This is a genomic window from Anaeromassilibacillus sp. 1001302B_160321_C8 (assembly GCF_015554745.1).
GTDB classification, from domain to species: domain Bacteria; phylum Bacillota; class Clostridia; order Oscillospirales; family Acutalibacteraceae; genus Anaeromassilibacillus; species Anaeromassilibacillus stercoravium.
Map to the genome: position 1 here is coordinate 1 of NZ_JADNJD010000019.1, position 57,671 is coordinate 57,671.

The following is a 57,671-nucleotide window of genomic DNA, read 5'->3' on the forward strand; positions in this document are numbered from 1 at the left end:
ACGCATCTCTGTGATTTTCAGCTTTTCTCTCCCGGCCAGGGCCACCGTATCCCGCAGGCGCAGCGTTCCGCTGTATAGCCGCAGATAGACACGCCGCTGGCCGCAATCGGTGTACTCAACCTTGAAAACGCTGCCGCATAGGGTGGCGCTCCCCTGTTCCCCAATCGGTTGGAACAGTCCTGTCACCGCATCCATCAACGGTTGAATGCCAAGGCCCTTTTTGGCGCTGCCATGATAGACCGGAAACAGGGAGGCTTCTTGAACCCGCCGCTGTTCCTCCCGCGCAAGTTTTTCCTGGCTGATTGGTTCTCCTGCGATATACTTTTCCAATAATGCATCGTTATTTTCGATGACCGCATCCCATGCTTCTATGTCGGTATTTTCCTCCAGGACTATTTCCGGGGACAGCGACACCGTCTGCTTGATGATAATATCGGCGGAGAGCTTATCCCGAACAGACTGAACCACGCTCTGCAAATCAACGCCAGCCTGGTCGATCTTGTTGATAAAGATAACGGTGGGAATGTTCATTTTCCGCAGGGCATGGAACAGAATACGGGTCTGGGCCTGCACGCCATCTTTCGCGGAGATCACCAAGATGGCCCCATCTAAAACAGCCAAAGAGCGGTACACCTCCGCCAAAAAATCCATGTGGCCGGGCGTATCCACAATGTTAACTTTACATCTGTGCCACTGGAAGGAAGTGACTGCCGCTTGAATGGTAATCCCACGCTGCCGCTCCAAAAACAAGGTGTCCGTCCTCGTTGTCCCTTTTTCGACGCTCCCTGGTTCTGAAATGGCTCCACTGGCATATAGCAGACTCTCCGTCAAGGTCGTCTTTCCAGCGTCTACATGGGCAAGAATCCCGATATTGATAATGTTCATGTCTATCCTCCATACAAGGCCCGAATGGGCGCAAAAATCCCCAGCGGCTAATACTTTTACCGCTGGGGATCATGACTTCGGACACACAGAAACATACACGACTTACATAAGCCGCGGTCCGTCACGATATTTACTAAAAAGGCAAAAGTATTCTTAAAATTGGGTACAAAAACCAAGCCCCTGCAAGGGGCAATCATTTTTGCGCCCATTATCAAATTTTATTTAAGAATACCTTGCCGCATATTTGATAGACTCCTCAAATCAGGATAATAGCAGTATATCATAGTACGCTCTAAAAAACAAGAAATCATTTTACCGATTCCACAAATAAAATCGGAGGGTATTCACTGGAATACCCTCCGGTTTTGGTGATTATCGTGCGTCTATCCGAATTTTTGACTTTGCGGCCCGTTTCCGTTCCTTTTCGGCATGTTCCTGCTGGTAAGCTGCCTCTAATATTCTGTCCACTTGTTCTGGGCCAAAGGCCCTTTTGACCCGCTCATAGTCAGCGGAGACTTGCCGCATGGCCTTGTTTTCCAACTTGACCTCCTGCAATCGATCAGACAGGCGGATGTTGCTCTCCCTCACCCGGCCATAGTCCCCTTGCAGACGCTCAAATTTCCCCCGCAGCTCCACATAGGCCAGATACAGGGAGCGCAGCACCTTGACGATTTGGGCCAGCAGGGGCTTTGCCTTTTTCTCTCGGTAGGCCCGGCCTGTTTCCAGCGTTCCCGGCTCCGGCAAAATCTCCTCCGGATTGGCGGAGAAATCCGCTGCCAACCGCTCCATATTTTTCACCGCCGGGGCAAGTTCTTTGAGCCGCCGTTCCTGGCTCTCCACCTGGTTTTCTTTCTCCGCCTTGACCGTCTCCAGAACGGCGATCTCCTTTGCCCGCTGCTCTTTCTTGTAGTCCAGCACAGACAAGTGCTTGTCGTGGGTGCCTTTGTCCTCCCACTCAATCCCGTGGCGCTCCATGACCAGGGAAAGCTGCTCCTTTTCCGAGCGCACCCACTGGCTCCACTCTGTGTCCCCTCTGGTGCCGCCCTGGAAACCCTGGGCCGCTAACGCCTGTTTCAAAGATACCCTCGTGTCCAGCCCTCGCTTGCTCCCGGTGGTGAATGGTACAAAGTCAATGTGCAGATGGGGCGTAGCCTCGTCCATGTGGAGGTGGGCAGAGAACACCCGGAGTTGGGGGTTGCGCTCTTGAAAGCCCTTCATGTACTCGTCCAAAACCGCTGCCGCAAGCTGTCCCTCCTCGCTGTCGGCGCTCATATCATCTCGATTGCCCACTTGCAGGATGATTTCATGGAACGGCTTTTCCTGCTTGCCGGAGCGGATCTTCTCATAGTAATCCTCTATCCTTCTGTCGGCCCTGGTTTGTTTAGCGTTGTACCGTTCCAGAGCCTCGTCAAAGAGTTCATGGTACACCGCCTTGATATTCTCCTGGCAGTAGGTTATATTCAAGTGGGAGCGTTCCGGGTCAGTGTTCTTGGCGTGGAATTTTCTACTGTTATGGTTCACCGATCCTTGGCCCACCATGGCGCTGATTGTCCTTTTCAAATCAATCCCTCCTCCCTTTTCCGCCGCGCAAGCGGCGAGCCTTTGTTACTTTCTGCGAAAGTAACGCAAAAGCACTTTTGACAGCCTGACGGCCATCAAAAGCGCATTTGCGCCCTACGGGGTGGTGTGGGGGCTTTGCCCCCGGCAACTGCGGTTGCCTCCCCCAGCAGGGCCGCCCTTTGAAAAGGGCACCCTGCACCCCGCCTAAACTTTGTCACTCGCCGTTGGGCAGGGTGGAAAGGCCAGGGGCCTTTCCACCGCCCGGCAAGTGTTTTCCGTGGGCCGAAAGTCAAGGGGTACGGGTTGTATTGACTTGCGGCAATCTCCACCCGCAGGTATGCCCCCCTTGACTTTCGCCCCCGCTCCCCGTGACAGCCGTGACGACCGTGACGATGTTTTACACACCGCCTCCGCACTCCGAAAAGCTGTCACAGCTGTCACGGTCGTCACGCCTGGGGTTCCTCCAACGTGAGCTTGATACTCCGCCCGGCATGGGTTCGGGCGCTTTCATAGTGGATGTGGTACTCATAGGACAGCCGCCACGCCCGGACATTCAGCCGCATAGCCAGGGCATTGGGTTTCATATCCAGCCCCAGGGCGGCGACAAGTTCCGTGGCCGTCCCTCTCCACTCTGGCCGTTCCGCCGTTACCAGGGCGGCAACAGCCTCCAACACCGGGTCAGGCGGCTCCTGCCGCAGCTCCGTTTCCCGCCGCTCCAGCTCCCACACAAGCCGTTCCTCGTCCCGCTTGAGGTAGAGGCGCTGGTCTTGCTGATCCCGCCCAGAAATGTCCAGGGTGGCGGCGTTGTCTGCCCGCCGCTCCTTTTGGAGCAGAAAGGCCCCGTCTGCCGCACCCAATAAGCCGTTGGTGCCGGAGATCATATCAAACTTATCATCGGCCTGCTGCTTGCGGGTGTGATGTACAACCAGGAGGCAAACCCCGCTTATATCGGCAAACCGTTTCAGTTTGGTGATTACCTCATAGTCGTTGGCATAGCTGTACTTCTCTGCCCCGGCCTCCCGGATTTTTTGCAGGGTGTCGATGATAATAAGCCGGGTGTCCGTGTGTTCCCGGACAAAGCCCTTTAGCTGCTCCTCCAGGCCACCGCCGAGCTGCTTAGCTCCGATGGCAAAGAACAGGTTTCCGGTACTCTCTACTCCAAACATCCGGTACAACCGCTCCTGTAAGCGACGGTGGTTGTCCTCCAGGGCCAGATAGAGGACTGTCCCCTGGCGCACCTCATACCCCCACAGGGAAAGGCCCATACTCACATGATAGGCAAGCTGGGCCATGAGAAAGGACTTGCCCACCTTGGGAGCGCCCACAAAGAGATATGTCCCCGCATAGAGCAGACCGTCTACCACAGGAGGTCTGCCGGGGTACACCTGTTCGTAGAGGTCATTCATAGACACGGTAGGCAGATAGGCCGGGTCATTGACCCGGCTTATCTGCCGCAGGATTTCCTCCAAATCTCTTTCCGGGGGCTTGTGTTCTGTCACGCCCTCTGCTATACTTTGGTTAGGTTTTTGTGAGAGCGACTGTCCCCCGTCTGCGCCAACAGGCGGATATGGGGCAGCCGTTTTCTCTTGCAATCTATCCATCTATCAATCCTCCCTCATGCCGTCCATGATGGCGGCGATCAGCCGGATGGTGTCCAGCAACTCCCCATCCACGCCATTCCCGGCCTCGATACGCTCCAGTTCTTCCAGAACGGCGGCCAGCTCGTTCCGCAGGGCCTTATACACCCTGGGGTTGCCCTGTACCACCACATCCCGGCACAGCAGCCGTCGGGTGATGTAGTCCTGTTTGGTAAGGCCGGAGAGCCGCACAGCGGTTTCAATTTCCCTGTCCTCATCCGGGGACACCCGGAAAGCCACAGTTTTGTTTCTCCAGCGGTTGTGTCGGTCAAGATTTTTCACTGACATGATTTAGGCCCCCTTTCGCTCCATGTCCAGTTTGTCCGCCATCTCCGCCTGCCGGGTGGGGAACAGGTGGGCGTAGCGGTAGGTAATATCAATGCTTTCATGTCCCACCCGGTCAGCGATTGCCAGGGCCGTAAAGCCCATGTCAATGAGCAGCGAAATGTGGGAGTGCCTCAGGTCGTGTATTCTGATCCGCTTTACCCCGGCCTCTTTCGCACCCCTGTCCATCTCCCGGTGGAGGTAGGATTTTGTCACCGTGAAAATGCGGTCGGTGGGCTTCACCCCATACAGGCTCTTGATATAGTCTCGCATTTCTTCACAGAGGAAAGCGGGCATTTGAATGACCCGGTTGCTCTTAGGGGTCTTGGGGTCGGTAATCACATCCTTGCCCTTAATCCGCTGGTAGGACTTGGAGATGGTGACGGTCTGTTTCTCAAAGTCGAAGTCGCCAGGAGTGAGGGCCAGCAGCTCCCCCTCCCGGACGCCGCACCAGTAGAGCATTTCAAAGGCGTAATAGGAAAGGGGCTTGTCCATCATGGCCTCGGCGAATTTCAGATACTCCGCCTTTGTCCAGAACAGCATTTCCCGTCCCTTTGGCTTTCCCATATTGCCCGCCTGGGCAGCGGGATTGACCTTTAGATTGTAGTGCCGTACCGCATGGTTGAACACGGCGCTCAACTGATTGTGCAGCGTTTTTAAGTACACCGGAGAGTAGGGCTTGCCGTTCTTGTCCCGGTAACCCAGCATTTCATTCTGCCAGGCGATGACCTCCTTGGAGTGAATGTCGCACATCTTCCGCTTGCCGAAGTACGGCACCAACTTCTTGTAGAGGATATGCTCTTTCGTCCCCCAGGTGTTTTCCTTGATACGGCCTTTCATGTCCGCCACATAGACAGCCACGAAGTTTTCAAAGGTCATTTCCAGGTCGGCGGTCTGTTGTTGCAGGAATGTCCGCTCCCACTCCAGAGCCTCCCGCTTGGTGGGAAAGCCCCGTTTCATTTTCTTTACTTTCTTGCCCGTCCAGTCCTCGTAGTAAAAGGACGCATACCATGTGCCCTTTGCCTTGTCTTTGTATGCCGGCATTGTGGTTCCCTCCTTATTGTCTGTCCCGCAGCCCATAGAATTTTTCCTCGAAGTAGCGCCTGCTTACCCGTCCGGGAATGGTGAGAAAGCCTTTTTTCTTCAGCTCCTCGTTCATCTCCCGCACCAGCTTGTAGGCGTAGGGCTTGGAAATGCCCAGCTCCCTGGCGACCTCCTCTGCTCTCACAAACAGCTCCTTTTCCATGGTCAGCACCTCCTTATTTTAGTTTCGCAAATATGTTAATGTCACCATCTTCATTATACATTAACATAAGTGTTAATGTCAAGAATTTATTTCGCATTTTTGTTAAAGATTATCTTGCATCTTTCGCTTTTTTGCGCTATACTATTGGCAAAGGCGGTGGGATATTATGACAGTCGGAGACAAGATAAAGAAAATCCGCACCTTTCGAGGCATGACACAAAAGGAATTGGGGCTTGCTATCGGCTTTGAGGAAAAGGGAGCGGACAACCGGATCGCCCAGTATGAGACGAATTACCGTGTTCCGAAACGGGAACTGCTGGACAAGATGGCCGAGGCGCTGCGGGTAGACCGCCAGAACTTCTACACCATCGCCCCCGGCTCTGCCGAGGACTTCATGCGGACATTCTTCTGGCTGGACGAGGACAGCCCTGGCGCTATCCGCCTGTTCCAACTTGTCCGCAATCCGGGCAGAGCAGGGGCCGCTGATGATACCGCTGTACGGTACAATGATAGCGATGACTGGCCCGCACACCCTCCCGTGGGTATGTACTTCCAGTATGGCCTTGTGGACGAGTTCATGCGGGAATGGCTTTTTCGTCAGCAGGAGTTACACGCCGGGGAGATCACCAGGGAAGAGTATTTTGAATGGAAACTCAACTGGCCCCATACCTGCGACGATGGCCTGGAAAGCGAATATTATATCCCTTGGCGGAAAAATAAATAAGACAAGCAAAAAAACCGCCCTGCTGAATTTGTCGTTCAGCAGGGCGGTTTTGCTTGTCCTTTTGGGATTTTTCTCTTGAGAATACCGGGCGGACACAAATAGTATCAATCCAGTATCAAGAGCAGTATGGACGGGCAAAAAAGCCTGTATTCATGCGGGTTTTCGCCGTTTCGAGCGTCATTCCCACTCAATGGTGGCAGGCGGTTTACTCGTTATATCATAAACTACCCGGTTCACATTTTCGACCTCATTGACAATTCGTGTGCTGACGGTTTCCAATACTTCATAGGGAATACGCGCCCAATCGGCGGTCATAAAGTCGGTCGTTGTGACAGCGCGCAAAGCAATGGTATTGTCGTACGTACGGCCGTCCCCCATAACGCCAACACTCTTCATACCGGTCAGCACCGCAAAATACTGGTTAATATCGCGGTCAAGGCCCGCTTTTGCGACTTCCTCGCGGAAGATAGCGTCCGCATCCTTTAAAATCTCCAATTTTTCCGGCGTCACTTCGCCCATAATGCGGATTCCAAGGCCCGGGCCAGGGAACGGCTGCCGCCAAACCAAATTTGCGGGGATGCCCAGCTCGATGCCCACCCTGCGTACTTCATCCTTAAAGAGGTCGCGCAAAGGCTCTATAATCCCTTCAAATCCTACATCTTCTGGGAGACCGCCCACATTGTGATGGCTTTTAATGGTCGCTGCTTCTCCGGTGCCGCTCTCCACCACATCGGGGTAAATCGTCCCTTGGCAGAGGAACTCAATCTTTCCCAGCTTACGGGACTCTTCCTCAAACACACGGATAAATTCTTCCCCAATGATCTTCCGTTTCTGTTCCGGTTCTGTCACTCCAGCCAATTTGCTTAAAAAGCGGTCCTGCGCATTGATGCGGATCAGATTCATATCAAACTGCTGGCGGAATACGCGCTCCACTTCGTCTCCTTCGTTCTTGCGCAGCATACCATGGTCCACAAAGATGCAAGTCAGACTTTTTCCAATCGCTTTGTGCACCAAAACAGCTGCAACCGAAGAATCCACACCTCCGGACAACGCGCACAAGACGCGCTTATCCCCTACTTTTTCGCGGATCTGACGGATGGTCTCCTCGGCAAAGGAATCCATCTTCCAACTACCGGAACAGCCGCACACCTGGAACAAGAAATTTTTTAACATATCCGTTCCATATACAGTATGCTCAACCTCCGGATGGAACTGGAACGCATAAAGACGCCGGGCCTCGTTTGCCATTGCCGCAACCGGGCAGGCATCGCTCACCGCGGTGATGGTAAATCCTGCTGGCGGTTCTGCAATATAATCTGTATGGCTCATCCAGCAGACGGACTCTTCCGGTACCTTTTGAAACAACGCTGCATTGGCCTGTGCCCGTACTGGCGTCTTCCCATATTCGCGCACCTCAGAGCTGCTGACCTTTCCTCCCAACAGGTATGCCATCAGCTGCGCTCCATAACAAATCCCCAGAACAGGAATTCCTAGGTCGAACACCTTTTTATCGCAAACCGGAGCATCCTCTGCATAGACGGAATTGGGCCCTCCGGAAAAGATAATCCCCTTATATCCCGCCCCGGCAATCTGCTCCGCCGGGGTTTTATAGGATTTGATTTCACAGTACACGTTGCAATCGCGCACCCGGCGTGCGATTAGCTGGCTGTACTGTCCGCCGAAGTCCAAAATGAGAACCGCTTCGTTTTTCAGCATGATTTCTTTTCCCTTCCTTGTCTTTGAGAACTATTCCACTGTCACAGATTTTGCCAGGTTGCGCGGCTTATCGATGTCGCAGCCCTTCATGGATGCCACATAGTAGGCAAATAGCTGCAACGGGATGACGGTCAACGACGGTAACATCACATCACAAGTCTGCGGAATGTAGAACACATGATCCGTTACCTGTTCGATCTGCGTGTTGTTCTCCGTCGTCATTCCCAGCACAACCGCACCGCGCGCCTTGACTTCCTTCACATTGCTCATCATCTTGTCAAACAAATTCTGATGAGTGGCCAACGCGATCACCAGGGTTCCATCCTCCACAAGGGAGATGGTGCCATGTTTGAGCTCCCCTGCGGCATAGGCGTCCGAATGGATGTAGGAGATTTCCTTGAGCTTCAAGGAGCCCTCCAGGGACATTGCATAGTCTAGGTTGCGTCCGATAAAGAATACATCCTTTGCGTTAAAATGCTGGGAAGCCAAATACTGGATGTTTTCCCGATTTTGAAGGATCTTTTCAATTTTATCCGGCAGAGCCTGCAGCTCTGTGAGATAGGCTGCATATTCTTCGGCGGTAAGGCACCCCGACAGATCCGCCATGTAAATGGCCAGCAAGTATACGACAGCCAGCTGTGTACTGTACGCCTTTGTCGTCGCTACCGCGATTTCCGGGCCAGCCCATGTATAGATCACATCGTCGGACTCGTTTGCGATGGAGCTCCCCACCACGTTGACGATCGAAAGAGTTCGCGCGCCCAGGCGCTTTGCCTCACGCATAGCAGCCAATGTATCGGCGGTTTCCCCGGACTGGCTGATCACCAGCACCAGCACCTTTTCGTCGATGATCGGCTCCCTGTAGCGGAATTCGGATGCGACATCCACTTCCACGGGAATCCGGGTCATCTTCTCCAATACATATTTCGCCACCATTCCCACATGGTAGGCGGAACCACAGGCCACAATAAAGATCTTTCGAAATGTCTTGAGCTGGTCCGCTGTCAGCGTGATGTTGTCCAAAACAATCCGCCCATCCTTGATGCGCGGCGAAATGGTATCGCGCACCGCTTTGGGCTGTTCCATGATCTCCTTTGCCATAAAGTGCTCATAGCCGCCCTTTTCAGCGGCGGTGACATCCCACTCCACATGGACTGGTTCTTTGGGGATCAGCTCCTTATCCATGTCATAGATGCGCACCCCTTCGCGCTGGATGATCGCAATCTCGTTGTCATTCAAACGGTAAATGTCGCGCGTTCTGCTCAGGATTGCTGGGACGTCTGAGGCGATAAAATTTTCCTCCTGCCCAAGGCCGATGATCAGCGGGCTGTCTTTGCGCACCGCCACGAGTTGATCCGGTTTATCCGCACAAATGATTCCCAACGCATAAGAGCCTTCTACCTTTTGCAGTACTTTGATGACCGCATCCATGATGTCGCCCTTATAATAATACTCCAATAGCTGCGCCACCACCTCTGTGTCTGTTTCTGACACAAAGGAGACGCCGCGGCGGATTAAATGTTGCTTTAATGCGAGATAATTTTCAATGATCCCATTGTGTACCACCGCAAATTTCCCTGAATCGCTCACCTGAGGATGGGAATTGATATCCGAAGGCGCGCCGTGCGTCGCCCAACGGGTATGGCCGATTCCCACGGTACCCGGGACATCTTTGCCGTCATGAATCAAGTCTTTGAGGACCTGGAGGCGCCCTTTTGCCTTGACGACCCGAAGGGATGTACCGTCATAAACAGCAACCCCAGCGGAGTCGTAACCGCGGTACTCCAACTTTTCCAAGCCCTGCAAAAGGAACGGTGCAGCAGGATCGCCGCCGATGTATCCTACAATTCCACACATACTGTTACCTCCTTATGCGCGGGAACTCCCCGCCGTCTGCGGAATTACCGATAGATAATGTCCTCACGGGCCGGGCCATTGGAAACGATCTTGACCGGCACACCGATTGCTTTTTCCGCAAACTCAATATATCTGCGGGTATTCTCCGGGAGGTCTTCATACTTCTTGATGCCGCGGATATCGCATTTCCAACCGGGCAGCGTCTCCAGGATCGGCTTGCAGCGCTTCAGCTGCGCCGTCGGCGGGAAGGTATCGATCCGCTTGCCGTCCAATTCATAGGCCACGCACACGGGGATCTCATCCAAATATCCCAACGCATCCAGCACGGTAAACGCAATGCAGGTGGCTCCCTGCGCCTGGCAGCCGTAGCGGGTCGCAACCAGATCGAGCCATCCCATCCGGCGCGGGCGGCCAGTCGTTGCGCCGTATTCGCCGCCGTCTCCGCCTCTGCGGCGCAGCTCATCGGCCTCTTCGCCAAAGATCTCGCTGACAAATTCGCCTGCGCCCACGGCGCTGGAATACGCTTTTACCACGGTGATGACTTCCTGGATGGAATAAGGAGGCACGCCCGCGCCTACGGCCCCATAGCCGGCCAGCGTGGAACTGGAGGTCACCATCGGATAAATACCGAAGTCCGGGTCCTTCAATGCGCCAAGCTGTCCTTCCAGCAAGATGTGCTTCCCATCCTTGACCGCCTGGTGCAGAAGCGTGAAGGTGTCCGCCACATAGGGCGCCAGCATCTCTTTATACTCCATCAGTTTCTCATACAGGTCCTCTGCCTTTAACTCGGGCTGATGGTACAAATCCCTATATAATACGTTCTTCAGATCGAGAACATGCGCGATTTTCTCCATGATACTGGCTTTATCATCATAGAGCTCACTGACCTGAAAACCGATTTTTGCAAACTTATCGGAATAGAACGGCGCGATTCCGGATTTCGTGGAACCAAAGGACTTCGACGAAAGACGCGCTTCCTCCATGGAATCGAGTTCCACATGGTACGGCATGACCACCTGGGCCCGGTCGGAAACCAAAATCTTCGGCTTCGGAACACCGCGTTCCTCCAAAGACTGGAGTTCTTTGATGAAATTCTCCACACTCAATGCCACGCCATTGCCGATGATGTTTGTGATGTGATCATAAAACACGCCGGACGGGAGCTGGTGCAGCGCAAATTTCCCATAGTTGTTGATGATGGTATGGCCCGCATTGCTGCCGCCCTGAAAACGAACCACAATATCGGATTCCGCTGCCTTTACATCGGTAATTTTCCCCTTACCTTCGTCGCCCCAATTGGCGCCCACAATTGCTGTTACCATAAATAATACACCTGCCTTTTCAATCTAAAAACATCCGTGCAAAACCAAGTCCGCCGCCTCCCGGGAAATTCCCGCAAGGGGGCGGCGGCCAAACTCCGCACATCGGTGGTTTATACGTTAATCTCTGCCTTTTCCGTTGGCACAAACGCATATTTGTCCAAAATAGGACGGACTGTATTCTGAATAAACTCCTCCGTCTGCATCGGCGCACAGCCCACATATTTCTCCGGGCTGACAATCGTATGCAGTTCGTCGAGCGTAACGCCAAAGATCGGGTCCCCGGCGATGCGCGCAAGCAAGTCGTTCTCCCCGCCCTCTTCTTTCACAACCTTGGAAGCGGCCATGGAGTGCACACGGATGCGCTCATGCAGCTGCTGGCGGTCGGCGCCGCGCTTGACGGCGTCCATCATGATGTTCTCCGTCGCCATAAAGGGCAATTCCCGGCGCAAATGCTGCTCGATCACCTTTGGATATACGACCAGGCCGTCCGCCACATTGTTGTACAAATTCAAGATACCGTCCACCGCCAGGAATCCCTCCGGGACGCTGAGGCGCTTGTTCGCGGAATCGTCCAACGTACGCTCAAACCACTGGGTTGCCTCCGTGATCGCCGGATTCAAGCTGTCCGTAATCACATAGCGCGCCAGGGAAGCGATGCGCTCGGAACGCATCGGGTTGCGCTTATACGCCATGGCAGAAGAACCGATCTGGTTCTTTTCAAACGGCTCTTCCACCTCTTTCAAATGCTGCAACAGGCGGATATCGTTGGAGAATTTTGCCGCGCTCTGTGCAATTCCGCTCAGGATGGACAAGATCTGGCTGTCCAGCTTACGGGAATACGTCTGCCCGGAGACGGCAAAACATGCGCGATAGCCCATCTTCTCCGCGATCTTCTGATCCAGCTGCTTTACCTTTTCATAGTCGCCGTCGAACAGCTCCAAGAAACTGGCCTGCGTGCCGGTGGTCCCTTTCGAGCCCAACAGCTTCGCCTTGCTCAGCTGGTATTCCACATCCTCCAGATCCATCAGCAGATCCTGGATCCAGAGCGTAGCACGTTTTCCCACGGTGGTCGGCTGGGCGGGCTGGAAATGGGTGAACGCCAGGGTGGGCAGATCCTTATACTGCATCGCAAAATCCGAAAGCACACGGATCACGCCCACCAATTTCTGGCGGACCAATTCCAACGCCTCGGTCATAATGATGACATCCGTATTGTCCCCCACATAGCAGGAGGTTGCGCCCAAATGGATGATCGCGCGCGCCTTCGGGCACTGCTCGCCATATGCATAGACATGGGACATCACATCGTGGCGCACCACTTTTTCACGTGCTTCCGCCACCTCATAGTTGATGTCCTCCGCGTGGGCCTTCAGTTCGTCGATCTGTTCCTGGGTGATGGGAAGCCCCAGCTCTTTTTCCGTTTCCGCCAAAGCAATCCAGAGTTTCCGCCACGTGCGGAACTTTTTATCGGGGGAAAACAGGAACTTCATCTCAGCATCCGCATACCGCGCGGACAGCGGCGACTCATACGTATTCTTCAAATTGACAACCTCCATCAATCTCTTCTGATCGGCACACAATATTTATTTTCTTTCGAAGCCATGGAATGGCTTGGGACAGCGGCCGGATAACGCCCAGAGAAACAGGCATCACAGTAATGCCCACAATCGCTCTCTATCCCCAACATCTTCGGCAGATTTTCCAACGCTAGGAACTCAATGGAGTCTGCAAAGCTCATCTTGCCAATCTCCTCAATCGTATGCTTACAGGCGATCAGCTCGTCTTTGGAGGGGATGTCCGTCCCGTAATAGCAAGGCCAAAGGAACGGTGGGGAGCTGATGCGCAGATGGACTTCCTTCGCACCGGCGTCCTTGAGCATGGACACAATCCGCGCGCATGTCGTACCACGCACAATGGAGTCGTCCAGCATTACGACGCGTTTCCCTTTGACTGCCGTGCCCAGGGCGTTCAGTTTGATGCGCACGCTGCGTTCCCGCGAAGCCTGATCCGGCTTGATGAAGGTACGCCCGATATAGCTGTTTTTGACAATGCCCTTCTGGTAGGGGATGCCGGACTCCTCGCTATATCCAATCGCCGCGTCGATCCCGGACTCAGGCACACCGATCACCATATCGGCATCCACGGGATGCTGGCGAGCCAACAGGCGCCCGGCCTCTTTGCGTGCCTCGTAGACGCTGATGCCATCCACCACGCTGTCCGTACGGGCAAAATAAATGTATTCAAACACGCAAAGGGATTTTGCAGCTTTATTGGGGAGCGTCATCGAGCGGAGGCCGTCTTTATCCGCCACGACAATTTCACCGGGCTCCACATCACGCACGAACTCTGCCCCACACGCATCAAGCGCACAGGTCTCCGAAGCAAACACATAGCTGTTCTCCACGCGGCCAATGCAGAGCGGACGGAACCCGTTCGGGTCGCGTACGGCAATCAATTTTTGGGGGCTCATCACAATCATGGAATAGGACCCCTGAACCTTCGGCATCGCACGGTAGACCGCCTCCTCTATGGAGGGGGCCTTCACGCGCTCCCGCGCGATGAGGTAGGCAATCACTTCTGAATCAATCGTGGTTTGAAAAATGCAGCCGCGATGCTCCAGTTCATGCCGGAGCTCATAGGCATTGCTCAGGTTTCCATTGTGTGCAATCGCCAACGTTCCCTTGATGTATCGCATGACAAGCGGCTGGGAGTTTTCCCGGACGCTCGCGCCCGCGGTGGAATACCGCACATGGCCGACAGCGATCTGGCCCTTCAATTCCCGCAGAATTTTATCATTGAAGGTCTCCGTCACCAATCCCATATCTTTATAACAGGAAATGACCCCCTGGTCGTTTACGGCAATGCCGCAGCTCTCTTGCCCTCTGTGCTGGAGGGCCAAGAGCCCGTTGTATGTGGCATATGCAGGGTTCAATGCGCCATCCATCGAATAGACGCCGAATACACCGCACTCCTCATGCGGTTTCGAATAATCAAACTCCATTACAGAACCGTTCAAAAGCTCACCGTCCTAATCAAATTATGGATTGTCAAACGAACCGGCCGGGCAAGCGCTTAAAGCCCGATGCGCTTCATCATCTCGGCATACGCCTCTTCTACGCCGCCCAAATCTCTGCGGAAGCGGTCCTTATCCAGCTTCTCATGGGTATGGACATCCCAGAAGCGGCAGGTGTCCGGGGAAATCTCATCGGCAAGGACAATTTCGCCATCTGCCGTCTTTCCGAATTCCAGCTTAAAGTCGACCAAAATAACATCGAGCTTCTTGAAGTATTCCTTCATCACCTCGTTGACCTTGAACGCCATCGCCTTGATGGTGTCGATCTCTTCCTGGGTGGCCAGGCCGAGCGCCAAAGCGTGATAATCGTTGATCAGCGGGTCGCCGAGGTCGTCGTTCTTATAGGAAAACTCGATGGTCGGCTGGGCAAACTCGATGCCCTCCTCCACGCCGTAACGCTTCGCAAAAGAACCGGCGGAAAGGTTGCGGATAATCACTTCCAGCGGGACAATCGAAACCTTTTTCACCAATGTCTCGCGGTCGCTCAGCTCCTCAACAAAGTGGGTTTTAACGCCGTGCTTCTCCAGCAGCTGGAACATAAAGTTGGACATGCGGTTGTTTACCACGCCTTTGCCCACAATCGTGCCCTTTTTCTGGCCATTGAACGCCGTTGCGTCGTCCTTATAATCAACAATGCAGAGGTTCGGATCGTCCGTTGCAAAGACCTTTTTGGCTTTTCCCTCATAAATCTGCTCACACTTTTTCATGATCAAAATCCTCCTAGTTCGATTCAATTTAAAAAGTCGGGAAACAGGCATTGCCGGGGGTGAAAGCCCCCGGCGCTGACCGGTTTTAGATGAAGTTTAAGAAGCTGGATACCGTCGTAATATCGATGACCGACAGCTGCGTCGTCTCCACGTGCTGTGCGCAGGTCAGGAATGCATTGGCGGTGTCCAACGAGGTCAAGCACGGAATGCCGGCCTCTACCGCATTGCGGCGGATGAGATAGCCGTCGCGGTTGTGCGCCACGCCCTTCGAAGGCGTGTTGATGACCAGGTCGATCTTTCCGGACAAGATCACATCCAGAATGTCCGGCTTCCCGGCGCCAATCTTATTGGTGCGGATGGTGGGAATGCCATTGTCATTCAGGAAATCGGACGTGCCCGCCGTGGCATAGATCGTCCAGCCCAGCTCATACAGGCCGCGCGCAATCGGCAGAACCTCCTGTTTATCGCTGTTCTTAACCGTGATAATGACACGACCCTTTTTAATCATGTGGGTGCCCGCGCCGTAGAACGCCTTGATCATCGCCTCGTCAAAGGTTCGGGCCACGCCCAGAACCTCGCCGGTGGATTTCATCTCCGGCCCGAGATTGACGTCCGCACCATACAGCTTTTCAAAGGAGAACACCGGCATCTTGATGGCGATGAGCTCTTTTTCAGGCTGCAATCCATATTCATAGCCCATCTCCGGCAGGGTCTTCCCGAAGAAGGTTCCGACCGCCAGCGGGACGATTGGGATATCGGTCACCTTGCTGATGTAGGGGACCGTACGGGACGAACGCGGATTGGCCTCGATCACATAGACCTGGTTGTCCTTCACAATAAACTGAATATTCAGCAGGCCCTTGACCTTGAGCGCCTTCGCCAGGCGGCGGGTGTACTCGACGATGATGTCCTGCATTTCCTTGCTTACATCCACCGCGGGATAGACGGAAATGCTGTCGCCGGAGTGTACGCCAGCGCGTTCGATGTGCTGCATGATACCCGGGATCACCGAGTCGATTCCGTCGCACACCGCATCGACTTCCACTTCCGTGCCCATGATATATTTATCGACCAGAATCGGGTGCTCCTGTGCAATCTGGTTGATGGCGCCGATGTCTTCGATCACATCCTCGTCGCTGTAGGCGATGTGCATCCCCTGGCCGCCGAGCACATAGGACGGGCGCACCAGGACCGGGTATCCCAGCTCATTCGCAGCGGCAAGCGCCTCCGCACAGGTGAATACCGTGCGGCCTGCGGCGCGCGGGATCTCGCACTCGTTCAAGATCGCATCAAAACGCTCGCGGTCCTCCGCTGCGTCGATGCTGTCAAACGAGGTGCCCAAAATCGGGATTCCCATCTTTTCGATGGCGCCGGCCAGTTTAATCGCCGTCTGGCCGCCAAACTGCACCACCGCGCCGTCGGGCTTCTCCAACTGCACGACATGGAGCACATCTTCAGGGGTCAGCGGTTCAAAATAGAGCTTGTCCGCAATGTCGAAGTCCGTGCTGACGGTCTCCGGGTTGTTGTTCATGATGATGGTCTCATAGCCGAGGTCGCGCAGCGCCCAAACGCTGTGGACGGAGCAGAAGTCAAACTCGATGCCCTGCCCGATGCGGATCGGGCCGGAACCGATGACCAGCACCTTCTTGCGGTCCTTCTGGCAGATGGACTCGTTCTCCGAACCGTAGCTGGAATAATAGTAAGGCGTTGCAGCATCGAATTCCGCCGCGCAGGTATCGACCATCTTATAGACGGGCTTGATGTTCCATTCATCTTCCAGCTTGCGGATCTCTTCGATGCTCTTCCCGCTGAGTTCCGAAATCGTCTCATCCAGGAAGCCGTAGTCCTTTGCCCTGAACAGCAACGCCCGGTCAAGCTCTTCGGAAGCAAGCGCTTTTTCAACATTGACGATGGAAACCAGCTTGTCCAGGAACCACAGGTCGATCTTTGTGATGTCGTGGATCTCCTGCGCTGTAAAGCCACGGCGCAGTGCCTCCGCCAAGACGAACAGGCGGCGGTCGTCTACGACGTGCAGGCGCTCGCCGATCGCATCGTCGCTCAATCCCTTGAGGTTTTTATCGATCAGACTCATCATATTGACTTCCAAGCAGCGCACGGACTTCATCAGCGCGCCCTCGAACGTCGGGGCAATGCCCATGACCTCGCCGGTCGCCTTCATCTGGGTTCCCAGCAGGCGCTTGGCATTTTGGAATTTGTCGAACGGCCACTTCGGGATTTTCACGACGCAATAGTCCAGCGTCGGCTCGAAGCAGGCGTAGGTTTTCTTGGTGATTGCATTGGGGATTTCGTCCAGCGTGTACCCCAGCGCAATCTTAGAGGCCACCTTTGCGATCGGATAGCCTGTCGCTTTGGAAGCCAACGCCGAGGAGCGGCTCACACGCGGGTTTACCTCGATGACGCAGTATTCAAAGCTATTGGGGTTCAGGGCAAACTGCACGTTGCAGCCGCCTTCGACGCCCAACTCCGTGATAATATCCAGCGCCGCGCTGCGCAGCATCTGGGTTTCCTTATCCGCCAGCGTCTGGCAGGGTGCTACCACGATCGAGTCGCCGGTGTGCACGCCCACCGGGTCGAAGTTTTCCATATTACAAACGGTGATGCAGTTGCCGTTCTTATCCCGCATCACTTCGTATTCAATCTCTTTCCAGCCGGAGATGCAGCGCTCGATCAGAACCTGATGCACACGGCTGCGGTGCAGGCCCAAGGACGCGATGGAGATCAGCTGCTCGCGGTCATATGCGATGCCGCCGCCGCTGCCGCCGAGGGTATACGCCGGGCGAACCACCACCGGGTAGCCGATGCGCTCCGCCACCTGCAAGGCGCGGTCCAGATCCTCCGCGATCTCGCTCTCTGCGCAGGGCTGGTGGATACGCTCCATCGCCTCTTTGAAGAGCTCGCGGTCCTCCGCCATGCGGATTGTATCGGCGCTGGTGCCGATCATCGTGACATTGTGCTCCTTCAGGAAACCGGATTCCTCCAGCTCCACCGCCAAGTTCAGCGCGTTCTGGCCGCCCAGGGTCGGCAGGATGCTGTCCGGCTTTTCTTTGATAATGACCTTTTTGATGGTCTCCACGGTCAGCGGTTCGATGTACACTTTATCGGCGATCTGCTTGTCCGTCATGATCGTCGCCGGGTTGGAGTTGATCAGGACGACTTCAACGCCCTCTTCCCGGATGGCGCGGCACGCTTGCGTGCCCGCATAGTCGAATTCCGCCGCCTGGCCGATGATAATCGGGCCGGAGCCGATGATGACAACCTTTTTGATATTTGGATTCTTGCTCATATGCGGCTCCCTCCCATCAGATCGATAAATTTGTCAAACAGGAACCCGGTGTCCAGCGGGCCGGAAGAAGCTTCCGGATGGAACTGCACCGTAAAGACCCGGCCGTTTTTATAACGCAGGCCTTCCACGCTGCCGTCGTTCATGCTGACAAAGCTGACGTCCGCAACAGCGGGATCGACGGTGTCCGCATTGACGACAAAGCCGTGGTTTTGGGAAGTGATGTATACACGGTTGGCTTCGAGGTCTTTCACCGGATGGTTGATCCCTCTGTGGCCATATTTCAACTTGTAGGTATCAAAGCCCTGCGCCAACGCCATCAGCTGGTGGCCGAGGCAGATGCCGAAAATCGGGAGGCCGTGGTTATACAGCCGCTTGAGCTCCTCGATGGATTTGACGCACGCCTGCGGGTCGCCAGGGCCGTTGCTCAGCATAACGCCGTCGGGGGAGAATGCCAGAATCTCCTCCATGGAGGCGTCATAAGGGAAACATTTGACCGTACAGCCGCGCTTGACCAAGCAGCGGATGATGTTATGCTTCACACCGTAGTCGGCCAGAGCCACACGGATGGGGCCGTCGCCATAGACCTTTCCCTCCCGGTCGCTGACCTCCGGCACGTAGGACTTCAGCACAAACGCGTCGATCTGCTTCTTCATCGCAGCCAGGTCGATCGCCTCGCCATAAGAGATCATGCCGCGCATCGTACCGCTTTCACGCAGAACACGGGTGAGCGCGCGGGTATCAATGCCGCACATGCCGGGCACTTTATTCTGCTTTAAATAGGTGTCCAGATCCACATCACAGCGGAAATTGCTGGCAATGCCAGAGACGGAGCGAACGATAAATGCGCCCAGCCACGGCTTTGTGGACTCCGCATCGTCGTAGCAGATGCCATAGTTTCCGATCAACGGGAAGGTCATCACAACGCCTTGGCCAGCATACGATGGGTCTGTGAGCAGCTCGGTATAGCCGCACATGGCCGAGTTGAACACGACTTCGCACAGGACGTCGTGCTCATAGCCGAAACCCGTGCCCTCAAATGTCATGCCATTCTCGAGCATAAGGACTGCTTTCATTCAATCACCAACCGTTTCTAAAATAATAAATTCCCAAATCCCTATCTTGTATATTTACAGTCAAACAGCCCCGACTTACATCTAAGCGGGGCGCTCGACCACAAAGCAATGTTTTAACCGGCAAAGGCCGCTACGATCTTCGCAAGCGCCTTCTCCGTATTTTCTTTTGTATTGAAAGAGGTCAGGCGGAAGAAGCCTTCCCCATTTGCACCAAATCCGGAGCCCGGCGTACCGACCACGCCGCACTTCTCCAGCAGCATGTCAAAGAATTCCCAGGAGGAAACCCCTTGCGGCGTCTTGAGCCACACATAGGGGGAATGCTCGCCGCCATAGACTGTGAAGCCCGCCTTTTTCAAGCCCTCGCGGATGATCTTTGCATTGTTGAGGTAATAGGCGATGTTCTCACGGACTTCCTTCTTGCCTTCCTCGGAATAAACCGCCTCTGCGCCGCGCTGGACGACATACGAAACGCCGTTCATCTTGGTGGACTGGCGGCGGTCCCAGAGCTTATTGAGGGATACTCCGTCGTATTCGAGCTCCTTCGGGATCACGCTGAACGCGCAGCGTGTGCCGGTAAAGCCCGCCGTCTTGGAAAAACTGCGGAATTCGATTGCGCACTTCTTGGCCCCTTCGATCTCAAAAATGCTGTGGGGCATGTCCGGATCGGTGATAAATGCTTCATATGCCGCGTCATAGAGAAGGATGGATTGATTCTCCAACGCATAATCCACCCATTTTTTCAAAGCTTCCTTTGTAATACCCACTCCGGAGGGATTGTTTGGGAAACACAGATAGATCATGTCCACCGGCTGCTGCGGGATCTCCGGTAAGAAGCCGTTTTCCTCTTTGCAAGGCATGTACACAATCTTGCTCCAACCTTTGCCCTCTACATAATCGCCCGCACGTCCGGCCATGACGTTGGTGTCCACATAGACCGGGTAGACCGGGTCGCATACCGCGACGACATTGTCCACGCCAAAGATGTCGCCGATGCTGCCGGTGTCGCTCTTCGCGCCGTCGCTGACAAAAATCTCATCCGCAGAAATATCAATCCCGCGGGCCTGAAAATCATTTTTTGCGATTGCCTCACGGAGGAACGCATAACCCGCTTCGGGGCCATAGCCGCGGAACGTCTCCGCTTCGCCCATCTCCTTCGCAGCGGCACACATCGCCTCGACGACTGCCTTTGGCAGCGGACGGGTCACGTCGCCGATCCCCAGACGGATGATCTCCTGCTCCGGGTGCTCCTTCATAAAGGCGTTCACCTTATTGTTGATGTCCACAAACAGATAGCTGGCAGGAAGCTTGACAAAATTCTCATTGACTTTCAGCAAATCGAAAACCTCCTAAAATTCGTTTTAGCACACAGAATGACCAATAAGATATTATATCAGATTTCGACAGTCCCGTCAAAGACAAAAGCGGCGGGGCCTTCCATATAAACGTCGTCCGTATCCGGATCCCAGAAAACATGCAAATCTCCGCCACGCAAATGCACCGTCACATCGCGGTCCGTCTTTCCGGTCAACACAGAGGCCACCGCACAGGCACACGCGCCCGTACCGCAGGCAAGGGTCTCCCCGGACCCGCGCTCCCAAACGCGCATCTGCACTTCATGCGGGCCGGTCACCTGTGCAAATTCGATATTGGCACGCTCCGGGAACATCGCGTGCTTTTCCATCTCCGGGCCAATTGCAGGCAGATTCACTCCCTCCACATCGTCAACAAAAATCACCGCGTGCGGGTTGCCCATCGAAACACAGGTGACCCTCCACACGTTTCCAGAGGGCGTATACACCTCTTCGTCCACCATGCGGTCCTTTGAAAACAAGACCGGGATTTTTTCCGGGTCCAGCTCCGGCTGCCCCATATTGACGCGCACCGAAGCGACCTTTCCATCCTCCACACGCAGCTGCAAGGTTTTCACACCACTGCGGGTTTCCACACGCAGGACGTCCTTTTTCACAAGCCCGCGGTCGTAGACATATTTCGCCACACAGCGGATGCCGTTTCCACACATCTTCCCTATGGAACCGTCCGCGTTGAACATCTCCATGCGGCAGTCTGCCACGTCGGATGGCAAAATCAAGATCAGCCCATCGGAGCCGATCCCAAACCGGCGGTCGCTCAGCTTGACCGCCGCTTCTGAAGGGTTTTCCAGCTTCTCCTCAAAGCCGTTGACATAGATATAGTCGTTTCCGGTGCCGTGCATTTTTGTAAATTTCATGGGACTGTCCTCCTGGCAAGAAAAGTTTCAATTACTCAAGATACTGCGTTCCAGAACGACGCTTCTCTTCAGGAACACCGCGCAGCTTCATCAGAAACCGTTGGACACACATTCTCTTACTAAGACATATTTATGCAAATTGGAAGCACGTATTCAATGCATCAAACACCGTCATCGCTGTCTCAGATAATATTTCCAGAGCACATGCTCCGCATTTACAGAAACCAGTGGGCCGCAGGCTCAGGTCCACTGCTCCTTCCGGCATGGTTCAAATTTTCAACCATTATATGGCTCACTGCGTCCCGTTTCCAAGCCGTCCGCTACAAAACATTAAAATTTGTTCAAATACCGCTCGATTTCCCACTGGGACACACGCGTGGTATATTCTTTCCACTCCTGCCGTTTGGCCTCCACATACTTTGTATAGACGTGATCGCCCAATACCTCGCGGATAAAGGGATCGGCCTCCATGCACTCCACCGCGTCGATCAGGTCGGCGGGCAGGTTCTCAATGCCCAGCTTCTTGCGGTCCGCTTCCTTCATATCGTAGATGTTTGCACTGACCGGCGGGGGCGGGGTCATCCCTTCGCGGATTCCCTCCAGGCCCGCTTGCAGCAGCACGGCAAAGACGAGATACGGGTTGCACGCCGGGTCCGGGGAACGCAGTTCCACGCGTGTCCCCACCCCGCGGGTGTCCGGAACGCGGATCAGGGCGCTGCGGTTACAGGTTGTCCAGGCGATATAGCAGGGCGCTTCATAGCCGGGGACCAAGCGCTTATAGGAATTGACCAGCGGGTTGGTGATCGCGCTGATGCTCTTGACATGCTTGCAGATGCCGGCGATGAACTGATGGGCGATTTCGCTCAGGCCGGATTCCGAATCCGGGTCATAAAACGCATTCTTTCCATCTTTAAATAGGGACATGTTGGTGTGCATACCGGAACCGCACTGGCCATAGACCGGCTTTGGCATAAACGTTGCACACAGGCCGTGGGAATCGGCCGCCGATTTTACCACCATCTTAAAGGTAAGGATGTTGTCTGCCGCAGAGAGCGCTTCGCTGTATTTGAAGTCGATCTCGTGCTGAGCGATCGCCACCTCATGGTGGGAGGCCTCAATCTCAAGCCCCATGTCCTCGAGGGTCAGGCAGATATCGCGACGGCAGCTCTCGCCCAGATCGGACGGCCCCATGTCAAAATAGCCCGCCGTATCATGAGTGATGGTGGTGGGATGGCCATACTCGTCGGTATTGAACAGGAAGAATTCGCACTCCGGCCCCACGTTGAAGCTGTATCCCATGTCCGCTGCATCTTGGATCGCTTTGCGCAGGATGTAGCGCGGGTCCCCTTCAAACGGCGTGCCGTCCGGCTTGTAGACGTCGCAGATCAGCCGGGCAATCTTCCCGTGCCGGGTGTGCCAGGGCAAGATAACAAAAGTGTCCAGATCCGGCCAGAGATACATATCGGACTCCTCAATACGCACAAAGCCCTCGATGGAAGAGCCGTCGAACATACACTTGTTATCCAGTGCTTTTTCCACCTGGCTGGTCGTAATGGCCACATTCTTCAAGGTGCCGAAAATGTCCGTAAATTGCAGCCTGACAAATTTCACGTCATTTTCCCGGATAATCCGGATGATGTCCTCCTTGGTGTATTTGCTCAAAACCATATCCCCCTAAAAATAAAAATAACAAGGCTGTTCCTGTTTACAGAACCTCCTTGTCCCATCTTTATTTGGCCGCACCCGGCCATACAATTATTGTCTTTATTTTATTCTATTTGCAAAGTCGTGTCAATCATTTTCATCGTGATGTCCCCGATTCATATTTATGCACAAATTTCCGGATAGAATCGGTCGTTTTCCGGTGAAACGGCAGTGATTTTGCAATATTCATCTTCCGTTCCTGCAAAATAATCAAAAAAATTTGATTTTTTCGGCCATAAAATCTTGAAATATTGGTATTCCTATGCTAAACTGTTGAAGTAAAAAAATTGTGTGTGCAGGCTGGCGCCGTTTTCCGTCATCCGAAGCGGTTCCAAAGCGGTATGAATATATACCTTGACCGTTGCCCACCGCACAGTTGCAATGCTTACAGAATCTATTTTGTATAGGAGGCTTTGTGTATTATGTCCTATGTCAGTGAACAGTTGGAAAAAGTCGTCCGCCTCAACCAGAGCGAGCCGGAATTCATCCAGGCCGTCACAGAAGTGCTCAACTCCCTGGAGCCTGTGATCGAGCAGAACCCGCAGTATGAGAAGGCCGGTATCCTTGAGCGCATTACCGAACCGGAGCGCCAGATCAAATTCCGCGTCGCTTGGGTAGACGACAACGGCAAGGTGCAGGTCAACCGCGGCTATCGCGTGCAGTTCAATTCCGCAATCGGACCCTACAAGGGCGGCTTGCGTTTCCATCCGTCCGTAAACCTTGGCATCATCAAGTTCCTCGGCTTTGAGCAGATCTTCAAGAACTCCCTGACCGGCCTGCCGATCGGCGGCGGCAAGGGCGGCTCCGACTTCGACCCGAAGGGCAAGTCTGACCGCGAGATCATGGCGTTCTGCCAGAGCTTTATGACGGAGCTGTACCGTCACATTGGCCCGGACACCGACGTTCCGGCTGGTGACATTGGCGTAGGCGGCCGTGAAATCGGCTACCTGTTCGGCCAGTATAAGAGAATCCGCAACGCTTATGAGGGCGTGCTCACCGGCAAGGGCCTGAACTTCGGCGGTTCCCTGGCTCGTACGGAAGCTACCGGCTACGGCCTGCTGTATTTCACAGACGCGATGCTGAAGGCAAACGGCAAGAGCATCGCTGGCTCCACCATCGCGATTTCCGGCGCTGGCAACGTGGCCATCTATGCATGTGAGAAGGCACAGGAACTGGGCGGCAAGGTCGTCACCATGAGCGATTCCACCGGCTGGATCTATGATCCGGAAGGCATCGACCTGGCTGCAATCAAGGAGATCAAGGAAGTCAAGCGTGCGCGCCTGACCGAGTACAAGAACTATCGTCCGAACTCTGAGTACCACGAGGGCAAGGGCGTTTGGAGTGTCAAGTGCGACATCGCTCTGCCGTGCGCAACGCAGAACGAGCTGCTGATCGACGACGCAAAGGCACTTGTTGCAAACGGCGTCTTCGCTGTTGCGGAGGGCGCAAACATGCCGACCTCCATCGAGGCAACCGAGTATTTCCAGGCAAACGGCGTTCTGTTCGCACCGGGCAAGGCCAGCAACGCAGGCGGCGTAGCAACCTCCGCTCTCGAAATGAGCCAGAACAGCATGCGTCTCTCCTGGAGCTTCGAAGAGGTTGACGCAAAGCTCAAGGGCATCATGGAGAACATCTTCAAGAATGCAGCTGACGCGGCTGAGAAGTATGGCCACGCAAAGAACTATGTGATGGGCGCGAACATCGCAGGCTTTGTCAAGGTTGCAGACGCGATGTTGGCAGAAGGCGTCATCTAATCGACGGTTTGCAACAAGCTCTGATTTAAATAGGACATTGCCACACTGCTGGCGAGGCGGTGTGGTTTGATTGGCCAACAATATCCGATATTGAAGAAGAAATAGCGGTTTGTGGGTTAGGAAATAGGTACTGGGATTCCAGTGCCGCTCCCCTCCTCACAGCCGCTATTTTTTTGTCTACATGGGCGGCGCTGCCGCTTGTCTGATGCGAAAATAGATAGAGTAGGTGTAGAATATGGAAAAAGTAACAGGAAACAACGTCCGTTCCCTTTTGAAAAAGCTCTTCCAACGGTACTTCGTAGATGCCATGAGCGCAATGGCGCTCGGCCTTTTCTCTTCCCTTATCATTGGGCTGATTATGTCCCAATTGAGCCAAGTTCCCTTCCTGACCTTTTTGGCCCCTTATTCGGAAATGGCGGCCGCCTCTTCCCCGGTGGTCGGCTCTGCGATTGGTGCGGCAATCGCTTGGGGCTTAAAGGCAAAGCCGCTGGTGGTGTTCTCCTGTGTCGTATGCGGCGCCTTCGGATACCAGGCAGGCGGGCCGGTGGGCGCTTATGTGGCCGCTGTCGTTGGGGCTGAATTTGGGCGCCTTGTAAGCGGCAAAACCAAAGTGGATATTGTCGTGACGCCGATGGTCACCATCATTACCGGCAGCGTGGCCGGGCAGTTTGTTGGCCCCTATATCCAGGAATTTATGAATGGGCTCGGCGCTATCATCAACCAAGCGACGGAACTCTCCCCGCTTCCCATGGGTATCCTGGTATCCGTCATCGTCGGCATGGTGCTCACCGCACCAATTAGCTCCGCCGCGCTCTGTATCATGTTGGATCTGAGCGGTTTGGCTGCCGGGGCGGCCGCGGTCGGATGCTCCGCCCAAATGATCGGTTTTGCTGTCGCCAGCTTCCGGGAAAACCGTTGGGGCGGCCTGCTCTCTCAGGGAATCGGTACCTCCATGTTGCAATTCAGTAACATCATGAAAAAGCCACAGATCTGGATTGCTCCCACTTTGGCCAGCGCGGTCCTCGGCCCGATCTCCACCTGCGTGTTCCAGATGACCAATACCGCCACCGGCGCGGGCATGGGAACCAGCGGCCTTGTCGGGCAATTTGGCGCTTTTGCAGCTATGTCTGGAACCGTACCACAGTGGCAAATCCTCCTGGAAATTGTTCTGCTACATTTTATCGCTCCTGCCGCCCTCGCTCTCCTCTTTGATTTTGTCCTGCGCAAAATTGGATGGGTCAAAGACGGCGATATGAAAATCAATATTTAACGCCAAGCGGCATCTTTCCTCTCCCCTTCACATACCCTTTTAGGAGGATTGACAAGCAGCTAAAAAGGATATAGAATAATCTAACTTCTTGTCAAATTCTGTATTTTATACATATTGAGGGGTTGCGCATGGACGTTATTTCTTTGATCGGCATTGCCATTGGGCTTTCGATGGACGCATTTGCCGTTTCCATTACAAATGGCGCTGTAACGCGCAATGTGACGTTTGGATTTGCAACAAAGCTTGCGGCAAGCTTTGGGTTATTCCAAGCGGCCATGCCCATGATTGGGTGGGCCGTCGGTAAGGCAGGCGAGGGGTTTATCAGTAAGATTGACCATTGGATTGCCCTGCTCCTTCTGAGTTACATCGGTATCCAAATGCTTCGGGAAGCGAAAAAGAAGCGCAATGAGGGCATTGTGGATTGCCAAAAGGAACCTCCAGGATTCAAAACGATTTTGGCCTTCGCGGTAGCCACCAGTATTGACGCGCTGGCAACCGGCATCATCTTACCAACCGCCGTGGGAGCGTCCACACTTCCCTTAATGCTGGCTTCCGTCGTTTCGATCGGGATGATCACCTTTTTGTTTTCCTTGGTGGGCGTAGGCATCGGCAAAAAATTTGGTTCCCTTTGCTGCGGCAAAGCAGAAATTGTCGGTGGGATTGTTCTCATCGGGATTGGGCTTAAAATCTTTTTGGAACATACCTTTTTTTCTTAAAAAGTGGCTGCTGTATAAAAGGCGGTGTTTCTCCGTTTTGACGGAAAAGCACTGCCTTCTTTGTTGCACCTCACGGACTTGAAATTTCCCATGGGTATGATATAATATTAACAATTCAGTATCATGTATATAAATTGGAGGATTGCTCATGTCTGTAAAAGTATTAACTGCAAGAGAGGCTGCGGATCTGATTCCGAACGGCGTCAACCTTGCAACAAATGGTTTCATCGGCGCTTCCTTTCCGGAAGAGATCGCAATTGCAATCGAGCAGCGTTTTTTAGAGACCGGCGCACCGAACGATTTAACCCTGCTTTTCTGCGCCGCACAGGGCGATTCTAAGGATAAAGGGCTCAACCACTTCGCACACGACGGCATGGTCCGCCGCGCCATCGGTGGCCACTGGGGCCTTGCCCCGAAACTCGGCAAGATGGTTGCCGACAATAAGATCATCGCGTATGATTTCCCTCAGGGTGTTACCGCGCATATGTTCCGTGATGCGGCGGCTCACAAGCCCGGTACTTTGACCCATGTGGGCCTCGGTACGTTTGTGGACCCCCGTCTAATGGGCGGCAAGCTGAACGAGCTGACCCGCCAGCAGGAAGATCTGGTGGAGCTGATGGAGATCGGCGGCAAAGAGTATCTCTTCTATAAAAACCAGCCGGTCAACTTCGCTATCATTTCCGGCACATATGCCGATGAAGACGGCAATATCTCCATGGAGCATCTGGGCGTTAAGGCAGAAGCGCTGGTCGTGGCGCAGGCGTGCAAGAACTCCGGCGGTACCGTGGTCGCACAGGTAGAACGCGTGGTTGCATCCGGCTCTCTCGATCCGCAGAAAGTAGAGGTCCCCGGCATCCTCGTGGACGCAGTGGTTGTTGTCAGCGACATGAAGAATCATATGCAGACCTTCGGCACGCAGTACAATCCCGGCTTCTCCGGCGAGCACCGTATGGGCGCTGCGGAGTTCACGCCGGCCCCCATGTCCCCGAAAAAGATCATTGCCCGCCGTGCGGCGATGGAACTGAAAAAGAATGGGATTGTGAACCTCGGTATCGGTATTCCGGAGTACATCTCCTCGGTTGCAACGGAAGAGGGCATCTTGGATCGCTTCACATTGACGGTGGAATCCGGACTGACCGGCGGCAGCCCGCAAAGCGGTCTGGATTTCGGCGCAAGCTTAAATCCCCAGTGCATCATGTCCCAGCCTTCGATGTTTGACTTCTACCAGGGTGGCGGACTGGACCAGGCCTTCCTTGGGTTTGCAGAGGGCGATGAAGAGGGCAACGTAAACGTGTCCAAATTTGGTGTAAAGCTGCCCGGTTGTGGCGGATTCATCGATATCTCGCAAAACGCCAAGCAGGTGTTCTTCTGCGGCACCTTCACGGCTAAGGGGCTAAAGACGGAAGTTTCCGACGGTAAGCTGCACATTTTGTCGGATGGAAGCATCAATAAATTTAAGACGGGCTTGGAGCACATCACCTTCAGCGCTGAGACCGCCAAAAAGAACCAGCAGCCGGTCATGTACATCACCGAGCGCGCTGTATTCCAGCTGACCGACAAGGGCTTGGTCTTGACCGAATATGCACCGGGCGTCGATCTGGAAAAGGACATTTTTGCCCATATGCCGAAGAAGCCGCTGGTATCCCCGGATCTGAAAGAGATGGACGCGCGCATTTTCCGCGAAGAAAAGATGGGCTTGGTCAACGAATAAACTGCATTAGAATGTATTAAAATAGCAAGTAAAAAATCCCTCTGGTAGACGCATTGCCGTTTATCAGAGGGATTTTCAAACTCAACCAAATAAAACGCGTAGCAAATGACGGGATAAAAATAGCAAGCACACATATTTACAGCCGTACGATATCCCAGAGGAGGCTCCTTAAAAATGATCCGGGAATTTCAAGCATCCGATGCGCAGGCGGCATCCCATCTAATCTGCCGTAATCTGCGGGAGGTCAATTGTTGGGATTACCCTCTTGAAGTAATCGAACAACTCATACAAGAATATACGCCGGAACGCCTTCTTCGAATGACCGCAGAGGGATATACATTCACTTTTGAAAAAGGCGGAATTCCAACCGGAATCCTTCGCATACTTCCTGCACAGGGAGCGCCACAGGTATATTGGCTACGCACGCTCTTTGTTTCTCCGGATTATCACGGCCAAGGAATTGGCCGACAGTTGGTAGAAGCTGGCGAACAATTTGCACGGCAGAAGGGTGGCGCTGTGGTGCGTCTCTGTGCATCCCTGACGGCCCATCGTTTCTATCAGAAGCTCGGGTACATAGATCTTTCCCATACCCCCGATTCTAATGGGCTTTATCTTATGAAAAAGGACCTATCCATTTGAGACCATTTTTACAATGGGAATTTGCGCTCGACTCTATTCCCAGTAGACCCATACGATTTTTGGGCCTTTCCAAAAAATTCCTTTTGCAAGCTTTTTCTATGAAAAAGCGTGATCGCCGGACAAAACTATCCTGCCATCACGCTTTTTGGCTCCATATGAAAATCCCTGTAAGGATATGAAAGGCCAACTGGGGTTCTCTACAGCTGTTCGTATGCATCCCTACAAACACACTTCTAAGACCCCGTTAGTAAATTCCAAAAGACTCTAACATAAAATGTTCTATTTAGCCCGATGGCTCACAGGCCCAGCCAGGTCTGAAACTTTGGCAAATACCCCATGATAAAAATAATCAAAATCAGCAGAGGCAAAACATACTTCAAATAAAGCCGCGACCATTTGGGAAATTTCAGCCCGCGGCCGGTATCCGCTTCCGCTATAAAATTCTCCCAACCCCAACCGCGTTTGCTCAGGCAGAACAACAAATAGATCAAGCTGCCAATAGGTAAAATATTGTTGGAGATAATAAAGTCCTCAATGGTCTGAATATCGCCGATGCCAGGCAGGGTCACGCTGCTCCACACATTAAAGCCCAGCGCGCAGGGCAGCGACAAAATCGCTACGGCAATCCCGTTGACGATCACCGCCTTTTTGCGCTCCCATCCCCACTTATCCATGCAAAAGCTGATGAGATTTTCAAACACTGCAATGACGGTGGATAGCGCTGCAAAGCTCATAAACAAGAAAAACAGGACTCCCCACAGACGGCTGCCCCACATCTGGTTGAATACACTCGGCAGAGTGACAAATACCAATCCCGGGCCTTCCCCAGGGTTCACGCCGAAGGCAAAGCAGGCTGGGAAAATAATCAGTCCTGCCATCAGCGCAACGAGCGTGTCCAAAACGCCGATATTTAACGCTTCGCCAAGAAGCCGCCGCTCCTTCCCGATATACGAGCCAAAAATGGCCATGGCAGAAATGCCCAAACTCAAGGTGAAGAAGGACTGTCCCATAGCGGCATACACCGCCTCGCCAAAGCTGGCCCAGCCATTTTCGAACATCTTGCCGAAATCCGGCACAAGATAAAATTTGAGGCCTTCTACCGCTCCATCCAGGGTGACGCTGCGAATACACAACACGATCATGATGAGAAACAAACAGCTCATCATGACTTTGGTGATCCGCTCCACACCCTTCTGCAAACCCAAACTGCACACCAAAAACCCCAGTACCACAGTCACCAGCATCCAGCCGACCTGTTCCACCGGATTTGCGAGCATGTTGGCGAATACCACGTCCGGCGCCGTCGTATCAAAGGCACCCTGGGCGCTTTTGATGATATAGCTAATCATCCAGCCGCCGACCGTCGTATAGAACATCATCAGAAGATAGCAGCCGCCAAATCCCAGCCAGCTATACCAATGCCACTTACTTCCCTTGGGTTCCAAAATTTCAAAGCTCTTAGCGCAACTCTTTTGGCTGGCACGCCCCACAGCAAACTCCATAACCATGACGGGCAACCCCAAAATCACAAGAAACAGCAAATACAGAATTACAAACGCCGCACCACCGTATTTCCCAGTGATATAAGGGAACCGCCACACATTGCCAAGCCCGATGGCGCATCCGGCTGAGATCAAAATAAAGCCCAAGCGGGATGCAAATTTTTCTCTTTGTTGCATAAAAATCCTCCTCATTCCAGCTGTTTTGGGCCCCTCCGCCCTCCGCACGCTTTCTATGCTATTATTCTACCAGAACGGAATGGACAGAACAAGTTTTTCAATAACAAAAGGAAAACAAGCCTCGAGCAATATCGGGGGCTCGTAAGAAAATAATATCGCATTTTTGCAGGAACGGCATGGCTTCGGTCATGCCGTTTCCTCTTTCATCAGCTCATCTGCCGGTACAGAGCCTAAAAGCGTATGAGCCCCTTCTTGAAAATAGAGATAAAAAAGGCCGCAGGCTTTTTGCACAATGCAACCAGCGGAATGAAGCTCCGCAGGACGGACGATACTCCCGGCAGGATCGTATAGAAGTGCGCCCTTTCGTCCCTAACCCTAAAGGATTTTCGGCTGTCAAACAAGAGAAATTTATCTATGGACATACATTCTTGTCATATTAGGTTCGCCATCTCCTTGAACCATACACAAAAATTCCCATCCATATTTTTCATAAAAACCAATATGGTCAGTAATAAGATAGATTGGAGATATTCCTTTGGATTTCATATCATTCACAACCATATTTAGCAAGTTTCCAGCAATTCCCTGGCCGCGATATCCTTCCTCTGTAAAAACAGCACATACATTCGGCGTAAGGTCTTTTCTGTCATGAAAATCATTTTCGATAACGCCCATTCCGCCGATAATTTGATTGCCGGACAAGCAAAGATACCAACCATATTCTGTCTCATTGCACAAATAAGCATCCATACATTCCAGATACGCTTCCGTTGGCACGCCCCACTTACTGTGAAACCACTCTGCTGCCAAATCCTTTATTTCGCTTTTCTCCCTCAATGAAATATATTCATATTTTGTCATGGTTTCGGTTCTCCTCTGTCAAAACCTGATTTGCCCCATCCTATCGCCACGCAAAGTATAGCAGAAACGTGTGAAAGAATCCTCCGGATAAACCAGGCCGCCCGGACATTTTGCCCGGGCGGCTTCGCTTTCAATCGTATATCATTTCATGCTTCACAATCTTCTCCGCCCTATGCGGATGGAGCTCACGGAGCGTACCCACGAGAGATGATCAGCGGTTTTCATGGCCTCCGTCACGCTGCTTCCCCTTGACCGCCCCCAGCACAATGCTGTCTTGCAGACACCCGCCTAAGTGCCCGGGGCTTGCTTTTGTTATCAAGCTTTTACAGATCTGTGATGGAGACATCGCCATGGATGTTTACCCAATCCGCGTGAAAATCATCCACAGCCTTTTTGATCGCTGCCATGCCAAATGCATCATGCAGGAGTGCTGGCTGCAACGTAGCTGTGTGGGCGCCTGCCAGCAGGGCATTCGTCACCTGAGCGATGTTTTTAAAGCTGGCAGCCAAAATCTTTGTATTCGAATCGTCCTCGTCGATCATCTGGCGGAATGCCGCAATGGTATCGCACGAGTCGATATCGAGGTTTTCCATGCGGTTGTAATACGGGGCAATGAAGTCCGCGCCGCATGCAATCGCCATAAAGCCCTGAATCTTGCTGTAAATGGCCGTGGCTGTCACATGTACCCCCTCGGCTTTCAAGGCGCGCATCGCCTTGAGTCCCTCTTCCGTCGTGGGGATTTTGATATAGACGGCATCGTCCACATTTTTCAAAATTGCATGGGCCTCTTTGAGCATCCCCTCGCAGTCCTCTGCGATCACCTGCATATGCAGTGTCTTATCCGGCCCAATGATCTGACGGATCTTGCGCATATGCTCGAACAGGTCGATTTTCCCCTCCGCTTTCAAAATGCTCGGATTGCTGGTTACGCCGGTAATAGGAAAGCATGCGCTATATGTCTGAATCGCTTCCAAGTTGGCGCTGTCAAATAAAAACTCCATGACACTTCGTCCCTTTCTTGATGTTCTCTGCTCTTAAATCACTTGCTCCGTGCGTTCGATGATGTCGTCCTGGGTCTGGCGGGAGAGCACATTGAAGAAAGCGCTATAGCCCGCTACCCGCACAATCAAATCGCGGTGCTTTTCTGGATGCACCTGGGCATCCCGCAAAGTTTCGCGGGAGACCACATTGAACTGCACATGGAATCCATGCAGCGTATCAAAGAATACACGCAACATCGCAATCAGCTTTTGACGGTTCTCCTCTTTCTCCAGCATCTGCGGGTTTACCTTCTGATTTAGCAGCACGCCCCCGGTGATCTTGTCAGTGGGCAATTTGGAAATAGATTTAAAGACCGCGGTCGGCCCGTGTTTATCTGCCGCATGGGAGGGCGAGCATCCCTCCGCCAGAGGTTCCCCTGCTTTCCGGCCGTCCGGGGTTGCCGTGGTTCCGGCGCCCTGCGGGACGTTTGCAGAGATCGAAGAGGTCCCTGCATAGTATACACCTCCGATGGGTCCACGTCCATAGCGGGTGTTGTGATAATGGGACAATTCGTCGATATAGATGTCATAAGAAGCGCGGGTAAGCGAATCCACATAGTCGTCGTCGTTGCCGTATTTCGGGGCCGCGATCAGCAGCTTGCGGATGCGTTCGCCCTCTTCCCCTTCGAAATTGTTCATCAGGGCGTCCCAGAGCTGGGCTGGGGTCATCGAATGGTCTTCGAACACACATTTCTTAATCGCAGCCATGGAGTCTCCCTGGTTGGCGATTCCGACCTGCAAATCGCTGATGAAATCATAGACCGCGCCGCCTTCTTTGAGGTTCAAACCGCGCTCGATGCAATCGTCGCACAATGCGGAGCACAGGATGTCCGCCGTATCCTTCTCCAGGACCGTGTCGCAGCAATTGTCGATGATAACGCACTGACGGGTAAATTCGCGGATGATCTTATCCCAAGCCGCCATGACCTGGTCAAAAGAGGTCATATCCTTGAAGTGTCCCACACCTTCGCAGACCTTGATGCCGGACTCGATATCGACTCCGTCGTTCAGCGCGATCATCAGGGACTTCGGGAAGTTCAAAAAGCTCATCCCGGTGCAGCGGTATCCCCACTTCCCGGGGACAGCCACTTCGACGCAGCCGATGGCACTGTAGTCGTATGCATCCTCCGGCTTGACGCCCTTTTCGATGAAGGAGGGAATGATGATCTCGTCGTTGTTAAACGCCGGCATACCAAATCCCAGTCGCATGACTTCAATGGCCTCGCGCATAAAGTCATCCGGCAAATTCTTATGATAGCGCACCGTCAGGTTTGGCTGGGTAAGGCGCGTCTGTGCAACGCTGCGCAGGATCAGGAAGCTCATCGGATTGACCGCGTCCTTCCCATCCGGCGTCTGGCCGCCCACGGTGACGTTTTGATAGAGCGGGCTGCCCGCAGAAAAGCGGGTGTGGCTCCAGGAACGGATCTTATTGATCGTATAGGTTTTCAGCCAAAGATTGGTCAAAAGCTCGCAAGCGGCCTCCTCTGTGATGCGGCCTTCCTTCAGATCCTTTTCGTAGTACGGGTTCAAATACTGATCCATCCGGCCATAGGAGAGCGAATGGCCATTGCTCTCAATTTGCAGGCAGAGATGTACCAGCCACAAAGCCTGCACCGCCTCATAGAAGGTGTCCGCCGGCTCGTAGGGGACCTTATTGAGCACGCGGCTCATTTCCAACAGTTCTGCCCTGCGCCCCTCGTCCGCCTCCTCTTGAGCCATCTTGAAGGCCAGGTTCGCATAGCGTTTGGCAAATGCCACCGTAGCGTCGATCACAATCAGCACCGCGCGGTAAAAATACGACTTATGCAGGTTTTCCGCCTCCGTCAGATCGAGCTCCTGGAGCTTCTGCTCCGCACGGGCGCGGTATTCCTTCAAGCCGGTTTGCAGCATCCGGCGGTAATTGACCGCTACATGCGCGTCGCCCGAGGTGATATTCCCCTCTGCCTTGATGATACCCAAATCATAGAAGACCTTGGTCGCTGCCGGCATTGCCGCCAAGCCGCGGTCCTTGGTCGTATTGTGCTCCCAGAAGGGGGCAATGTCGCGCAGCACCTGCTTATTTTCCTCGGTGATATAGAAGCGGTCGCCGTCCCGCTTGTCAAATTGGTCCAGTTCTTCGATCACCCAATCCATCGCATATTCCGGGAAGATCGGGGCTGCACGGTTGCTGGACGCCTGATTTCCAGCCAAAAGCGTCTGCGGCTCGATGAAGATGCTCATCCCAGCCAGGACGTTGCGGTACATCAACGCGCGGCGAATCGCCAACGGCTGATCCATATTCTCGCGGTAGGTCTGTGTGGTAATCTTCGCACGCTCCACGCAAACCATCGGTTTAGCATTCAAAAGTTCCTCGCGAAAATCGTGCATCCGAGGGGTCAATTCTCCAAAATGGCTCATAAGAAGTCCTCCTAACGATAAATCATCTATTTGATGAACAATCAAACGCAATTGGTTTCAGATACCAGCAGTTCCGCTGCGCCGATGATGCCGAAGTCCTCCCCCAGCTCGGCAAATCTGAAATACACGGGCAGATCGTTGCCGTTGTATTGATCGAACAGCTCCCGTATGCGTGGGAATAGCCGGTCCCCAAAGTGGACCAGGCCGCCTCCAAAAACAAAACAGTTGATGTTCAGCACCTGATACAGATTATATAGCCAGACAGCCAGGTATTGGGCCATCTGTTCAACCGCCCATTTTGCCATCGGGTCGCCTTGATCGAACGCCTGCTGGATATGTACCGCGGTGATCTGTTCCGGGCTGCCGGCCAATTCCGTCATCCGCGTTTTCTTCCCCGCTGCAATCTTTTGACGGATGTGCTTCACAATCATAGATCCGGAACAATACGACATAAAACAGCCCTTATTCCCGCATCCACATTCGATCCCCTGCCCAGGGGTAATCAGCATATGGCCGGTTTCCCCGGCCCATCCATACCGGCCGCGGAAGAGCTGGTTGCGGATGATAATCCCGCTGGCGATCCCGGTGCTGACGGCGCAATAGACCATGTGTTGAAAGCCGCGCCCCGCCCCCTTTTTATGCTCCGCCAAAGCAGCGACATGGGTATCGTTGTCCAAGAGCACGCGCATACCGCCGAGCTTCTTCATCAGATATGCCCGTGCTGGGAAATCGTGGATTTTCGTCAAATTGGTGGTCTTCAGGATCTTACCCTCTTCAAATAGGATAAAGGACGGCATGCCGATCCCGATCCCGCGCATCTGGTCCGCAGACAAATGATGCTCTCGCATCATATCCTGAATGCTCTCCGCCAGCGCGTCAAAAAAAGGCTCCGCTTCTAGGGAGGGGTCCGACGGAACTTTCTTTTTAGCAATCAAATTTTGGTTGCCATCGAATAAACCGTACGCAATTTTGGTTCCGCCGACATCCACGCCAATGGTGTACTGTCCCACTTTAGACGCTCCTTTCCGCCGCCCAACTCTCGGGCGGCAAATCCGTTTTTCTGATACTTTTATTATAACGGATAATCTTCAAATGTCAATACAATATTTACATTCGTAAGTGTTTTTGATTCATACATTCCCATTTTGCTTTACAATTTCACTCGCGTTTGTTATAATCAAGTCGTAAAGGAGGAGCCAATATGGAAAGCAAAGGCTGTGTTTTTAATATTCAAAAGTTTAGCACCAACGACGGACCCGGAATCCGCACGACGGTATTCCTGAAGGGTTGCCCACTGCACTGCGGTTGGTGCTCCAACCCGGAGTCGCAGGCGCAAAAACCGCAGATCTTATGGGATCTATCCAAATGTGTGCGCTGCCAGCAATGCGTCCAAACATGCCCGCAGCATGCCGTCCAGTTCGATGTGGAATCCGGAAGCATCCGTTTTGATTTCAAAACCTGTGTGGGATGCGGCGCCTGCGTTGCACAGTGCCCACAGGAAGCCTTGACCCTGGAAGGGGAATGGAAAGACGTGGAAGACGTTGTCGCCGTCTGCCTGCAGGACCGTGTTTTTTATGAGGGTTCCGGCGGCGGTGTGACCCTATCCGGTGGGGAACCGATGATGCAGCCCAACTTTGCCGCCGCTTTGCTCTCCCGGCTGAAGCAGGAGGGTATCGCCACCGCGATTGAGACGACTGGATATGCGCCGTCCGCTGTGTTCAACCGGCTGCTTCCGGACATCGACCTCTTTTTATTTGACTGCAAGCATTACGACCGGCAAAAACATTATGAAGCGACCGGCGTGTATAACGATCCAATCCTGCAAAATTTGAAGACAGCCCTCCAATCGGGCAAAGAGGTGATTGTCCGCATCCCGGTGATCCCGGGGGTCAACAACCAGCTGGACGACGCACAGGGGTTCTGCGAACTTTTTCAGACTCTTGGCGTTAAGCGGATCAACCTCCTCCCCTTCCATCAATTTGGGGAACGGAAATACGATTTTTTGAACCGGGTCTATTCCCTTCATGGCATTCCGGCACTCCACGAAGCGGACTTAGAGGCGTTCCGTGCGGTTTTCCTCAAAAACGGCTTTGACTGCTTTTTCTAAACCGCTCGTTTTCCTAATTACATATGAAAAATTAAATATAAAAGAAAATCCTCCCTATACGGCATTTACATGTCATATAGGGAGGATTTTACTTGCTCTTCTTTTCCCTTTTGCACTTATTCCTCACCCGGTACCTTTCTCACGTCAACCCCCTGGTTCATGAGAAACACCTCTATCTCCAAGGGAATCGCATCGTCCGTCTGCACGATGGAAACCTGTTTGGTCGGGAGAAGGGTGACCACACCCTGCCTAGAAAATTTACTCGATTCCGTCAAAACGATCACCTGGTCCGCCTGACCAGCCATATCGCGCACGGTCTCTGCTCGGAGCAGGTCATTGCCGGTGAAACCGTTCTCCTTTCGGAAGCCGTCTGCTCCGATAAAAAGCTTATTGACAAAAAAGTTCTGTGCGCACTGCCGGGCCACCGGCCCCACCATCACCTGTGATTCATTTTGGTAATCGCCGCCCAAAAGAATGATTTTAGCCGTTGGCAGACGCCGGACATAGCCGGCGATAAATGCGGAATTCGTCACAATGGTCACGTCGCGTTTATGGGTACAAAGCTCATCGGCGAGAAGCGCACAGCAGGAGCCAGATTCGATCATCACCGTCTCCCCATCCCGGACGAGACTTGCCGCAGCTTGGGCAATCCGGCGTTTCAAATCGTAATGATAGGCAAGGCGGTTATTGATGTCGTCGTTGGAGCAGAGAACGGCATAGCCGTGCTCGCGTTTAATCAACCCTTTTTGTTCCAATTGATCCAAATCCTTGCGGGTTGTCACTTGGGACACATGCAAAAGCTGCGCCAGCTTTGCTACTTCAATCCGATTGTGCTCTGTTACAATTTCTAAAATTTTTGTCTGACGGGTTGTCATGTGCCTCATCCTTTCTGAAAGAAATTTTAGCACATTTTCATTACGAATACCAGATAAATCTTTTCATATGCAAGTAAATTTGCCTTCTTTGTGAAATTCGCCTGCAAAATACTCTCTTACAATGCCATTTCCTTGCGCTGAATGAAACAAGCTACTACCTTTCATAGTAAGTCCTCATATAGATATGGAAACGCTTTTATCATAAAACAAACCAGGCACCGCCCCAAGGGAGATGCCTGGTTCCAATTTCTAAATATCGATCCGTATGGCTTCAAAAATCAATCCACATCTTTTTCGTAGTTGAGAATGTCGCCTGTATTCGCATCGATTTCATAGGAATATTCCGTTCTTCCGACATCCCATTCCACCTCATAAAGGAGACGCCCGTCGTCGCGGTCCTGCTCCACTTTCAAGCGCTGCACATCGCTTTCCGCAACGCCCGCATGCTTCAAAGCAATTTGCTTTGCTTCATCGGCCGTCAACGCCGCAGCCCCAGCTTCCGTGCCGCTGGGAGCCGTGTAATACTCGGCGTCGTGGTCATACGACAGAATCTCTCCGGAAACTGCATCAATGTCATAATCGTATTCCGTGTTGTCCTGATAGAACTCCACCTCATACTTCCATCTGCCGTCGTCCCTCTCCAGATGTGTGCGGACAAATTTGACGCTGTCTTTGCTGACGCCCGCATGATCCAAAGCGGCCTTTTGCGCTGCTTCCTCTCCAATATAGGTGCCGGAAGCCGTTTGGGTGTCTGCCGCAGCCGATGTACTGCTCTTTGCCGAAGAATCGCCACTGGCGTCTTTCTTGGGAGCCGCTTCACCCGTCGCCGCTGGAGCCTGCGAACTTGCCGTCTCCTGATTAGTCTGTGCGGACGGGGCCCAATCCTCTATATCCCGATCCATGGAGAGAATTTCCCCGGTCGTCGCATCGATATCGTAATCGTACTCTTCGTTTCCAACAAGGAACTCAATATCGTACTGCGCGCGATTGTCGTCGTAGTCCAAACGCGCCTTGCGGAACTGCACTTCCTCTTCTGCAAGTCCGGCATTTTTGAGGGCGATTTCCTTTGCTTCCTGTTCCGTGATGTAGTCACTCGATGCGCTTCCTGCCATGCCGGCGGAAAGATTGCTGGAAGGAGAGCCCACGGGGGCTACGCCTGCGCCGGAAGAAGCTCCCACAGCCGGGTCCGTCGCGTTGGAACCGCAGCCCGTAAACAATACTGCACTAAGAATCAAAGCGGAAACCGCTAACCATATATGTTTCCGATTCATACATCATACATCCTTTCCAAAAGCATATTGGTTTGTTTCAGTGACTTCAGTATACCCACGAAAGATTAAAGTCACATTAAACGATGCATGAATTTTAACATTTTTATAATTTAAGGGCACGGAAACGAAAAGGTAAACGCTGTCTCCTGTCCAAGCGTACTTTCCACATGGATTTCCCCGCCATGCGCTTCCACAATCCATTTCACCATGGACAGTCCCAGTCCCGCGCCGCTGGCGCTTCGCGCGGGGTCCGCCTGCCAAAAGCGCTCCCAAACACGCGCCAGATTTTCTGGGGCGATTCCAATCCCGTTGTCTTGGACACAGCCCTGGATGGTTCCATCCTTTTGCGCCAGCTGTACGTTCAGCCAACCGTTCTCCCGGCCATATTTAATGCCATTTTCAATTAAATTGATCCATATGCGCATCAGCATCGTCTCATCCCCCAGCATTTCAATGTCCGGTTGGATGTTTGTCTCGATGCGAATCCCACGCTTTTCGGCGTTCTCCTGCTGTTGCTCCGCCACCATGCTCGCCAAATCGCTGAGATTGACCGTTTCAAAATGCAATTTCTCATGGCCCTTATCTGCACGGGCAAGCATCAAAAGCTGGGAAATCAGCGCGGCCATCTTTTCCGCCTGGTTGAGGACCGCCGCAAGCGCTTCCTTCGCCTCATCCAGTGTTTGGGCATTCTCAATCGCATATTCGCACTGGGAAATGATCACCGTGGTCGGCGTGCGCAGCTCATGGGAGGCGTCGGACGTAAATTGTTTTTCGGTTTCAAACGCTTTTTCCAGGCGGGCAAACATCCTGTCAAATTCCGCGGCTAACGTATAGATCTCATCCCGCCCTTCTCCAAGCGCGATGCGGCGGGACAGGTCGTCCCCCTCCCCAATTTCTTTCGCCGTCTGGATAATCCTCCGGACCGGGCGGAATGCACGGCGTGTAATGAGATAACCGCCAACCGCTGCAAATAGCACAAAAAACGGCAGAATGACCAACGCAAAGCGAAAGAGGGTCGATATAGTCGAATCGATTTGGTCGGCCTCCGCTACGCTGCGAATCCACACCGTTCCATATCCATCTACCTGTTTCTGCTCGTCATATACATACCAGCTCTTCTCTCCGGAGGGAATGGTGCGCAGGTCATTCGGAGCGAAAACCGCTGAATTGTCAAAGTCCCTGGGCACGGCTCCGTACAGCGGCACGCCGCCCCCGTCGTAAACCGAAAGATAAATGCCGTCCTTGAAGTATTCTAAATCGTCGTCGATCTCGATGGCCCCATCGTCGGAACCGATCTCATGCCATGCGGCGGCCACCATATCCATCATCTGGCTTTTCGTCCCCTCCAATGCCGACTGCGCGCCCAAAGAGAACAAAAACGCCAGCACAATGCTGACCAGCAGCACCATGAGCAAAGTAAACCATAGAGTTACTTTTAATTGAATCGATAAACGCCTCATGTTTCCTCCCGCAGCACATAGCCCACCCCACGGACCGTATGGATCAATTTCGGTTCAAATCCGTCATCCAGCTTTTTGCGCAGATAGCGGATATAGACGTCCACCACATTCGATCCACCCTCGTAATCATAATTCCAGATGTGATGGCTGATCTTTTCCCGGGAAAGGACCACGCCGCTGTTCCGGATCATATATTCCAAAATCGCAAATTCTTTGCTGGAAAGCGATACCGCCTTCCCGCCCCGTTTGACCGTGCGCGCTGTACAATCCACGGTCAAGTCCGCCACGGTGAATACGTCACTGGTGCTGTCCGATGTGCGCCGGATCATCACCCGGAGCCTGGCAAGCAGCTCGTCAAAGGCAAACGGTTTCACCAGATAATCGTCCGCCCCGGCATCCAAACCCGTGACCCGATCTTCAATCCGGTCCCTCGCCGTCAACAGGAGCACCGGCGTCTTACTTCCCTTCCCGCGGAGTTCTCGCAGCACCTCCAGCCCATTGATTCCAGGCAACATAATATCCAAAACGATGGCATCGTATTCCGCGCAGCACAGATAGTCCAGCGCGTCCGTCCCATTCAAGCAGCTATCCACGCTGTAATGGGCTGCCTGCAATTGTTTTACAAGCAAGTGGTTGAGCTCCGGTTCATCTTCTACGACTAACAGCCTCATATTAACTCCCTCCATTGTACCTTTATTATGATGCATATGCTTCCGCCAATCAAGGGTCAATTGAATAATATCAGGGAAAATCATCTGCCTACGGATAACCGGCTTCCTTTGCAGCACATGAATATCCGGCAGATAACCGCAAAAAATAGGGGCCCAGCCGCATCTTGAAAACACGGCCAAGCCCCTATTCTATTTTCAGCCTTTTCCAAACCGGAATCCTATCGAATGATTGCCCCGGTTTTATTTCCTATTTTAACGTCAAACACTTTTTGGGACAGGACGCCGCACAAATACCGCATCCCACACATTTTTCCGCATCGAGCGCCCAGCTTTTCGCCGCGCGGTCGACCGTAATGGCGTCTTGCGGGCATTTCTTGGCACACAAGGTGCAATATACGCATTTCGACGCATCGTTGACCGGCTTTCCGCCCGCCTGCTGCGCCTCCTGTTCCGGCGGTGCCGGACGGGTGAATGTCTCGCTCGCTTTCTGTGCACCGGGCTCGGTATAGCCGGGCACCATAAACAGGCATTTCTTCGGGCATACATTGGTACAGTTTCCGCACTGTACACAATCAAAGCGATTGATCGTCCAGGTCCGCGCTGCCCGATCCACCTTCAATGCCCCCGGCGGGCAAGAACGTGCGCATAGGCCGCAGCTGATGCAATCCTCAATTTTAATTTGCACATGGCCGCGCATCCGCTCCGGATACTTCACCGGTTCGAATGGATAGCCCGTTGTCGCAGGTTTAGAAAATAAATTTTTCAGCGCCGTATGCGCAAATGGGAAAAATCTCCACTCCGCCATTCTCTCTCACCTCTCCGTACAGCTGATGCAGGGGTCAATGGTCAAAATCAGAAGCGGCACATCCGCCAGCTGACACCCTTTCATCAACTCCAACATGGGCGGGATATTGCTGGTCGTGGGTGTGCGCAGGCGGAACCGGTCGAGGAATTTCGTCCCATTGGCTTTCACATAATAAATCGCTTCGCCGCGGGGCTGTTCAATCCGCATAAAATACTCGCCATTGGGGTTGCCTTTGACCGGCACACGGATCGGGCCCTCCGGAATTTTTGAAATTGCCTGCCGGATCAAGGCAAAGGACTGATAAATCTCCTGGATACGCACTTCACACCGCGCGTAGGAATCCCCATCGGAAGCGGTGACCGGCTCAAATTCCAGCTCATTATAGGCCGCATAGCCCAGCTTACGCGCATCGTAAGCGATGCCGCAGGAACGAAGCATTGGCCCTACCGCACCGGCAAGGATTGCCTGGTCGGGCTTCAGCACACCGAGTCCGCGCAGGCGGCTGCCCACGGTATAGTCCCGCAAAAATGCCTCCGCGATGGGCCGCAGCTCTTTCTCCATCTCATCAATTGTATCCGAAATGGCTTTTAGCATCCCGCTATCCATGTCCTTGAGAACGCCGCCGATGCAGTTTACCGAAAAGATGACACGCCCACCGGTAGTAAGATCAAACATATCGAGGATCTTTTCCCGCAATCTCCAGGACTCCATAAACAGGCTTTCAAACCCCATGGCATCCGCCAGCAACCCCAACCAAAGGAGATGGCTGTGTACACGGCTCATTTCCATCCAGATCGTGCGCAGGTAATTGGCCCGGCGGGGCGGCTCCACGCCCATGATGTGTTCCACGCTCTGGCAATATCCCATGCCGTGGCCAAAACTACAGATCCCGCAGACGCGTTCCGCGATGTAAACATATTCCTTAAAATCTTTGATCTCCACTAGTTTCTCTAAGCCGCGGTGTACAAAGCCAATACTTGGTACCGCCTCTACGACCGTCTCATCTTCCAGGACGAGATCCAAATGTACAGGCTCCGGTAAAACAGGATGCTGAGGTCCAAAGGGAACGATACTTCTTTTTGCCATAGTCCCTCACCCCTTTTCTTTAAATGGCGTGTCCCGGGCAATGCGGTACAACTTGTGATGATAATCGTTTTCCATGCTCTCAATCTTGACGCCAAACAACTCTGCCACTTCGTTTTCCTGTATAAACGCGCAGGGATAAACCTGCGTAATACTGGAAACAGGCTCGTCCTCCCCAACTGTCAAACGCAGGGTGCGCATATCAAATCCTTTTGCAAACGAGTAGCTCAATTCATATTGCTCTGGCAAGCGGCATGCGCAAATCTGTACCAGGCGCCATCCATCCATTTTGAACTGGATCACCATCGGGAGGAACTGCTCCATCGTGATCGGTTCGATCGTATTTAAATACTCCATGCCATTTTCTCCTTATGTTCCACTCTTCTTCCGCTGGCTGGCGAAGGCTTCACGTTTTTTCTGTAGCAGTTCAACCGCTTTTACAACCCCGTCAATAATGGCCTGCGGCCGTGCAGCGCATCCGGGTACATAAATATCCACCGGGATGACCGTGTCCACGCCGCCCTTAATATTGTAGCATTCTTTAAATATTCCTCCCGTGCAGGCGCAGATTCCCACCGCCACAACCACCTTCGGATTCGGCATCTGGCTATAGATCTGCTTGACAACGCTCTCGCTCTGGCTATTGATCCCCCCTGTGATGAGCAGGATATCCGCCTGGAAGGGGTCGCCGGTGTTGATAATTCCGAAGCGCTCCACGTCGTACACCGGCGTCGTGCATGCCAGCACTTCAATGTCACAGCCATTGCAGCTGCTCCCATCATAATGAAGCATCCAAGGAGATTTCGCAAGCTTTCCCATGGCACTGCCTCCTCACTTAATCAACATCAAAATCAAAAAGTTCAGCCCGCCTGTGAGCAAAGTGACAACCCAGCAACTGTCCAACAAAGTTCTCCACTTCACACGGGCGCTGACGTTATCCCACAGGATCTCCAAGAAATACATAAATAGGCAGGCTACAATGGCCAGCGGCCAGCTCCACCAGTTTTGGTTGAGGAAAAACAGCGCTACAATCCCCAACATCAGAGTGATCTCATAATACTCTGCAATGTTCATAATCGCCAAAATCGGCCCCGCCATCTCGGTCGTCAAGCCCTTGACCATCTCCTGGTGGGCATGGTGGCTGGTGGAAAGATCAAACGGGGACTTGCGCAGCTTGATCGCTGTGATAAACATAAAGCCCAGCAAAAATCCCGGCATCATCAGCACAGAACTCAGCGGCATATGGATGATATCCACCACCTGGAAGGAGCCGGTTGCCAAATAAAAGCCAACCGCCAGCAACAAGGTCAACGGTTCATAGGCCATCATTTGGAGCATTTCACGGCTTGCGCCCATGGTCGCAAACGGCGAGGAATCACTCGAAGCCGCCATGACCAGGAACATATCCGCCGTAGACAGGAGGAACAAACACATCAGGATATCCGCTCCTGCAAACAACATGGAACCCGCCACTGCCAGAAAAACCAAATAGCTCAAAATGAGCAGCAGCTGCACGCCGTTTACTGCAATCATCTGCTTGGAAAACAGCTTGGACAAATCATAGAACGGCTGAAAAAACGGCGGCCCTTTTCTTCCCTGCATCCGTGCCGTAATGATCCGGTCGAACCCATCCAACAGAGCGCCGGCAAACGGGGCCAGAAGCAAATATAAAATAACAGAAACCACTCGCATCATACCGCACCTCCAATGATCAGGCAAAGCATTACAATCAGAATACCCGAAGACAGAATCACGGAAGGACGCATTAACCGCCGCATACCAAATTCAAACCGCAGATACCAGTTTGTCAGGTACAAATGCTCCGGTTCCCCGTAGCTGTTCACAAAATAGGTATTGTCCCCCTCGTTGGCGCCGCCCATATAAATCGGCACATATTCCTTATGCGCCCACCGCGTAACTAGGAACATCGTCGCTGGAACAAAAAGGACCGATACCAACATGATGGCCATGGTGGTCAGGATGCTCATAGAAAGCACTTCATGGGAGGCTCCAAAGAGTTCTAGGATAATGGGATTTACAACGGTTGTCGCCAGCCACGGGAACAACAGGCAAAGCAGCAATACACAGCCTGCATGGATAAACATCGAAAAATACTGGTCCCTATGGGTGACATCCCGGGCCTCCTCTTTGGTGCGGTGCATGGACACAAGCTTTGTCAGCCATTTTGTCCAGTAGAACATCGTTGTCGCACTGCCGAAGGCGAGGAAAATAACCAGCAGGAAATTGCCTGCATCTACAAACGCTTTCAACGCTACCCATTTAGAGATCAACATTCCAAAAGGCGCCAAATACATTCCGGCAATGCCAATACCCATGATATAGGTCAGCTTCGGCAAGCGCAAGATCAAGCCATGCATATTCTCGATGTCTCTGGACCCCAAGCTGTTCTCCACAGACCCAACCGCCTGGAAAAGCATGGATTTGCTTACCGAATGGAAGATCATCAAGAGCACGGCCGCCCATATGGTTTCCTCCGCGCCGATGCCCGCACAGGCCACAATCAGGCCCAAATTGGACACCGTCGAAAACGCCAGCACTTTCTTGCCGTCATTCTGGGCGATGGCCATCATGCTGGCTGCGATGAAGGTAAACCCGCCGATCAAAGATACCATCTGGCCGGTCATAGTCCCGGCAAGCGCCGGAGAAAGCCGGATCAACAGGAATACACCCGCTTTAACCATGGTTGCACTATGTAAAAGCGCGCTCGACGGAGTCGGAGCGACCATCGCGCCCAGCAGCCAGGAAGAAAACGGCAGCTGCGCGGATTTTGTGAGCCCGGCCAGCGCCAACAACGCCACAGGGATCACTGCTCCTGTCTGGACAACCGCCTCCAGCTGTACGGTTCCCAGCGTCGCCGCCGCTACCGCAATGGCGATGGCGAACCCAAAGCCGCCAACGAGGTTCATCCACAGCGCGCGGAAGCTATTGTTGACCGCCTCTTCTGTCCGGGTGTAGCCGATCAAGAGGAACGAAATCACGCTGGTTACTTCCCAGAAGAAGTACATCCAGATGAGATTCTCCGAAAGTACCAAACCGAACATTGCCGCCAGGAACAAAAACAGCATGGAAAAGAAAAATCCACTGCGATCCTGAAATTCCTTGTGGTGCTGGTGATATGCCTTCATATAGCCCACAGCATAGATGCAGATAAGGCCGCCAATGAATGCGGCGATCATGCACATCAGCATGCTCAGACTGTCGATCTGCATATGGCAGGCCGGCTGCATGGGGAATCGAAACTCCGTCCAGATTCCTAAAGCCGTCTGCCCTACAGACAGTAGGATCACTGGATATTTGCGGTATTTAATGCTCAAATACACAATCAACCCAGTCAAAAAGAGTTCCCCTGCGATCATCAGGTAATTGACCCATTCGGTCTCTTGATAAAACGCCATCGCTTGTGCGCCATTTGTCAACCACATGCCCAGAAGGGCCGCAGCCAAAACCATGACGCCTCCCGCGCCAGCGTAAACAACATAACCGCGTATTCGTTCCTGCTTAATAAGAGGAACAATCGCAGCAATCAATAAAGGCCAACCGATCAAAATTGGTAAGATTCCCATAAATAATACCCCTCTATGGAAAATTCATTGAAAACCGGAATTTATTATAGTCCTATTTTTTTTAAAACACAAGAGCAGATACCGCTAATTTTCACTAACATATCCTTCCTTTCGTTGAATAGGTATGGTATTTTTTACAGTTTGGTGATACAATGGGTTCGATTCTTCTGAAGGCAGGTTGAACGTATCCATGCACGAATTATCCATAACACAGAGCATTCTGAAGATCTCGTTGGAGGCTGCCAGTCAGCAGGGGGCAACCCGTATCCGGGCAATTCGCCTGCGGATGGGTCCCTTTTCCGGCGTTGTTCCAGAATGCGTTCAAATGTATTTGGATGTCCTTGCAAAGGGCACCCGGGCCGAAGGAGCCAAAATAGAAGTGGAAACCGTCCCCTTAAAAGTGCTCTGCCGTGATTGCGGCCGGGAAAGCGAGATCACCCGCGAACGCATCCAATGCCCGTTCTGTGGGAGTATCCAGCTCAAACGCCTTTCCGGGAACGAATTCATGGTCGATAGTTTGGAGGTTGATTGAAAATGGAAATCAAAGTACTGCACCAGGTGATGGAGTGGAACGAGGATGTGAGTGCTGAGGTCCGCAAAACCTTGTCCGAAAAAAAGGTCTGCCTGATCAATGTGATGGGAAGCCCCGGCGCCGGAAAGACTAGCCTGATCACGGAATTGATTGCAAGGCTGCGGGGATCGTTCTCTATCGGCGTGATTGAAGGCGACATCACCGGCCAGATTGACGCGGAAAAGATTGCAGCGCTGCAAATTCCCGCCGTCCAGCTGAATACGGACGGCGCTTGCCACATCGAGGCGATGAGCATTCAGCACATCTTGCCGCAATTCGACCTCTATGCATTGGATGTCCTGTTTGTAGAAAACATCGGCAACCTAGTGTGCCCGGCCGAATTCGACATCGGCGAAAACTTCCGTATTACCATTCTCAGCATCCCAGAAGGGGACGACAAGGTCGCAAAGTATCCGCTGATGTTCACCGACACCGACTGCCTAGTCCTAAACAAATGCGATATGCTCCCGTATTTTGATTTCAACCTCGACCGCGTTGAAAAAGACTATCGAGGCGTCAATCCTGAGGGGCCCCTGTTCCAGGTTTCCAGCCGCACAGGGGACGGACTGGACGCCCTGACACAGCATTTGGAGGGCCGTATCCGGGCTGCATTGGCATGAGTATGCTTCGTCGCATCCGGCTCGAAATCGCCGGGATTGTGCAGGGGGTGGGGTTCCGGCCCTATCTGTACCGTCTCGCACAGCGGCACGCCCTGTGCGGCTGGGTGCGAAATACCCCCTCCGGCGTGGAGCTGGAATTGGAAGGGCCAACGGAAGCGCTTTCCAGCTTCCAGGACGAATTGGCCCGCTCTACCCCCCCTCTGGCCGTTGTGGAACAGGTTCGCACCGTACCTCTGGATGGGCTGGTGGGCTACGACCGTTTTACCATCCGAAGCAGCGCAGAGGGGGACGGCGGCACCCTGGTTTCGCCGGATATCGCTCCCTGCGCCGCCTGCCTGCGGGAGTTGGCGGACCCGGCTGACCGGCGGTACCGCTATCCGTTTATCAATTGTACGGACTGTGGCCCCCGCTTTACCATCATCCGCGACCTCCCTTACGACCGGAAAACGACGTCCATGGCACAATTTTCCATGTGCCCCACCTGTAACGCGGAATACGAAGACAGCCATTCCCGCCGTTATCATGCCCAGCCGGACTGCTGCCCCAGCTGCGGGCCACAGGTCTGGCTGCTCGACGCAGAGGGCCGGAAAATCGCCGGGGACGTCTTTGCGGAAGCGCAAAAAGCTTTGGCCCGGGGAGACATTCTCGCGGTCAAAGGGCTCGGCGGCATCCATCTCGCCTGCGATGCGCGCAATGCGGAGGCAGTCCGCCGTCTCCGGCTGCGGAAGCACCGCGAAGAAAAGCCGCTGGCGGTCATGTGCCGGGATCTCAACAGCGCCCGGTCACTCTGCCGGGTCACGGAGGCGGAGGCTTCTCTTTTGGAAAGCGTACGCCGCCCCATTGTCCTGTTGGAAAAGAAAGCTCCGGAGGACTTCGCAAATCTCAGCGACAACCGGCGCTTGGGGGTTATGCTCCCCTATACGCCGCTGCATGTTCTCCTGTTGGACGGGACGTCCGGCGGACCGGACGCCTTGGTGATGACCAGCGCCAACCTCTCCGACCAACCGGTCCTTTTGGAGGACCAGGAAGCCCTTGATGGGTTGGCGGGAATTGCCGATGGCTTTCTCCTACACGACCGCCCCATCCAAAACCGTTGTGACGATTCCCTGGTGATGGCCTGGCAGGGGCGGGAATACTTTTACCGCCGCAGCCGCGGGTATGTCCCCCAGCCGGTCACGTTTGCGCGCGATGCGACCGGTGTGGTCGCCTTCGGCGCGGAACAGAAGGCCTCGTTTGCCGTGGGCCGCGGACAGCATGTATTTTTAAGCCAGCACATCGGCGATTTAAAAAACCTGGAAACCCTGGACCACTATCGGGAGTCCTTGGACACCTTTCTCCGGCTGTTCCGCATCATGCCATCCACGTTGGTCTGTGACCTTCATCCGGACTATTTTTCCACACAGGAAGCACAAGAGCACGCCAAACGCCTGGGACTTCCCCTCCTGCAGGTACAGCACCACTGGGCGCATATGGCGTCCTGCATGGCGGACAACCGGCTCGCTGGGCCGGTATTTGGCATCGTGTGGGACGGGACGGGCTATGGAACGGACCATTCCATCTGGGGGGGCGAGTTTCTGGCAGGAGATTTCCAAACTTTCCGGCGGTGCGGCTCGATTCGCCCCATCTTTCTTCCGGGAGGCGATGCGGCGACCCGGGAGATCGGCCGGATTGGGCTCTCCCTGTTGTGGGACGCCGGGCTGCCCCTGGACCGTGCGCCGCTGGAATCGCCAAAAAAGCAGGCTTTGCGCGCTATGTTGGACAGCCGCACCGCATGTCCAAAAGCCAGCAGCATCGGCCGCCTGTTCGACGGGGTATATTCCCTCCTGACCGGCACGCAGCAAGTCTGCTACGAAGGCCAGGGGGCCACGCGCCTACAGGCTATGGCGCGAGAAGAAATCCCCGGTCGGTCCTACCCCGTGGCATTCTATGAAAAAGATGGGCTTCGTATCTTTGACACGCGCCCATTGCTTCGGGCAATCACCGGCGATCTCTCCGCTCAGGTTGATCCCGCTGCGGTCGCGCGCGGCTTTATGGATGCTCTGTGCCATATGGCGCTGGAGCAGTGTTGTTTTTTGAATCCGGAAAAGCTGCCGGTCGTTCTCTCCGGCGGCGTATTTTTAAACGAATATCTTCTCTCTGAAAGCACCCGGCTTCTCACACATGCCGGTTTTTCCGTCTATACGCATCACCGCGTTTCCACCAGCGACGAGGGCCTTTGCCTGGGCCAGCTGGCAATCGCGACCGCAAAAAGGAGCTAGAATCAACTATGTGTCTTGCAGTCCCTTTAAAAATTGTATCCATCGCGGGAAAACACGCCGTTGGGACGGCGGCAGGGCTTTCCCAAAACATCCGTGTTGACTTCATCCCCGACCTCAAACCCGGCGACTACGTGATGGTCCATGCCGGATTTGCCATCCAAAAGCTGACAAAAGAACAGGCGGAGGAGAACTTCGCCTGCATTCAGGAGGCCATCGATGCTCTTTGATGAGAAATTCCGCCGCCCGGACGGCATCCAGCGCCTTGTGAAGGAGCTTTGGGACATCAGCCAGGAGACTGGCCCCATCCGTCTGATGGAAATCTGCGGCACACATACCATGGCGATCGCCAAAGCCGGGCTGCGCTCGCTGCTGCCTCCATCCATTCAACTGCTCTCCGGGCCGGGCTGCCCGGTTTGCGTCACGCCAGCCGGGGCGATCGATGAAATTTTGCGGCTTTCCGGCCTGCCGGGCGTGATCCTTGCGAGCTATGGGGACCTTTTGCGGGTACCGGGTTCGGTGCGCGGGGATACGCTGCTACGCCGCCGCGCCTTGGGCGCGCAGGTCCAGACGGTCTATTCCCCCATGGAGGCCCTGGAAATCGCTGTGCAGCACCCGGATCAGGAAGTCATCTTCCTCGGCGTCGGGTTTGAAACGACCGCACCCGGTACCGCCGCCTGCATTTTGGAGGCCAAAGAGCAGGGTGCCTCCAATTTTTCCGTATTGTGCCTGCTCAAGAGTACCGAACCCGCCCTGCGTGCATTGATCCACGCGCCGGATTTTGCGGTAGACGACTTTTTGTGTCCCGGCCATGTGGCCGTTATCACGGGCTCAGATGCGTTTGCCTTTCTCCCGCGGGAATTCGGCCTCCCCGCCGTCGTCAGCGGTTTTGAGCCCGCCGACCTGCTCTTTTCCATCTACCGTCTGGCAGAGATGCTGCGGCAAAAGGCACCCGCCCTGGAAAATGAATATACGCGCCTGGTTTGTCCGGAGGGAAATCCCGCCGCGCAGTCGGCTATGGAGCGGGTATTCCTTCCCACAGACAGCCTTTGGAGAGGCTTGGGAACCATCCCGAACAGCGGCCTTGCCCTCCGGGAGGCGTTCTCCCCGTGGGATGCTGCAAAAAAGTTCGGCTTTTCTCCATCTCCCACGGTGGAACTTGCGGGCTGTCAGTGCGGCGAAGTGATTCGCGGCGCTTGCAGGCCGGAACAATGCCCCCTTTTCGGGCGGGTCTGCACCCCAGCCGATCCGGTGGGCCCGTGCATGGTCTCCGGTGAAGGGGCCTGCGCCGCGGCGTACCGCTATCAGACATGACAGGGAGGAATCATACCATGGAAGAAATTATCACCTTGGACTACGGAAGCGGCGGCCTGCGCACTTCCCAATTGATCGAATCGGTCCTGGTTCCGGCGTTTCACAATCCCACATTGGAAGACCTGGGCGATGGCGCTGTGCTCCCAACGATGGACGGCCCTCTGGTTTACTCCACCGACAGCTTCGTCGTAACCCCTTGGCGCTTTCCCGGCGGGGACATCGGGAAACTGGCTGTGTGCGGAACGGTCAATGATGTCTGTATGGCGGGCGGCCAACCCAAATATCTCAGCCTTTCGTTCATTATCGAAGAGGGCTTTCTCATGGAGGACTTCAAAGCCATTGTGGATTCCATCGCAACCACCGCCCAGCTCGCCGGTGTGCAGATTGTCACGGGGGATACAAAAGTGGTCGAACGTGGGAAGGGCGACGGCATCTATATCAACACGTCCGGCATCGGTTCACAGCGGGCAGCGGGGCTGTCCCGCAAAGCCATCCGTCCCGGGGATGCGGTGTTGGTCAGCGGGAGCGTCGGCTGCCACGGTGCGGCCGTTTTGATGGCAAGGGGAGAAATCCCCTTTGCGGGCGAGCTTCTCTCCGACTGCCGCCCGCTACACCAGCTCAGCGCGGCGGCGCTGGAAGCGGGCGGCGTGCGTATCCTGCGCGACCCCACCCGCGGCGGCGTGGCCACCACGCTCAACGAATTTGTCGAAGGCAGCGCCTTGACCATTGAACTGGAGGAAGACGCGATCCCCGTCGATCCTGCGGTGGCCGCCGCCTGTGACCTCTTGGGGCTGGACCCGCTCTACAGCGCCTGCGAAGGACGGATGCTGGCGGTTGTTTCCCCCGGTCAGGCGGACGCCGTGCTGGACGCGCTGCACCAAACTTCCGGCGGGGAACATGCGGCCATGATCGGCCGGGTTACGGAGAGCCGTCCCGGGCATGTCGTGCTCCGCACCGCCTTAGGGGGAAGCCGTATCCTAGGAAAGCTCACCGGCGTCCAGCTGCCCCGGATCTGCTGACGGCCAGCTGAAACAAAGAAATAAAACGTAAAAAGGGAACCATCCAGAACATTCTCGGATGCGTTCCCTTTTTTATGTGCAATGTATGTACCGCTTCCCAATGGAAGCGGTGGAAGCAATGGAAATGAATCGTTAAACCGTGACAATTGACTCGCAGCACCGGAAGTCCGTGTCGATATAATTGGCAAAAAGGCGTACCTTAAAGTTTCTGGCATTGCACAATGCATTTGGCGCTCCACCCGATACATCCAGATCCTCTGGCAGTACAAATTTGATGCATTTTACCAAAACATCCCGGCAAGTGGAGGAGCGATGCGCGGGAATTGTAATGGCTTTCAGCCCTCTCTGGTATTCCACACCATTGGAATCCACTTCGGTCAAAACAACTCCCAACGCGACACGTTTATTGGGGCAGACATTCTTCACGGTCACATCCAGCTGTGCAATGCGGCCCAACGATTCCAATGCAACATCCCCAAGGTCCACGACGATGGAATCTTTGCAGCTGTCGATCTTGAAGTCTACCGGAATGGGACACGGCTCCGGATTGACCACAATGCCACAATCCACTGTGACGACCGGCGCGGGGAACGTAACCGCATTCCCTTCCGTGATGTAATGTATAGAGGGTGGAATACACCAAAAAACATTACATCATGACTGGCGGCTCATTTGTGGCGAATGAAAAGACAGTTATGATAAAGGAGGGATGCCCTCAAACCTACCGTAACTGTCAATCACATATTCCCACGAAAGGAGCCTTGTATGGAACTGACTTACACCCAATGCGGCGACTATCTCATTCCCGGCCTTGTGTTATCGGACACCAAAGAGTACCATATCGGGAAATATGGCCGGTTGCGCCGTGCCTACTTAAAAGAACACCGGCCCATTCTGTATACCGATCTCATTGTCACTGAAAAGCTGTTTCCCCACTTGGAGGAAATCGACACCGCCTGCCGGGAGCGGCTGGAAATCATTGAAAAAGCCATGATGCAGCAAGAGGGCGTCACAGAAGCCCTGAAAGCTGCCGATCAGATGGCGTGGGTGCGCTCCATGAACTCCATCCACAACAGGGCCGAGGAAATTGTCCTGGCTGAGCTGGTCTACTGTTGAGGGAGGGAACGCAATGATTTTGGAAGCCATGTATAACGGGGAGTTTTATCCCTGTGAAACCGTTGTTCCCACGTCCCTGGAATACCGCAAGGCGGTCCAAACCTGTGCAGAGTTGATGGATCAGTTATCCCAGCAGCTCGGCAAAGAGGACTATGCTCTGGTGGAGGAACTCCGGGCGCAGAACGCTATTGCCCAATGCGAGGAAAGTGAGAGCCATTTCAAGTATGGCTTTTCGGCGGGGCTGATTGTCCAGCAGGAAGCCCATGAACAGCTGCAAAACAAGAAATAGGCGATGGCCGAAAAAGCCCACGCAGCCGGAAAGAGAACCGAAGGCGTGGGCTTTCTGTGTATATGGTTATTCTGTCAGGGCATCCGAAGTTTCCGCAACCAGCCGGTCAAAGTCGCTCTGATAGGTCCGATCCTGCAAAACCCGGAACTTTTCAAACTCTTTCTCGGCAAAGGCTTTGGCAATGGCGGCGGTCACCTTGCCCTTATCATGCAGAATATCTTCCTCGTTGAACTGTAAAAATGCGTCAAGCCGCTTGACCCAATCGGCCATATACATGACATTTCCACGGCGGGCCTGCCGTTCCGCATAGTCCAGGTACATGGTGACAATCTCGTTCAGGTTACGCATTTCCGTTTCGTTCAGATAGTTTTTAGCAACGGTGACATCCGATTTGCGGATGCGGCCTTTGGGGGCGTTTTTCCATGTGGTCAGCCCCATGTTGGGCTTGGTGCTGTCGGCACGGCCGTATACGATCTCAGCGGCGGTATGATGGGTGACCGCATAGTGGAGCTTATTCTGCACCGTTGCGAAAAACTCCTTTGTGATGGGGCTTTCCACATCGTAGTCAGCGCTGCACTGGGAATAGATGTCCGTGATTTTCTGGTAGAACCTTCTCTCGCTGGCCCGGATGTCCCGGATACGCTCCAGTTGTTCCTCGAAATAATCCTTGCCGAAAAAGTTTTCCGGCTCCCGCAGCCGTGCGTCATCCATCACATAACCCTTGATGATGAACTCTTTCAACACCCGGTTCGCCCAAATGCGGAACATGGTCGCCTTTTTGGAGTTCACTCGATACCCCACAGCGATGATGGCGTCCAGATTATAATAATTGGTCTGATACCGTTTCCCGTCCGCCGCAGTTGTTTCCATTTTGGAAACAACTGAATCCTCGCTCAGTTCGCCGGATTCAAAGATTTTTTTCAGATGCTTGGAAATGGCCGCTTTCTGCACCTCGAACAGCTCTGCCATTTTTGCCTGCGTCAGCCAGAGATTTTCCTGAAAGAGCAGGATTTCCACCCGCACCTCCCCGTTTTCGGTCTTGTAAAAGAGGATTTCTCTGGTTTCATACGGGGTCAGCCCCTGTTCCTCGCTCATTCCTCGTCACCTCCATATCGTTTTGGTAAGTTTGGATTGTATTTTGTAATTCATTTACAAAATGCCAGGTATTCCATTTACTTCTTTCGATGAATCGTATTGGATTCCCATAGTAAGTTCTTTTCCAAATATACCATATCAATAAGCTGAACGCCGCATTCAAAGATAGGATGATCATAATTGTCCGTGAAAAAGTTTTTGATACGATGGCTTTCTATAAAACCGCATTTCTTATAAAAAGGGAGCGTCAGCTGACTGTCACCCGTCCCCACACGAAGAATACGAAAATTATCACGGTATGTCTGCTCAATAAACTCAATCATCCGTTTTCCGTAGCCCATGCGCTGGCATTCCGGCAGAACAGCAATATTCTTGATTTCAAGAACTTTGCTGCCTTCGTCAGTAACAACACATTCCGCTTTTACGCCATTTTCCTCCAAAACATACATCGTACCTTTTTCAAGATACCGGTCGATCATATCTTCCTGCTCGTCCGCAAGAAAAAGCAGGCTCATGTATCTCTTTTTATTATCCTCAATTTTGCTTATTTTCATCAACTGTCATCCTCACATACTTTACATTCCAACTGGCAGTCATACGGCTCGGCTTCTACATGAGACTGATTGTAGACAGCCGCCTCTGCACAGCCCATTTTGTAATAGAATGCCTGGCTTTCAACGGCTGAATGGGCTGAGATGTACAACTTTTTTGCTCCATGTGCCTTTGCCCATTCTTTCGCTGCTCGAAACAGTGCAGTGCCAACCCCTTTTCCTCGCATATCCTCTGACACATGGATACTTGAGAGGTCAAGGTGTCTGTGATTTCCCCCAAAAAGTTTCGGTTCAACTGACACGAAACCTTTCAACACCCCTTCGCAGAAAGCAGCATATACCAATCCACCTGTTGCTGCTGTGTTTCTCAGGCAGGAAACCAGGAATTTATAATCCGCTTCGCTCCAATCGTCAATAAACGGATCATCTTTGATAATCCATTTTCCGTTTTCTTTTCGCCTACATTTAACAACAGTTTGATGCCGTACAAAATGTCTAAATAGCTCTCGGCTTATCTCATTCTCTTGTAAGTTTTTATATATAATCTCCATTTCTATTATCCATGCAGCTCCCTTTGGTGTTTACTTTATTTTCAAATTCTGGATTCCAATAAATGCCGCTCCAATCGAACGCAAAATGATTTATCGGGTCTCTCCAAATGTCTAATTTTTAACGATAACCGTTTCTATTTCAAATCATAAACATACATCCTCGACAAATCTACCTCACCATCGCCCTGCGCCATACATAGGAACTTCCATCCGTAGCGCTCATAGAAGCCTGTGTGGTCTGTAATGAGATATAAGGTTTCCAGGCCAAATGAACGCATATCCTCACAAACATATTCCAGCAGCTTTCCTGCAATTCCCTGACAACGGTAGTTTTCCTCAACATATACCGCGCAGACATTTGGCGTCAAATCCTTGCGGTTATGAAAATCGTTTTCGATGACCCCAATACCACCAATAATCTGCTGATTCTCGACTGCAACATACCACTGCGGAACAATGCTTTTGCCCGTCAAGCACTCCTGTATGCTTCCCGCATATTCTTCAACTGGAATATCCCACTTGGAATGAAACCACTCTGCGGCCTCCGATGCCAGTTCGCTGTGTTCCCTGAGTTTCAGAATTTCCATAGCGTATCATTCCTCCTCATTTCCGCCCTTTTTAGAACGGCTCTTGTAGACATTGTACTGGTTCTTGCACCGTGGGCTGCAAAAGGCAGCGTTGGACCGGCTGCCCAGGAACACCTTCTGGCAGTGCTTACACAGGCGCAGGGGCTGGTCGCCGTCCACCAGCATGAAGCTGAACATCATCTGAATACCCAGCAGCAGGGAGTGAAAATCCCAATAAATGGTGGGCTTATCCAGCAGCTCAATGTGGTAGCTGGGAGCGATTCCGCCGAACGCAGCCATGGCCTTGCGATACAGCCCCCGTGCGTCCTCGTCGATGGAATCATAATCTTTGTAGTACAGGATTGAGGTAGACAGGGTGAATGCCCAATCCTTGAACTGCTGGGCAACCCAGTCGTAGGGTTCCGCATATTCCCGCTGGAAG

The 57,671-nt window shown here is 53.4% G+C and carries 53 protein-coding genes (1 of these 53 running past the window's edge); 15 read left to right on the forward strand and 38 right to left on the reverse strand.

Annotation, left to right across the window (positions count from 1 at the left end; translation table 11 throughout):
* The 6 genes from I2E77_RS11755 to I2E77_RS11780 form a co-directional block, all read right to left on the reverse strand.
* The coding region (locus I2E77_RS11755; protein WP_207738253.1) for a GTP-binding protein at window positions 1-885 on the reverse strand (885 nt) is incomplete at its 3' end.
* A 372-nt stretch (window positions 886-1,257) separates the two neighbouring features.
* Window positions 1,258-2,445 carry a plasmid recombination protein gene (locus tag I2E77_RS11760; protein WP_228275371.1) on the reverse strand — a complete coding sequence of 396 codons (1,188 nt, stop codon included), beginning with the start codon at window positions 2,443-2,445 and terminating at the stop codon, window positions 1,258-1,260.
* A 446-nt stretch (window positions 2,446-2,891) separates the two neighbouring features.
* Window positions 2,892-4,046, reverse strand: coding sequence for a helicase RepA family protein (locus tag I2E77_RS11765; RefSeq protein WP_195451289.1), 1,155 nt, complete (start codon window positions 4,044-4,046; stop codon window positions 2,892-2,894).
* Window positions 4,047-4,049: 3 nt separating this feature from the next.
* The gene (locus tag I2E77_RS11770) at window positions 4,050-4,370 is read right to left on the reverse strand and encodes a plasmid mobilization protein (protein ID WP_004010381.1); all 321 of its coding nucleotides are present in this window, start codon (window positions 4,368-4,370) and stop codon (window positions 4,050-4,052) included.
* Between the two features lie 3 nt (window positions 4,371-4,373).
* Window positions 4,374-5,450 carry a site-specific integrase gene (locus I2E77_RS11775; protein WP_004010380.1) on the reverse strand — a complete coding sequence of 359 codons (1,077 nt, stop codon included), beginning with the start codon at window positions 5,448-5,450 and terminating at the stop codon, window positions 4,374-4,376.
* 13 nt (window positions 5,451-5,463) lie between these two features.
* Window positions 5,464-5,652, reverse strand: coding sequence for a hypothetical protein (locus I2E77_RS11780; RefSeq protein WP_004010379.1), 189 nt, complete (start codon window positions 5,650-5,652; stop codon window positions 5,464-5,466).
* A gap of 166 nt (window positions 5,653-5,818) precedes the next feature.
* Between I2E77_RS11780 and I2E77_RS11785 the strand changes: the two genes are divergently transcribed.
* Window positions 5,819-6,376 (forward strand): helix-turn-helix domain-containing protein, encoded by a 558-nt coding sequence (locus I2E77_RS11785; protein WP_004010378.1) that lies wholly within the window; start codon window positions 5,819-5,821, stop codon window positions 6,374-6,376.
* Window positions 6,377-6,553: 177 nt separating this feature from the next.
* Here I2E77_RS11785 and guaA read toward each other — a convergent pair whose 3' ends face one another.
* The 11 genes from guaA to I2E77_RS11840 form a co-directional block, all read right to left on the reverse strand.
* On the reverse strand, window positions 6,554-8,089 hold the full coding sequence (gene guaA / locus I2E77_RS11790) for a glutamine-hydrolyzing GMP synthase (RefSeq protein WP_195451309.1): 1,536 nt from the start codon (window positions 8,087-8,089) through the stop codon (window positions 6,554-6,556).
* Window positions 8,090-8,122: 33 nt separating this feature from the next.
* Window positions 8,123-9,949 (reverse strand): glutamine--fructose-6-phosphate transaminase (isomerizing), encoded by a 1,827-nt coding sequence (gene glmS / locus I2E77_RS11795; RefSeq protein WP_195451290.1) that lies wholly within the window; start codon window positions 9,947-9,949, stop codon window positions 8,123-8,125.
* A gap of 44 nt (window positions 9,950-9,993) precedes the next feature.
* Window positions 9,994-11,271, reverse strand: coding sequence for an adenylosuccinate synthase (locus tag I2E77_RS11800; RefSeq protein ID WP_191521287.1), 1,278 nt, complete (start codon window positions 11,269-11,271; stop codon window positions 9,994-9,996).
* A 110-nt stretch (window positions 11,272-11,381) separates the two neighbouring features.
* Entirely contained in the window at window positions 11,382-12,812 is a 1,431-nt protein-coding gene (purB, locus tag I2E77_RS11805) for an adenylosuccinate lyase (RefSeq protein WP_087232637.1), read from the reverse strand.
* Window positions 12,813-12,826: 14 nt separating this feature from the next.
* On the reverse strand, window positions 12,827-14,272 hold the full coding sequence (gene purF, locus I2E77_RS11810) for an amidophosphoribosyltransferase (RefSeq protein ID WP_087232640.1): 1,446 nt from the start codon (window positions 14,270-14,272) through the stop codon (window positions 12,827-12,829).
* Window positions 14,273-14,343: 71 nt separating this feature from the next.
* A complete protein-coding gene (purC, locus tag I2E77_RS11815; RefSeq protein WP_087232450.1) occupies window positions 14,344-15,051 on the reverse strand; it encodes a phosphoribosylaminoimidazolesuccinocarboxamide synthase in 708 nt (235 codons plus the stop codon).
* A gap of 85 nt (window positions 15,052-15,136) precedes the next feature.
* Window positions 15,137-18,355, reverse strand: coding sequence for a carbamoyl-phosphate synthase large subunit (gene carB / locus I2E77_RS11820; RefSeq protein WP_191362885.1), 3,219 nt, complete (start codon window positions 18,353-18,355; stop codon window positions 15,137-15,139).
* Window positions 18,352-19,428: a carbamoyl phosphate synthase small subunit gene (locus tag I2E77_RS11825; protein WP_195451291.1), complete on the reverse strand. Its 1,077-nt coding sequence runs from the start codon at window positions 19,426-19,428 to the stop codon at window positions 18,352-18,354. Before I2E77_RS11825 ends, carB begins: the two co-directional genes overlap by 4 nt.
* A 113-nt stretch (window positions 19,429-19,541) precedes the next feature.
* A complete protein-coding gene (locus I2E77_RS11830; RefSeq protein ID WP_087232459.1) occupies window positions 19,542-20,762 on the reverse strand; it encodes an LL-diaminopimelate aminotransferase in 1,221 nt (406 codons plus the stop codon).
* Between the two features lie 56 nt (window positions 20,763-20,818).
* A complete protein-coding gene (gene dapF, locus I2E77_RS11835; protein ID WP_195451292.1) occupies window positions 20,819-21,655 on the reverse strand; it encodes a diaminopimelate epimerase in 837 nt (278 codons plus the stop codon).
* Window positions 21,656-21,985: 330 nt separating this feature from the next.
* Window positions 21,986-23,317 (reverse strand): glutamine synthetase family protein, encoded by a 1,332-nt coding sequence (locus tag I2E77_RS11840; protein ID WP_195451293.1) that lies wholly within the window; start codon window positions 23,315-23,317, stop codon window positions 21,986-21,988.
* 464 nt (window positions 23,318-23,781) lie between these two features.
* On the opposite strand from I2E77_RS11840, the gene gdhA reads away from it, so the two are divergent.
* The 5 genes from gdhA to I2E77_RS11865 all read left to right on the forward strand — a co-directional run bounded on the left by gdhA (window position 23,782) and on the right by I2E77_RS11865 (window position 29,449).
* Complete coding sequence (gdhA, locus tag I2E77_RS11845; RefSeq protein ID WP_191395812.1) at window positions 23,782-25,113, forward strand: NADP-specific glutamate dehydrogenase; 1,332 nt, start codon at window positions 23,782-23,784, stop codon at window positions 25,111-25,113.
* 235 nt (window positions 25,114-25,348) lie between these two features.
* Window positions 25,349-26,383, forward strand: coding sequence for a PTS transporter subunit IIC (locus I2E77_RS11850; protein ID WP_191362889.1), 1,035 nt, complete (start codon window positions 25,349-25,351; stop codon window positions 26,381-26,383).
* Window positions 26,384-26,511: 128 nt separating this feature from the next.
* Window positions 26,512-27,099 carry a manganese efflux pump MntP gene (locus I2E77_RS11855; protein WP_087232474.1) on the forward strand — a complete coding sequence of 196 codons (588 nt, stop codon included), beginning with the start codon at window positions 26,512-26,514 and terminating at the stop codon, window positions 27,097-27,099.
* Between the two features lie 148 nt (window positions 27,100-27,247).
* A complete protein-coding gene (locus tag I2E77_RS11860) occupies window positions 27,248-28,810 on the forward strand; it encodes an acyl CoA:acetate/3-ketoacid CoA transferase (RefSeq protein WP_087232477.1) in 1,563 nt (520 codons plus the stop codon).
* A gap of 174 nt (window positions 28,811-28,984) precedes the next feature.
* Complete coding sequence (locus I2E77_RS11865; protein WP_191405826.1) at window positions 28,985-29,449, forward strand: GNAT family N-acetyltransferase; 465 nt, start codon at window positions 28,985-28,987, stop codon at window positions 29,447-29,449.
* A gap of 296 nt (window positions 29,450-29,745) precedes the next feature.
* On the opposite strand, the gene I2E77_RS11870 is transcribed toward I2E77_RS11865, so the two are convergent.
* From I2E77_RS11870 to I2E77_RS11890, 5 genes are all read right to left on the reverse strand, one after another.
* Complete coding sequence (locus I2E77_RS11870) at window positions 29,746-31,128, reverse strand: sodium-dependent transporter (protein ID WP_087232483.1); 1,383 nt, start codon at window positions 31,126-31,128, stop codon at window positions 29,746-29,748.
* Between the two features lie 408 nt (window positions 31,129-31,536).
* Entirely contained in the window at window positions 31,537-31,989 is a 453-nt protein-coding gene (locus tag I2E77_RS11875) for a GNAT family N-acetyltransferase (RefSeq protein ID WP_087232489.1), read from the reverse strand.
* 323 nt (window positions 31,990-32,312) lie between these two features.
* Window positions 32,313-32,990: a fructose-6-phosphate aldolase gene (locus I2E77_RS11880; RefSeq protein WP_191405825.1), complete on the reverse strand. Its 678-nt coding sequence runs from the start codon at window positions 32,988-32,990 to the stop codon at window positions 32,313-32,315.
* A gap of 33 nt (window positions 32,991-33,023) precedes the next feature.
* Window positions 33,024-35,426, reverse strand: coding sequence for a glycyl radical protein (locus tag I2E77_RS11885; protein WP_191441228.1), 2,403 nt, complete (start codon window positions 35,424-35,426; stop codon window positions 33,024-33,026).
* A gap of 41 nt (window positions 35,427-35,467) precedes the next feature.
* Complete coding sequence (locus tag I2E77_RS11890) at window positions 35,468-36,436, reverse strand: ROK family protein (protein ID WP_191362893.1); 969 nt, start codon at window positions 36,434-36,436, stop codon at window positions 35,468-35,470.
* Window positions 36,437-36,627: 191 nt separating this feature from the next.
* Between I2E77_RS11890 and I2E77_RS11895 the strand changes: the two genes are divergently transcribed.
* The gene (locus tag I2E77_RS11895; protein ID WP_191362894.1) at window positions 36,628-37,533 is read left to right on the forward strand and encodes a glycyl-radical enzyme activating protein; all 906 of its coding nucleotides are present in this window, start codon (window positions 36,628-36,630) and stop codon (window positions 37,531-37,533) included.
* A gap of 116 nt (window positions 37,534-37,649) precedes the next feature.
* Here I2E77_RS11895 and I2E77_RS11900 read toward each other — a convergent pair whose 3' ends face one another.
* The 10 genes from I2E77_RS11900 to I2E77_RS11945 all read right to left on the reverse strand — a co-directional run bounded on the left by I2E77_RS11900 (window position 37,650) and on the right by I2E77_RS11945 (window position 47,282).
* Complete coding sequence (locus tag I2E77_RS11900; RefSeq protein WP_191362895.1) at window positions 37,650-38,408, reverse strand: DeoR/GlpR family DNA-binding transcription regulator; 759 nt, start codon at window positions 38,406-38,408, stop codon at window positions 37,650-37,652.
* A 278-nt stretch (window positions 38,409-38,686) separates the two neighbouring features.
* Entirely contained in the window at window positions 38,687-39,679 is a 993-nt protein-coding gene (locus I2E77_RS11905; RefSeq protein ID WP_195451294.1) for a PepSY domain-containing protein, read from the reverse strand.
* Window positions 39,680-39,789: 110 nt separating this feature from the next.
* Window positions 39,790-41,139, reverse strand: a complete 1,350-nt coding sequence (locus tag I2E77_RS11910) for a sensor histidine kinase (protein WP_195451295.1) — start codon at window positions 41,137-41,139, stop codon at window positions 39,790-39,792.
* Entirely contained in the window at window positions 41,136-41,810 is a 675-nt protein-coding gene (locus I2E77_RS11915) for a response regulator transcription factor (protein WP_087232514.1), read from the reverse strand. Before I2E77_RS11915 ends, I2E77_RS11910 begins: the two co-directional genes overlap by 4 nt.
* A 247-nt stretch (window positions 41,811-42,057) precedes the next feature.
* The gene (locus I2E77_RS13770; protein WP_207727211.1) at window positions 42,058-42,615 is read right to left on the reverse strand and encodes a 4Fe-4S binding protein; all 558 of its coding nucleotides are present in this window, start codon (window positions 42,613-42,615) and stop codon (window positions 42,058-42,060) included.
* Between the two features lie 6 nt (window positions 42,616-42,621).
* Window positions 42,622-43,701: a hydrogenase large subunit gene (locus I2E77_RS11925; RefSeq protein ID WP_195451296.1), complete on the reverse strand. Its 1,080-nt coding sequence runs from the start codon at window positions 43,699-43,701 to the stop codon at window positions 42,622-42,624.
* A 6-nt stretch (window positions 43,702-43,707) separates the two neighbouring features.
* Window positions 43,708-44,055 carry an NADH-quinone oxidoreductase subunit C gene (locus I2E77_RS11930; RefSeq protein WP_087232524.1) on the reverse strand — a complete coding sequence of 116 codons (348 nt, stop codon included), beginning with the start codon at window positions 44,053-44,055 and terminating at the stop codon, window positions 43,708-43,710.
* A 12-nt stretch (window positions 44,056-44,067) separates the two neighbouring features.
* Window positions 44,068-44,517: an NADH-quinone oxidoreductase subunit B family protein gene (locus I2E77_RS11935; RefSeq protein ID WP_087232526.1), complete on the reverse strand. Its 450-nt coding sequence runs from the start codon at window positions 44,515-44,517 to the stop codon at window positions 44,068-44,070.
* Window positions 44,518-44,529: 12 nt separating this feature from the next.
* Window positions 44,530-45,393, reverse strand: a complete 864-nt coding sequence (locus tag I2E77_RS11940) for a respiratory chain complex I subunit 1 family protein (RefSeq protein WP_087232529.1) — start codon at window positions 45,391-45,393, stop codon at window positions 44,530-44,532.
* Window positions 45,390-47,282, reverse strand: coding sequence for an NADH-quinone oxidoreductase subunit 5 family protein (locus tag I2E77_RS11945; RefSeq protein ID WP_237966699.1), 1,893 nt, complete (start codon window positions 47,280-47,282; stop codon window positions 45,390-45,392). The genes I2E77_RS11940 and I2E77_RS11945 overlap by 4 nt, the downstream gene beginning before the upstream one ends.
* 190 nt (window positions 47,283-47,472) lie before the next feature.
* On the opposite strand from I2E77_RS11945, the gene hypA reads away from it, so the two are divergent.
* The 6 genes from hypA to hypE are packed head-to-tail and all read left to right on the forward strand — an operon-like array spanning window position 47,473 to window position 53,061.
* Entirely contained in the window at window positions 47,473-47,814 is a 342-nt protein-coding gene (hypA, locus tag I2E77_RS11950; RefSeq protein ID WP_087232535.1) for a hydrogenase maturation nickel metallochaperone HypA, read from the forward strand.
* 2 nt (window positions 47,815-47,816) lie between these two features.
* Complete coding sequence (gene hypB / locus I2E77_RS11955; protein WP_195451297.1) at window positions 47,817-48,473, forward strand: hydrogenase nickel incorporation protein HypB; 657 nt, start codon at window positions 47,817-47,819, stop codon at window positions 48,471-48,473.
* A complete protein-coding gene (gene hypF, locus I2E77_RS11960; protein WP_195451298.1) occupies window positions 48,470-50,731 on the forward strand; it encodes a carbamoyltransferase HypF in 2,262 nt (753 codons plus the stop codon). The genes hypB and hypF overlap by 4 nt, the downstream gene beginning before the upstream one ends.
* Before the next feature lie 8 nt (window positions 50,732-50,739).
* A complete protein-coding gene (locus tag I2E77_RS11965; RefSeq protein WP_087232544.1) occupies window positions 50,740-50,958 on the forward strand; it encodes a HypC/HybG/HupF family hydrogenase formation chaperone in 219 nt (72 codons plus the stop codon).
* Window positions 50,948-52,042 (forward strand): hydrogenase formation protein HypD, encoded by a 1,095-nt coding sequence (hypD, locus tag I2E77_RS11970; RefSeq protein ID WP_195451299.1) that lies wholly within the window; start codon window positions 50,948-50,950, stop codon window positions 52,040-52,042. Before I2E77_RS11965 ends, hypD begins: the two co-directional genes overlap by 11 nt.
* A 17-nt stretch (window positions 52,043-52,059) precedes the next feature.
* Window positions 52,060-53,061 (forward strand): hydrogenase expression/formation protein HypE, encoded by a 1,002-nt coding sequence (hypE, locus tag I2E77_RS11975; RefSeq protein ID WP_195451300.1) that lies wholly within the window; start codon window positions 52,060-52,062, stop codon window positions 53,059-53,061.
* A 132-nt stretch (window positions 53,062-53,193) separates the two neighbouring features.
* Here the strand turns inward: hypE and I2E77_RS11980 are convergent, their stop codons facing one another.
* Window positions 53,194-53,631 carry a hypothetical protein gene (locus tag I2E77_RS11980; protein WP_195451301.1) on the reverse strand — a complete coding sequence of 146 codons (438 nt, stop codon included), beginning with the start codon at window positions 53,629-53,631 and terminating at the stop codon, window positions 53,194-53,196.
* A gap of 195 nt (window positions 53,632-53,826) precedes the next feature.
* Here I2E77_RS11980 and I2E77_RS11985 point away from each other — a divergent pair, with 195 nt between their 5' ends.
* Together I2E77_RS11985 and I2E77_RS11990 are read left to right on the forward strand one after the other, a co-directional pair.
* Complete coding sequence (locus tag I2E77_RS11985; protein ID WP_195451302.1) at window positions 53,827-54,177, forward strand: TnpV protein; 351 nt, start codon at window positions 53,827-53,829, stop codon at window positions 54,175-54,177.
* A 13-nt stretch (window positions 54,178-54,190) separates the two neighbouring features.
* A complete protein-coding gene (locus I2E77_RS11990) occupies window positions 54,191-54,466 on the forward strand; it encodes a DUF6809 family protein (protein WP_195451303.1) in 276 nt (91 codons plus the stop codon).
* Window positions 54,467-54,532: 66 nt separating this feature from the next.
* Here I2E77_RS11990 and I2E77_RS11995 read toward each other — a convergent pair whose 3' ends face one another.
* From I2E77_RS11995 to I2E77_RS12015, 5 genes are all read right to left on the reverse strand, one after another.
* The gene (locus I2E77_RS11995) at window positions 54,533-55,561 is read right to left on the reverse strand and encodes a virulence RhuM family protein (protein ID WP_087235311.1); all 1,029 of its coding nucleotides are present in this window, start codon (window positions 55,559-55,561) and stop codon (window positions 54,533-54,535) included.
* A gap of 77 nt (window positions 55,562-55,638) precedes the next feature.
* Window positions 55,639-56,115 carry a GNAT family N-acetyltransferase gene (locus tag I2E77_RS12000; protein WP_087171134.1) on the reverse strand — a complete coding sequence of 159 codons (477 nt, stop codon included), beginning with the start codon at window positions 56,113-56,115 and terminating at the stop codon, window positions 55,639-55,641.
* Entirely contained in the window at window positions 56,115-56,663 is a 549-nt protein-coding gene (locus I2E77_RS12005; protein WP_195451304.1) for a GNAT family N-acetyltransferase, read from the reverse strand. The genes I2E77_RS12000 and I2E77_RS12005 overlap by 1 nt, the downstream gene beginning before the upstream one ends.
* A 134-nt stretch (window positions 56,664-56,797) precedes the next feature.
* Window positions 56,798-57,250 carry a GNAT family N-acetyltransferase gene (locus I2E77_RS12010; RefSeq protein ID WP_087249498.1) on the reverse strand — a complete coding sequence of 151 codons (453 nt, stop codon included), beginning with the start codon at window positions 57,248-57,250 and terminating at the stop codon, window positions 56,798-56,800.
* Window positions 57,251-57,256: 6 nt separating this feature from the next.
* Window positions 57,257-57,671, reverse strand: partial view of a hypothetical protein gene (locus tag I2E77_RS12015; RefSeq protein ID WP_195451305.1) — the end only. Its footprint extends 500 nt past the window's final position; only the last 415 of its 915 coding nucleotides appear in the window; the start codon falls outside the window, past its right edge — the gene reads right to left on this strand; the stop codon is at window positions 57,257-57,259.

Bases quoted from the DNA above. Each gene is read 5' to 3' on its own strand.
- I2E77_RS11895 (WP_191362894.1), top strand. From the start codon at position 36,628: ATGGAAAGCAAAGGCTGTGTTTTTAATATTCAAAAGTTTAGCACCAAC.
- I2E77_RS12000 (WP_087171134.1), bottom strand. From the start codon at position 56,115: ATGAAAATAAGCAAAATTGAGGATAATAAAAAGAGATACATGAGCCTG.
- I2E77_RS11765 (WP_195451289.1), bottom strand. From the start codon at position 4,046: ATGGATAGATTGCAAGAGAAAACGGCTGCCCCATATCCGCCTGTTGGC.
- I2E77_RS11850 (WP_191362889.1), top strand. From the start codon at position 25,349: ATGGAAAAAGTAACAGGAAACAACGTCCGTTCCCTTTTGAAAAAGCTC.
- I2E77_RS11935 (WP_087232526.1), bottom strand. From the start codon at position 44,517: ATGGGAAAGCTTGCGAAATCTCCTTGGATGCTTCATTATGATGGGAGC.
- I2E77_RS12010 (WP_087249498.1), bottom strand. From the start codon at position 57,250: ATGGAAATTCTGAAACTCAGGGAACACAGCGAACTGGCATCGGAGGCC.
- dapF (WP_195451292.1), bottom strand. From the start codon at position 21,655: ATGAAATTTACAAAAATGCACGGCACCGGAAACGACTATATCTATGTC.
- I2E77_RS11915 (WP_087232514.1), bottom strand. From the start codon at position 41,810: ATGAGGCTGTTAGTCGTAGAAGATGAACCGGAGCTCAACCACTTGCTT.
- I2E77_RS11905 (WP_195451294.1), bottom strand. From the start codon at position 39,679: ATGAATCGGAAACATATATGGTTAGCGGTTTCCGCTTTGATTCTTAGT.
- carB (WP_191362885.1), bottom strand. From the start codon at position 18,355: ATGAGCAAGAATCCAAATATCAAAAAGGTTGTCATCATCGGCTCCGGC.
- I2E77_RS11885 (WP_191441228.1), bottom strand. From the start codon at position 35,426: ATGAGCCATTTTGGAGAATTGACCCCTCGGATGCACGATTTTCGCGAG.
- I2E77_RS11855 (WP_087232474.1), top strand. From the start codon at position 26,512: ATGGACGTTATTTCTTTGATCGGCATTGCCATTGGGCTTTCGATGGAC.
- I2E77_RS11860 (WP_087232477.1), top strand. From the start codon at position 27,248: ATGTCTGTAAAAGTATTAACTGCAAGAGAGGCTGCGGATCTGATTCCG.
- I2E77_RS11990 (WP_195451303.1), top strand. From the start codon at position 54,191: ATGATTTTGGAAGCCATGTATAACGGGGAGTTTTATCCCTGTGAAACC.
- hypB (WP_195451297.1), top strand. From the start codon at position 47,817: ATGGAAATCAAAGTACTGCACCAGGTGATGGAGTGGAACGAGGATGTG.
- I2E77_RS11825 (WP_195451291.1), bottom strand. From the start codon at position 19,428: ATGAAAGCAGTCCTTATGCTCGAGAATGGCATGACATTTGAGGGCACG.
- I2E77_RS11930 (WP_087232524.1), bottom strand. From the start codon at position 44,055: ATGGAGTATTTAAATACGATCGAACCGATCACGATGGAGCAGTTCCTC.
- I2E77_RS11785 (WP_004010378.1), top strand. From the start codon at position 5,819: ATGACAGTCGGAGACAAGATAAAGAAAATCCGCACCTTTCGAGGCATG.
- I2E77_RS11985 (WP_195451302.1), top strand. From the start codon at position 53,827: ATGGAACTGACTTACACCCAATGCGGCGACTATCTCATTCCCGGCCTT.
- I2E77_RS11875 (WP_087232489.1), bottom strand. From the start codon at position 31,989: ATGACAAAATATGAATATATTTCATTGAGGGAGAAAAGCGAAATAAAG.
- I2E77_RS11800 (WP_191521287.1), bottom strand. From the start codon at position 11,271: ATGGTAACAGCAATTGTGGGCGCCAATTGGGGCGACGAAGGTAAGGGG.
- I2E77_RS11925 (WP_195451296.1), bottom strand. From the start codon at position 43,701: ATGGCAAAAAGAAGTATCGTTCCCTTTGGACCTCAGCATCCTGTTTTA.
- glmS (WP_195451290.1), bottom strand. From the start codon at position 9,949: ATGTGTGGAATTGTAGGATACATCGGCGGCGATCCTGCTGCACCGTTC.
- hypF (WP_195451298.1), top strand. From the start codon at position 48,470: ATGAGTATGCTTCGTCGCATCCGGCTCGAAATCGCCGGGATTGTGCAG.
- I2E77_RS11775 (WP_004010380.1), bottom strand. From the start codon at position 5,450: ATGCCGGCATACAAAGACAAGGCAAAGGGCACATGGTATGCGTCCTTT.
- gdhA (WP_191395812.1), top strand. From the start codon at position 23,782: ATGTCCTATGTCAGTGAACAGTTGGAAAAAGTCGTCCGCCTCAACCAG.
- I2E77_RS11940 (WP_087232529.1), bottom strand. From the start codon at position 45,393: ATGATGCGAGTGGTTTCTGTTATTTTATATTTGCTTCTGGCCCCGTTT.
- I2E77_RS11900 (WP_191362895.1), bottom strand. From the start codon at position 38,408: ATGACAACCCGTCAGACAAAAATTTTAGAAATTGTAACAGAGCACAAT.
- I2E77_RS11965 (WP_087232544.1), top strand. From the start codon at position 50,740: ATGTGTCTTGCAGTCCCTTTAAAAATTGTATCCATCGCGGGAAAACAC.
- I2E77_RS11770 (WP_004010381.1), bottom strand. From the start codon at position 4,370: ATGTCAGTGAAAAATCTTGACCGACACAACCGCTGGAGAAACAAAACT.
- I2E77_RS11945 (WP_237966699.1), bottom strand. From the start codon at position 47,282: ATGGGAATCTTACCAATTTTGATCGGTTGGCCTTTATTGATTGCTGCG.
- hypE (WP_195451300.1), top strand. From the start codon at position 52,060: ATGGAAGAAATTATCACCTTGGACTACGGAAGCGGCGGCCTGCGCACT.
- I2E77_RS11910 (WP_195451295.1), bottom strand. From the start codon at position 41,139: ATGAGGCGTTTATCGATTCAATTAAAAGTAACTCTATGGTTTACTTTG.
- hypA (WP_087232535.1), top strand. From the start codon at position 47,473: ATGCACGAATTATCCATAACACAGAGCATTCTGAAGATCTCGTTGGAG.
- I2E77_RS12005 (WP_195451304.1), bottom strand. From the start codon at position 56,663: ATGGAGATTATATATAAAAACTTACAAGAGAATGAGATAAGCCGAGAG.
- I2E77_RS13770 (WP_207727211.1), bottom strand. From the start codon at position 42,615: ATGGCGGAGTGGAGATTTTTCCCATTTGCGCATACGGCGCTGAAAAAT.
- purC (WP_087232450.1), bottom strand. From the start codon at position 15,051: ATGAAAAAGTGTGAGCAGATTTATGAGGGAAAAGCCAAAAAGGTCTTT.
- I2E77_RS11880 (WP_191405825.1), bottom strand. From the start codon at position 32,990: ATGGAGTTTTTATTTGACAGCGCCAACTTGGAAGCGATTCAGACATAT.
- purF (WP_087232640.1), bottom strand. From the start codon at position 14,272: ATGGAGTTTGATTATTCGAAACCGCATGAGGAGTGCGGTGTATTCGGC.
- I2E77_RS11995 (WP_087235311.1), bottom strand. From the start codon at position 55,561: ATGAGCGAGGAACAGGGGCTGACCCCGTATGAAACCAGAGAAATCCTC.
- I2E77_RS11865 (WP_191405826.1), top strand. From the start codon at position 28,985: ATGATCCGGGAATTTCAAGCATCCGATGCGCAGGCGGCATCCCATCTA.
- I2E77_RS11870 (WP_087232483.1), bottom strand. From the start codon at position 31,128: ATGCAACAAAGAGAAAAATTTGCATCCCGCTTGGGCTTTATTTTGATC.
- hypD (WP_195451299.1), top strand. From the start codon at position 50,948: ATGCTCTTTGATGAGAAATTCCGCCGCCCGGACGGCATCCAGCGCCTT.
- I2E77_RS11780 (WP_004010379.1), bottom strand. From the start codon at position 5,652: ATGGAAAAGGAGCTGTTTGTGAGAGCAGAGGAGGTCGCCAGGGAGCTG.